The 57,210-nt window shown below is 44.7% G+C and carries 56 protein-coding genes and 1 rRNA gene; 15 read left to right on the top strand and 42 right to left on the bottom strand.

Annotation, left to right across the window (positions count from 1 at the left end; translation table 11 throughout):
* From KQI39_RS12545 to KQI39_RS12480, 14 genes are all read right to left on the bottom strand, one after another.
* Positions 1–380 (bottom strand): SPFH domain-containing protein (locus KQI39_RS12545; protein WP_253293171.1); only part of this gene is annotated, 380 nt, incomplete at its 3' end.
* A complete protein-coding gene (locus tag KQI39_RS12540) occupies positions 370–555 on the bottom strand; it encodes a hypothetical protein (protein ID WP_173739700.1) in 186 nt (61 codons plus the stop codon). The genes KQI39_RS12545 and KQI39_RS12540, both read right to left, overlap by 11 nt.
* Positions 556–557: 2 nt before the next feature.
* Positions 558–746 (bottom strand): hypothetical protein, encoded by a 189-nt coding sequence (locus KQI39_RS12535; RefSeq protein ID WP_216418767.1) that lies wholly within the window; start codon positions 744–746, stop codon positions 558–560.
* Entirely contained in the window at positions 743–1,168 is a 426-nt protein-coding gene (locus tag KQI39_RS12530; protein ID WP_216418765.1) for a hypothetical protein, read from the bottom strand. The genes KQI39_RS12535 and KQI39_RS12530 overlap by 4 nt, the downstream gene beginning before the upstream one ends.
* A gap of 220 nt (positions 1,169–1,388) precedes the next feature.
* On the bottom strand, positions 1,389–1,646 hold the full coding sequence (locus KQI39_RS12525) for a hypothetical protein (RefSeq protein WP_216418762.1): 258 nt from the start codon (positions 1,644–1,646) through the stop codon (positions 1,389–1,391).
* Positions 1,633–2,028 (bottom strand): hypothetical protein, encoded by a 396-nt coding sequence (locus KQI39_RS12520; protein WP_216418759.1) that lies wholly within the window; start codon positions 2,026–2,028, stop codon positions 1,633–1,635. The genes KQI39_RS12525 and KQI39_RS12520 overlap by 14 nt, the downstream gene beginning before the upstream one ends.
* A 74-nt stretch (positions 2,029–2,102) precedes the next feature.
* Positions 2,103–3,359 (bottom strand): hypothetical protein, encoded by a 1,257-nt coding sequence (locus KQI39_RS12515; RefSeq protein WP_216418754.1) that lies wholly within the window; start codon positions 3,357–3,359, stop codon positions 2,103–2,105.
* Positions 3,360–3,369: 10 nt separating this feature from the next.
* On the bottom strand, positions 3,370–5,442 hold the full coding sequence (locus tag KQI39_RS12510; RefSeq protein ID WP_216418752.1) for a PcfJ domain-containing protein: 2,073 nt from the start codon (positions 5,440–5,442) through the stop codon (positions 3,370–3,372).
* Complete coding sequence (locus tag KQI39_RS12505; RefSeq protein WP_216418750.1) at positions 5,439–5,933, bottom strand: PcfK-like family protein; 495 nt, start codon at positions 5,931–5,933, stop codon at positions 5,439–5,441. The genes KQI39_RS12510 and KQI39_RS12505 overlap by 4 nt, the downstream gene beginning before the upstream one ends.
* A 42-nt stretch (positions 5,934–5,975) precedes the next feature.
* Positions 5,976–6,467 (bottom strand): hypothetical protein, encoded by a 492-nt coding sequence (locus KQI39_RS12500; protein ID WP_216418748.1) that lies wholly within the window; start codon positions 6,465–6,467, stop codon positions 5,976–5,978.
* A 12-nt stretch (positions 6,468–6,479) separates the two neighbouring features.
* Positions 6,480–7,232 (bottom strand): helitron helicase-like domain-containing protein, encoded by a 753-nt coding sequence (locus tag KQI39_RS12495; protein WP_216418746.1) that lies wholly within the window; start codon positions 7,230–7,232, stop codon positions 6,480–6,482.
* A gap of 184 nt (positions 7,233–7,416) precedes the next feature.
* On the bottom strand, positions 7,417–7,578 hold the full coding sequence (locus KQI39_RS12490; RefSeq protein ID WP_173746044.1) for a hypothetical protein: 162 nt from the start codon (positions 7,576–7,578) through the stop codon (positions 7,417–7,419).
* The gene (locus KQI39_RS12485) at positions 7,575–7,793 is read right to left on the bottom strand and encodes a hypothetical protein (protein ID WP_216418744.1); all 219 of its coding nucleotides are present in this window, start codon (positions 7,791–7,793) and stop codon (positions 7,575–7,577) included. The genes KQI39_RS12490 and KQI39_RS12485 overlap by 4 nt, the downstream gene beginning before the upstream one ends.
* 73 nt (positions 7,794–7,866) lie before the next feature.
* On the bottom strand, positions 7,867–8,073 hold the full coding sequence (locus tag KQI39_RS12480; protein WP_216418742.1) for a hypothetical protein: 207 nt from the start codon (positions 8,071–8,073) through the stop codon (positions 7,867–7,869).
* Between the two features lie 166 nt (positions 8,074–8,239).
* Between KQI39_RS12480 and KQI39_RS12475 the strand changes: the two genes are divergently transcribed.
* From KQI39_RS12475 to KQI39_RS12460, 4 genes are all read left to right on the top strand, one after another.
* On the top strand, positions 8,240–8,554 hold the full coding sequence (locus tag KQI39_RS12475; protein ID WP_253293170.1) for a helix-turn-helix domain-containing protein: 315 nt from the start codon (positions 8,240–8,242) through the stop codon (positions 8,552–8,554).
* Between the two features lie 346 nt (positions 8,555–8,900).
* Positions 8,901–9,377 (top strand): hypothetical protein, encoded by a 477-nt coding sequence (locus KQI39_RS12470; RefSeq protein WP_173722625.1) that lies wholly within the window; start codon positions 8,901–8,903, stop codon positions 9,375–9,377.
* A gap of 244 nt (positions 9,378–9,621) precedes the next feature.
* Positions 9,622–11,067 carry a DUF4041 domain-containing protein gene (locus KQI39_RS12465; RefSeq protein WP_173722626.1) on the top strand — a complete coding sequence of 482 codons (1,446 nt, stop codon included), beginning with the start codon at positions 9,622–9,624 and terminating at the stop codon, positions 11,065–11,067.
* Between the two features lie 163 nt (positions 11,068–11,230).
* Complete coding sequence (locus tag KQI39_RS12460; protein ID WP_216418740.1) at positions 11,231–12,295, top strand: tyrosine-type recombinase/integrase; 1,065 nt, start codon at positions 11,231–11,233, stop codon at positions 12,293–12,295.
* 201 nt (positions 12,296–12,496) lie between these two features.
* Here KQI39_RS12460 and KQI39_RS12455 read toward each other — a convergent pair whose 3' ends face one another.
* Both KQI39_RS12455 and KQI39_RS12450 read right to left on the bottom strand, forming a co-directional pair.
* Complete coding sequence (locus tag KQI39_RS12455; protein WP_015525727.1) at positions 12,497–13,507, bottom strand: GGGtGRT protein; 1,011 nt, start codon at positions 13,505–13,507, stop codon at positions 12,497–12,499.
* Between the two features lie 40 nt (positions 13,508–13,547).
* Positions 13,548–14,240 (bottom strand): iron-sulfur cluster assembly scaffold protein, encoded by a 693-nt coding sequence (locus KQI39_RS12450; protein WP_118071121.1) that lies wholly within the window; start codon positions 14,238–14,240, stop codon positions 13,548–13,550.
* 246 nt (positions 14,241–14,486) lie between these two features.
* Here KQI39_RS12450 and KQI39_RS12445 point away from each other — a divergent pair, with 246 nt between their 5' ends.
* Positions 14,487–15,224: a TraX family protein gene (locus KQI39_RS12445; RefSeq protein ID WP_216418738.1), complete on the top strand. Its 738-nt coding sequence runs from the start codon at positions 14,487–14,489 to the stop codon at positions 15,222–15,224.
* A gap of 538 nt (positions 15,225–15,762) precedes the next feature.
* On the opposite strand, the gene KQI39_RS12440 is transcribed toward KQI39_RS12445, so the two are convergent.
* From KQI39_RS12440 to argH, 6 genes are all read right to left on the bottom strand, one after another.
* Entirely contained in the window at positions 15,763–16,431 is a 669-nt protein-coding gene (locus KQI39_RS12440; RefSeq protein ID WP_216418736.1) for a UDP-N-acetylglucosamine pyrophosphorylase, read from the bottom strand.
* Positions 16,428–18,479 carry a DNA topoisomerase gene (locus KQI39_RS12435; protein ID WP_216418734.1) on the bottom strand — a complete coding sequence of 684 codons (2,052 nt, stop codon included), beginning with the start codon at positions 18,477–18,479 and terminating at the stop codon, positions 16,428–16,430. Before KQI39_RS12435 ends, KQI39_RS12440 begins: the two co-directional genes overlap by 4 nt.
* Position 18,480: 1 nt before the next feature.
* Positions 18,481–19,236, bottom strand: coding sequence for a formate/nitrite transporter family protein (locus tag KQI39_RS12430; protein ID WP_216418732.1), 756 nt, complete (start codon positions 19,234–19,236; stop codon positions 18,481–18,483).
* A gap of 182 nt (positions 19,237–19,418) precedes the next feature.
* Positions 19,419–19,655, bottom strand: a complete 237-nt coding sequence (locus KQI39_RS12425; protein WP_216418730.1) for a DUF3343 domain-containing protein — start codon at positions 19,653–19,655, stop codon at positions 19,419–19,421.
* 96 nt (positions 19,656–19,751) lie between these two features.
* A complete protein-coding gene (asd, locus tag KQI39_RS12420) occupies positions 19,752–20,837 on the bottom strand; it encodes an aspartate-semialdehyde dehydrogenase (protein ID WP_216418728.1) in 1,086 nt (361 codons plus the stop codon).
* A 93-nt stretch (positions 20,838–20,930) separates the two neighbouring features.
* Positions 20,931–22,310 carry an argininosuccinate lyase gene (gene argH, locus KQI39_RS12415; protein ID WP_216418726.1) on the bottom strand — a complete coding sequence of 460 codons (1,380 nt, stop codon included), beginning with the start codon at positions 22,308–22,310 and terminating at the stop codon, positions 20,931–20,933.
* Positions 22,311–22,529: 219 nt separating this feature from the next.
* On the opposite strand from argH, the gene KQI39_RS12410 reads away from it, so the two are divergent.
* Positions 22,530–23,219 (top strand): hypothetical protein, encoded by a 690-nt coding sequence (locus KQI39_RS12410; protein WP_216418724.1) that lies wholly within the window; start codon positions 22,530–22,532, stop codon positions 23,217–23,219.
* A 68-nt stretch (positions 23,220–23,287) separates the two neighbouring features.
* Here the strand turns inward: KQI39_RS12410 and KQI39_RS12405 are convergent, their stop codons facing one another.
* The gene (locus tag KQI39_RS12405) at positions 23,288–23,944 is read right to left on the bottom strand and encodes an epoxyqueuosine reductase QueH (protein ID WP_216418771.1); all 657 of its coding nucleotides are present in this window, start codon (positions 23,942–23,944) and stop codon (positions 23,288–23,290) included.
* Positions 23,945–24,073: 129 nt separating this feature from the next.
* Between KQI39_RS12405 and KQI39_RS12400 the strand changes: the two genes are divergently transcribed.
* The gene (locus tag KQI39_RS12400) at positions 24,074–24,841 is read left to right on the top strand and encodes an ABC transporter ATP-binding protein (RefSeq protein ID WP_021976251.1); all 768 of its coding nucleotides are present in this window, start codon (positions 24,074–24,076) and stop codon (positions 24,839–24,841) included.
* Positions 24,834–25,628: an ABC transporter permease gene (locus tag KQI39_RS12395; protein ID WP_174096115.1), complete on the top strand. Its 795-nt coding sequence runs from the start codon at positions 24,834–24,836 to the stop codon at positions 25,626–25,628. Before KQI39_RS12400 ends, KQI39_RS12395 begins: the two co-directional genes overlap by 8 nt.
* Before the next feature lie 75 nt (positions 25,629–25,703).
* Here KQI39_RS12395 and KQI39_RS12390 read toward each other — a convergent pair whose 3' ends face one another.
* From KQI39_RS12390 to KQI39_RS12380, 3 genes are all read right to left on the bottom strand, one after another.
* Positions 25,704–28,118: a putative bifunctional diguanylate cyclase/phosphodiesterase gene (locus tag KQI39_RS12390; protein ID WP_330654045.1), complete on the bottom strand. Its 2,415-nt coding sequence runs from the start codon at positions 28,116–28,118 to the stop codon at positions 25,704–25,706.
* Between the two features lie 241 nt (positions 28,119–28,359).
* Positions 28,360–29,601 carry an Nramp family divalent metal transporter gene (locus KQI39_RS12385; protein WP_216418722.1) on the bottom strand — a complete coding sequence of 414 codons (1,242 nt, stop codon included), beginning with the start codon at positions 29,599–29,601 and terminating at the stop codon, positions 28,360–28,362.
* 85 nt (positions 29,602–29,686) lie between these two features.
* Positions 29,687–30,340 carry a DUF3786 domain-containing protein gene (locus tag KQI39_RS12380; RefSeq protein ID WP_216418720.1) on the bottom strand — a complete coding sequence of 218 codons (654 nt, stop codon included), beginning with the start codon at positions 30,338–30,340 and terminating at the stop codon, positions 29,687–29,689.
* 353 nt (positions 30,341–30,693) lie between these two features.
* Between KQI39_RS12380 and KQI39_RS12375 the strand changes: the two genes are divergently transcribed.
* Positions 30,694–31,833 carry a glucose-1-phosphate adenylyltransferase gene (locus KQI39_RS12375; protein ID WP_119239971.1) on the top strand — a complete coding sequence of 380 codons (1,140 nt, stop codon included), beginning with the start codon at positions 30,694–30,696 and terminating at the stop codon, positions 31,831–31,833.
* Position 31,834: 1 nt separating this feature from the next.
* A complete protein-coding gene (gene glgD, locus KQI39_RS12370; protein ID WP_216418718.1) occupies positions 31,835–32,956 on the top strand; it encodes a glucose-1-phosphate adenylyltransferase subunit GlgD in 1,122 nt (373 codons plus the stop codon).
* Between the two features lie 84 nt (positions 32,957–33,040).
* On the opposite strand, the gene KQI39_RS12365 is transcribed toward glgD, so the two are convergent.
* On the bottom strand, positions 33,041–33,751 hold the full coding sequence (locus KQI39_RS12365; RefSeq protein ID WP_216418716.1) for a hypothetical protein: 711 nt from the start codon (positions 33,749–33,751) through the stop codon (positions 33,041–33,043).
* Positions 33,752–33,921: 170 nt separating this feature from the next.
* Positions 33,922–34,920 (bottom strand): acyltransferase, encoded by a 999-nt coding sequence (locus tag KQI39_RS12360; RefSeq protein ID WP_216418714.1) that lies wholly within the window; start codon positions 34,918–34,920, stop codon positions 33,922–33,924.
* 201 nt (positions 34,921–35,121) lie between these two features.
* On the opposite strand from KQI39_RS12360, the gene KQI39_RS12355 reads away from it, so the two are divergent.
* The 4 genes from KQI39_RS12355 (at position 35,122) to rfbD (ending at position 39,387) form a co-directional block, all read left to right on the top strand.
* Positions 35,122–36,303, top strand: a complete 1,182-nt coding sequence (locus tag KQI39_RS12355) for a MerR family transcriptional regulator (RefSeq protein ID WP_216418711.1) — start codon at positions 35,122–35,124, stop codon at positions 36,301–36,303.
* A gap of 129 nt (positions 36,304–36,432) precedes the next feature.
* Positions 36,433–37,329 carry a glucose-1-phosphate thymidylyltransferase RfbA gene (gene rfbA / locus KQI39_RS12350; protein WP_118170718.1) on the top strand — a complete coding sequence of 299 codons (897 nt, stop codon included), beginning with the start codon at positions 36,433–36,435 and terminating at the stop codon, positions 37,327–37,329.
* 94 nt (positions 37,330–37,423) lie between these two features.
* Positions 37,424–38,458 (top strand): dTDP-glucose 4,6-dehydratase, encoded by a 1,035-nt coding sequence (gene rfbB / locus KQI39_RS12345; RefSeq protein WP_015525710.1) that lies wholly within the window; start codon positions 37,424–37,426, stop codon positions 38,456–38,458.
* Positions 38,455–39,387 carry a dTDP-4-dehydrorhamnose reductase gene (rfbD, locus tag KQI39_RS12340; RefSeq protein ID WP_216418709.1) on the top strand — a complete coding sequence of 311 codons (933 nt, stop codon included), beginning with the start codon at positions 38,455–38,457 and terminating at the stop codon, positions 39,385–39,387. Before rfbB ends, rfbD begins: the two co-directional genes overlap by 4 nt.
* A 107-nt stretch (positions 39,388–39,494) precedes the next feature.
* Here the strand turns inward: rfbD and KQI39_RS12335 are convergent, their stop codons facing one another.
* From KQI39_RS12335 to KQI39_RS12325, 3 genes are all read right to left on the bottom strand, one after another.
* A complete protein-coding gene (locus KQI39_RS12335; RefSeq protein ID WP_148448840.1) occupies positions 39,495–41,093 on the bottom strand; it encodes an LCP family glycopolymer transferase in 1,599 nt (532 codons plus the stop codon).
* Between the two features lie 24 nt (positions 41,094–41,117).
* Positions 41,118–42,956, bottom strand: coding sequence for a glutamine--fructose-6-phosphate transaminase (isomerizing) (glmS, locus tag KQI39_RS12330; RefSeq protein WP_173762574.1), 1,839 nt, complete (start codon positions 42,954–42,956; stop codon positions 41,118–41,120).
* A gap of 180 nt (positions 42,957–43,136) precedes the next feature.
* On the bottom strand, positions 43,137–43,856 hold the full coding sequence (locus tag KQI39_RS12325) for a CpsB/CapC family capsule biosynthesis tyrosine phosphatase (RefSeq protein ID WP_148448845.1): 720 nt from the start codon (positions 43,854–43,856) through the stop codon (positions 43,137–43,139).
* Between the two features lie 251 nt (positions 43,857–44,107).
* Between KQI39_RS12325 and KQI39_RS12320 the strand changes: the two genes are divergently transcribed.
* On the top strand, positions 44,108–44,986 hold the full coding sequence (locus KQI39_RS12320; protein ID WP_216418707.1) for a homocysteine S-methyltransferase family protein: 879 nt from the start codon (positions 44,108–44,110) through the stop codon (positions 44,984–44,986).
* 126 nt (positions 44,987–45,112) lie between these two features.
* Here the strand turns inward: KQI39_RS12320 and ptsP are convergent, their stop codons facing one another.
* From ptsP to KQI39_RS12265, 11 genes are all read right to left on the bottom strand, one after another.
* A complete protein-coding gene (gene ptsP, locus KQI39_RS12315) occupies positions 45,113–46,753 on the bottom strand; it encodes a phosphoenolpyruvate--protein phosphotransferase (RefSeq protein ID WP_216418705.1) in 1,641 nt (546 codons plus the stop codon).
* Positions 46,754–46,783: 30 nt separating this feature from the next.
* On the bottom strand, positions 46,784–47,824 hold the full coding sequence (locus tag KQI39_RS12310) for a polyamine ABC transporter substrate-binding protein (protein WP_215707275.1): 1,041 nt from the start codon (positions 47,822–47,824) through the stop codon (positions 46,784–46,786).
* Between the two features lie 33 nt (positions 47,825–47,857).
* A complete protein-coding gene (locus tag KQI39_RS12305; RefSeq protein WP_216418703.1) occupies positions 47,858–49,711 on the bottom strand; it encodes an extracellular solute-binding protein in 1,854 nt (617 codons plus the stop codon).
* A gap of 12 nt (positions 49,712–49,723) precedes the next feature.
* Positions 49,724–50,542 carry an ABC transporter permease gene (locus KQI39_RS12300; RefSeq protein ID WP_021976528.1) on the bottom strand — a complete coding sequence of 273 codons (819 nt, stop codon included), beginning with the start codon at positions 50,540–50,542 and terminating at the stop codon, positions 49,724–49,726.
* A complete protein-coding gene (gene potA / locus KQI39_RS12295) occupies positions 50,542–51,588 on the bottom strand; it encodes a spermidine/putrescine ABC transporter ATP-binding protein (RefSeq protein WP_021976527.1) in 1,047 nt (348 codons plus the stop codon). Before potA ends, KQI39_RS12300 begins: the two co-directional genes overlap by 1 nt.
* Complete coding sequence (locus KQI39_RS12290; RefSeq protein WP_148448856.1) at positions 51,578–52,372, bottom strand: ABC transporter permease; 795 nt, start codon at positions 52,370–52,372, stop codon at positions 51,578–51,580. Before KQI39_RS12290 ends, potA begins: the two co-directional genes overlap by 11 nt.
* On the bottom strand, positions 52,369–53,223 hold the full coding sequence (locus KQI39_RS12285; protein ID WP_173772471.1) for an ABC transporter permease: 855 nt from the start codon (positions 53,221–53,223) through the stop codon (positions 52,369–52,371). The genes KQI39_RS12290 and KQI39_RS12285 overlap by 4 nt, the downstream gene beginning before the upstream one ends.
* Complete coding sequence (locus KQI39_RS12280) at positions 53,216–54,343, bottom strand: ABC transporter ATP-binding protein (RefSeq protein WP_216418701.1); 1,128 nt, start codon at positions 54,341–54,343, stop codon at positions 53,216–53,218. Before KQI39_RS12280 ends, KQI39_RS12285 begins: the two co-directional genes overlap by 8 nt.
* 69 nt (positions 54,344–54,412) lie before the next feature.
* Positions 54,413–55,723 carry an amidohydrolase gene (locus KQI39_RS12275; protein ID WP_216418699.1) on the bottom strand — a complete coding sequence of 437 codons (1,311 nt, stop codon included), beginning with the start codon at positions 55,721–55,723 and terminating at the stop codon, positions 54,413–54,415.
* A gap of 24 nt (positions 55,724–55,747) precedes the next feature.
* Positions 55,748–56,590, bottom strand: a complete 843-nt coding sequence (locus tag KQI39_RS12270) for an HAD family hydrolase (protein ID WP_216418697.1) — start codon at positions 56,588–56,590, stop codon at positions 55,748–55,750.
* A 400-nt stretch (positions 56,591–56,990) separates the two neighbouring features.
* Positions 56,991–57,210, bottom strand: a 23S ribosomal RNA gene (locus KQI39_RS12265); the annotation flags it as partial.

The raw sequence follows: 57,210 nt of genomic DNA, 5'->3' as shown, positions 1-57,210 counted from the left end.
ATATCCTCTCCGTCCATTCCTTTAAAACGCTTGTATGTATCAATCACTGTGTCTGGATCATACCGGTAACTCATCTGGAAAGATACTGCAATACTGGCATCGTCTGATGTGGCTACTTTGAAAGAATCATCCTCTTTACTACCGTCCCTTTTATCTTTTGTGAGGACAAGGATCTCATTGCTGGTACTGAATTCCTTTACTTTATTCATCGGTGCGATAAAATGCATTCCCGGCGTGAGTACTGTGTCCTGTACTCCATCTTTGTAGTTGTAGACGATACCAACTTTACCTGTGCCGATAAAATCCATTCTTGATACTGTGTATCCTCCGCCAAGAACTGCTACTGCTGCCACGATTCCGATAATAATCTTACTTTTCATTTTTGTTCTCCTTTTCTTTGATAGCTTCTTTTACTTTGTTGTATGTTTCATCTTCAATCTCGAATTTCTTCTGCTGCCGCCTGATCGACAGGATCACTCTGCTTCCAATCCAGGCCAGCACCAGGGCTGCGATTCCGAACACCATACCGGAACCAAGAAATATTACCCACATCATTCTCACCTCCTCTGTGGCCATTCACGACCTGTTTTTTTATCCCTCAGTCCTGTAATCTCTAATCCCAGCAGACCTGCTGTATTGTTCAGAACGCAAAAGGCATTATAGATGTGCGTCGGCATCCTCCCTGCTGACCGGACTGTCTTTCCAGCTGTAGGATCTGGATATCCTTCGTTGTTCTTATAACTCATTTCACACCTTCTTTCATTTCCGCAAGCCTTTCCTCTGCATCTTCCCGGCTAGAAAATATAATCTGCTTGACTTTACCGGCTTTTATGTAATGCAGTGTATTTCCTTCCAGGTATGGATAGTGTATCTCTTTCCAGTTTTCTGGAAGAAGATCTGATGCACCAGGGCAGTGCTGATACAGGATGCAACTGCTGCAGGTTCCATCCTCACTGGCCGGCTGGCTTTTACACCCCTGGATCAGTGTGTTGTACGCTGACAGCATCAGTTCTGGTGTGATATCCATCTTCTTCTCATGTCGCTTCATTCTGACCTTCTTTTCTGCTGCCCAGTGATGCTCACAGGAATCTTCGTCTTCTACAAGAATTCCTTTGCGGTCGCAAAGACCATCATCGTTATTGATACAGGTTTTACATGTGTTTCCCATCATTTTCTCCTTTCTGCCATGATCCGGTTGAAATTCTCTACGTTTCTGGTGTCTATCAAGTATTTCTCTCTGTCTGGGATTTTCTCTGTGTAAATGCGTTTGTATGTTACTGCTCCGATACCGGTGTAATATTGGAATACCCACGTCTGGAAGTTGCGTGGGAGCTTTACAAGCCGGTATCAACATTTTCTGTTGAACAGTTTCTTTTTCTGCCTCCTATTCATTCTCCCCTCCCTGCTGCCCTCAGCATCCACTTCCGGTACCTGTCCCATTCTGCCAGGAGTTCAACATCTAAAACCTTGCTCAATTTGATATCCTCCGGAATGATCCGGTATTTCTTGTTCACAAGAGCAAAATTTGCTGCTGCCTGGGCTACATTATTCTTTGTACATCCGGTTTTCTCTGTGACCTGTCTGGCTATCAGCAAGTCGTCAAAAACTTGCTTTCCATTCTGATCTACCACTTTATACAGGTTCATTCTCTTTCTCACTGTTTTCCCCTATCTCTACCGGATCAAGATAGTTCCGGCCGAATATCTCCATAAATTCTTTGTGACTGTGCTGCTTTTCAAATAGTCTCTGTGCTGTCCGCTGTAATTCGTGGCGGATCCGGGCGTTGTTGTGCACTGCTTCCGGACCGTAGATGTGATGATCGTGGCACAGGTATACTTTCAGACCATATTCCTCGGAGTTCTTCCGGTTCGGTCCTCCGAATATATGGTGCTCATCCAGAATCCTGTGTTCGTTCCAGTTATCGTGGAGTGTTACGCAGAGATAACAGGTCCTGCTGCTTTTATCGTGCAGGATGCTGGCCGGATGGCGCATTCTCTTTTTCTTACTTTTCTGTTTTGGGAATAACATTTCTGCCCCTTTCCGGGGAGGTCAGGGCCTCCCCTTATGTATTTGTGATATATTTGGATTTTTGAAAACACCCTTTACTCAATCCATGGACGTCCTTTTTTGTCCACTTTTCCGCACAGCCATTCTTCCCAGAAGCTGATCTCTCGTAACCTGGAGAATGGTATGCTTCCAAAGGTCCGCATTGCTGCTGCCACGTAATCCGCCCAGCCGTATAATGTGAGCGTTTTAAGATATTCTTTCCGGGTTATTGCTTTTTCCGGAATAGCTTCCGGAATAGTTTCATTGTTTTCCGGTACTGGGTCGGACTTCTGTTCTTCTTTATGGATCCCCGGTACAGAATCTTCTGGTTTCTTCGGGATATCTGGTTCTTGCACCGGTTCCGGCATATATTCCGGATGCTGATCGATGCTGTCCTGTCCAGGGATCTGTTCTTCCTGTTGCGCCGGCGCAATCTCTGGTTTTTCCATCACCTTCTCCGCCGAAATATCCTCATGTACATTCCCGATGTTTTTACCGCTATGCTCTGGCATTTTCGGTTCCACAGGTTCTTCCTGCTTCTGGGCTGTTGTTCCCTCGTCCGGCAGTACCCCGAAGCATTTCTCCCAGGTATGTGCCCCTGCATCGTACTCATCGAACAGGCTGTGCACAACATCGAGGAAATATCGATATGTGATATCCACCGGCGTCTCTCCGAACACCTTGACCATGATCCCTTTTGTTTCCTCGTAAAACATCAGATACACAGTGCCTTTCCGGTAACTCCTGCTGCCGGACGGGCTGATCATCTCTGCCAGGTTTTTTGATTCCGTAATTGAGCTGTACACTGCGTTGAGGATATCTTTATTCTCCCTGCAAAACTCCTGTATCGTTGCTTTCAGCTTTTCTTCCGGGCTTTTTGCATCCTTCCAGTCAAGCAGCCGGGCCGGATCTGCTTCATTTTCTTTTTCAAACCTCTGGAATTCTCTGATATCCTCCCTTTTCACTTCCGGCGTGAACATCTGCCGGTCTGCTTCCTGTACCTGCAGGAGTTCGGTCAGCTGCGAGAACTTAAATTCCCGGTACTGTTCTTTCAATTCCGGTGTATCCCCATCTGCAGAATATGTTTCATATACGTTCATAAAACGGCTTACACCGGTCCTGGTCATTCCATATTCTGCGGCCGCAAATTCGGCTATGCTGCTGTATCCGTCATTTTTATAAGCACCTGACCGGTCGATCCTGGTCAGCTGCCATCCGATCCGGACAAAACTCTTTACGATACCCCCAAGATTATTTTTGATGTCGTTTTTACTCTGGATGTATTCATCCATGCTCAGCTGTACATATTCCATGCTTTCCTCCTTATGCGGTCACTGACTTTATCTGATCTTTTTCCTTTAATGCTTTTATGTATCTTCTCAGATGCCTTTCTATCCTGATTTCATCTGGCTTTGTATCCCGGATCCCATACCACTGCAGGATCTTTGTCCCGCAGATCTCTATTGTGATATACGGTGTTTCCGGCGCTGACTTTGAACGCAGGAAAAGGATCGTGCTCCGGCCGGTGTTATGTTTATTCAGATAGCTGTCCCCGCCGACGCAATGATGGAGGATCCTTCCTTCTGCAACGATCTCTTCTGCTGATCTTGCCGGCCGTATCAGATAATCCTCGTCTTCGTAAAAATATTGATTCCTCAGACCCCTGTAGTTCTTTCGGATGTCCGGATATTTTTCGCTAACTGCCTGTTCTCTCTTGCGGATTTCTTCCGCATTTGTCTCAATGACCATCTGGTCATGGGCAAGCCTCAGGTCTCTCGGAAAAAGGAAAATCTGGTTATGCAGGTCATACCCCCTCTGTATCCGCATACGCAGATAATCCACATAAGTGCGGGTTACGCCGCTTACAGCACCTGCTGCCCTTCCACACATGGGTTCCTGCATAGTATCCGGGATCCCGCATCCGGAATACTGCTCTATCCTGTGCATGAACTTTGCTACTGTGGTATATTTCAATATTTCTTTCAGATCGCTCTGCCGTACCTGGCTTTCCGCAAGGAATATGCTTTCCTGTACTGTCACGTGAAGTCCCATCCGTTTCTCCATCTGCCACACTTTCAGATAGTCAGGGTTTCCCTGCAAGGTCTTCAGGTCCCTGAGCCTTCTTTTGTAGATTCCAAGAAAACATTCCGGCTTTATGGCATCCTTGTCTGCTATGATCCCGCAGTAGCCCTCTACTATGGATTCCGCTATATGATGTAATCCCATTTTCACAAACATCTCTATCTGCGGCCATTGGATATATCTTTCGAGGTATTCTTTCAGGTTATACATGGTCTTATGTTTTCCATACATCTCTGCTGCCGAATATCTCAGGAATGTGGTCCGGAGTTCTTTGTAGCTTTCCGGATATATCTTTGCTGCTTTGATCGAAATGTTGTTCATTCCGCACAAATTGCAGTCATCCCAGAATTCTCCGGAGTAAGAACTAAATTTATGATAATCTGTCTGTGTCCTTTTTCCTTTTTCCAGGTAAGTCCTTGCGATCTCAGTTATGATCATCTTTTCGCCTGCGCCTATCATGATCTCTTTTTCATCCAGAAAAGTATCCAGTCTGTATATTTTTTCTATCTCCACATATCTGATCACTGCTCCATCATCCTTATATCTCTGTGCAATAAAGCAGTTCATCCCATGCCCCCATACTCCTTTGGCCTTTCCCTGAGCCTTATACACCCCTGTAGCACCACAATGAGGGCACGTTCCCACCGAATCATGTTGCGGGACCGGGATTATCTTTTCAAACTGTCCCTCGTAGGTGTCTTTTCTTCTGACCGCTGCCTCCGTCACCTGTCCGCATGCAGAGCAAGTTATATCCGCATATCTTCCATGACGCTTGTAGTACAGGAAGTGTTCTGTTCCGATGCCTGTTTTTTTCGCCCAGTCTTCCAGTCCTTTCGGAAGCGGCGGGGTGTTCTGTTCCCGTTCTTTAAGCCTGTCCGCACGTTTGTCTTCCCTTTTCTGGACTCTCTGTGCTTTGATGTTGTGGATCAAGCTCTGCAGGACACCTACCCAGGTGGTGTATTTCCGTTCCCACGTATTTCCAGTAAACTTCCACACCATATCTCCCTGGGACCTAGCCATATAACACTTGTTGTCTCTTTTTTTGCAGTTACTGCCGATCTTTTTCCTTTCTTCATCCAGCCCTGCTGCCGACCAGACGCCTGCATCCGGATAATACAAGCCCCAGTCCTTCTGGGTAAACACCATCCGGATCCACGGGGTCTGCAGCTCCCGTTTTTTGTTTTCGTAAACTTCAACAAACAGATGGCTCTCTCCACGGAGATCCTGGAAAAATGCAACTGCTGTGTTACGATACTGTTTGTCTGCCCTGACACCGCCCCGGAATGGGATCTTTTCTATCTCCTTTTTCTTCATTTCCTGCTGCCTCCCAGATAGTAATCACGGATCAGTTTTTTTGCGGTACCCATGTCCGGATCTCCGAAGGTCACTTTTCCGGCGTTGACTCCTGCAGCCTTTATGATCTCCTTATCCACAGGTACCTGGTTCTTAAAGGCATACTTCAATATCTCTGCGATGCACTGCTTCAAGCTCTTTCCTTTCTTGCGGACCTGGTGTGCGACCATCTCATCCTCCACGCAGAGCCCACGGATATACTCCACCCAGTCATTCATCAGACCGGCCAGTTTCAGGGATCCGCATTCCACATCCAGTTTCCCCATGGCGGCCGTCACAGCATCGCAAAGATACGGGATATCGCCGGACTGATACATCTCAACATAGTCTTCCGGGATGCCGTTCTCCTGCGCCATCACTTTCAGGCTCTGGATATCTCCTTCATTCAGCAGGTTCTCTGCAAGCTCGTTGATCTCCCTGCAGCTGCTCATCTCTCCAAATTTTTCGAACATTTACATCTTCTCCTTTCGTTCACTTTATGCATTCTTCCCTGTTCAATAATGGTATCCTGACATCTGACACATTACTTTTCGCTCAGTTTGTTTCTCCACGTCTTTTTCGCATCTTCCAGCCGCCATCTGTTCCTGGAGCCAGCCGGAGTAACTGTGTTTATCAGTGTTTGCGGTTATATCCAGTCGGTGTTTTTCTGCCAGCTCCCAGATTTTTTTCCAGCGATCCGCATTTCGGATTAAACTACCTTTGGAATCTTTCCAGTCCGTTTCTGCCATCTCTGAAAGCTTTCTAATATGCGCTGCTACATAAGCATCCTCCGTATGTACACAGATCCTGCTTGTTTTCGTGATCCTGGATAGTGCAGCCGCAAGGTTCTGAAGGTTTGCACTGTGGTAAGTCCCGGATATACGGCTGAATCCTTCTACAGTCCGGATTGCGCCGGCGCAAATCGTCTCAAGGACATACCCACACCTTCTGTCCATATTCTTTTGTACTTTGCTGTCTGTTTCCAGATATATATCTACTTTCCACACTCTCTTCTCACCTCAGATCTGCAGCTTTATGCATGTATAATGCCGGTATGGGAACCCTGTAACCGGATTGATACCCATATGTACGGATTCCGGATCTATGTAATACCCATTTGGAGCTTTGGGATAAATCATGTGTCCATACTTGTCCACCAGGCTCCTGCGGTTGATCACCTTCTGTTTTGGTTCTTTGCGAATCAGGTTCCTGGAAGGGTGATATCTCTTTACGCCTTCCGGTTCCCATTCTTCCAGCGGCTTGGCAATGTATTCTGCCAGATCCGCAAAGCCCCCGGTGTCATTGACAGAACGGATGTTGATGTGTCCCTTGGTCCACAGCTCCGTAAAAATCATGTCTGTACCTGTGTTCTCTGTCTGGATCCGGTTCACCAGGATATGCACGTGGGGCCCTCCCCGTTTTCCAATCTGCAGGCGGTATATGTATTTCAGTTCTTTTCCTAGCTTCCGGTATCTTTTCCTTACCTTTTTGATCAGGTCCGTTACATCCTTCTTCATCTGTTCCCATGCGGGGCGGTCCCCTTTTCGGTATGTGATCGTCATCCAGTAATCATACTTTCCAAAGTTCCACTTGATCAGTCTTCTCAGGTCCCGCTCTCGCTTCCACTTGTTCTGCCTTTTGATATCCTCCGGAGAAGCTTTCTTCCTCTTCTCTCTCTTCTGTCCTCTGGCTCCATAACGTCCTGTGTGTTTCTCTTCTATCTCCAGGGATTCCCCACAGTCCCATAAGTGCCTTACATACGCACATCTCATATCTCACCTGGTCCTATCTCTAATACTCCTTATCAAGCCTGTAAGGGGACTTATACCCCCAAAATAAATACGGGCTTTTCACCCGTGCCGCTTGACTGTTCTCCTCCCAGATGCTATGATGATGTTGAACGTTTACATCTGGGATTTTTCCCTTTGCCAGCACACTGCTATGTGCTGGCATTTTTTATCTTCGTTTCTTATACCCCGTCCCGACCACGGCCACAAACGCCACCTGCCAGAACAACCCTACCATCAGGAGCATCTCTGCCGGGCTTCTCCACTGCCAGAACGGCAGATTTGCCACCGGGAGGGCTATACACAGGGATATGATCGCATCTCGTTTCATTTACTTCCACCTCTTATTTTTTTCAGCTCAGCTCCTATATCTTTCCCGCTGTAATCAGCAAGAAGCTTCTCGGATATGTTGTATGTCCATATTGAAGACATCTTAATTGCTGTCCCAATTGGAAGCTTCCCCTGCTGCATTGCGATCCGAACAAATTGTGGAGATGCATGCAGTATGGCTGCTGCTTCAACAGGCAATATCTTTCCTACTTCCATTTCAGTCACCTCCTTCTGATCTGACAGCAGATATTCCATAACCCGTTGCTTCTGTGTCTTTAAAAGACACTTTTTATCCAAAAAAAATCGTATCGATTTCTTCTGCCGATAAATTATACTTTTCTTTTATCAAGCGTATCTCTCCCTGTGTAAATTCCGCACCTCTAGTTTCATTTAATTTATTGGAAAAAGTCTGGCGTGCAATCCCAAGATACTGAGCAAGAGTCTGTCCATTATCATTATGTAATTTCATTACAGACTCTAATCTTTGCTTGTTCAATTTTTTCTCATCTCCTCTCGCTGTGTCTTTTTAAGACACTTGAATAATAACACTCAGTTCCAAGGCTGTCAATAGTTTTTTAATCTTTTTAAGACACTTTTTAATATTTTTATTGCATTTTCTTATTATATATAGTAAAATTAAGACACTTTAGGAGGTAAATGCTATGTGTAAAATGGCTCAGAGAATTAAAGCGTGCCGTTTGCAATACAATATGACGCAAGAAGAACTGGCTTCAAAACTTGGACTAAAGAAATCCGCTATTGCAAAATATGAAAATGGCCGTGTCGAAAATATAAAAAGAACAACCATCGAAGAAATGGCTCGTATTTTTAATTGTAATCCTTCATATCTCATGGGATGGGATGAACCTGCAAAACCAACTACTCTCGCTGCTCATTTCGACGGTGAGGAATATACAGAAGACGAACTGAAAGAAATCCGTCAGTTCGCAGAGTTTGTAAAAGGAAAAAGAAGATAATTGGCATATATGCCAGATGTGTTTTGACAATATAATATACTTACCCAGGGAACTGTTGGGGCGTTATGTCAGCCGCCGGACACTTCTGTGAAAGGAGGCTGGTGCTGATGGTTACATACAGTGATTTATTTACTTTTGTAATTATGCTTTGTGCAGTCATAACTCTTGTTATTACTTTTATGCATAAAAAATAGCGCCCTCGTCCTGGTAAGATAAGGCGCTATTTTTAGCAATTACTCTTGCCGGCGGTCAGGTGTACGCTGACCAACGGTTCTCTTGTTAAGTATATTATAAGTCACTTAAAGATATTTGTCAATTTTAATATACTTGAGCGGGAGGTTTTAAGGTGAATACATACGAAGAATTGCAAGACGCTGCCTGCAAGGATGGTATAGATGTTATAGATTATCCTTTTGGAACTGAAAGAATAAAAGGACTGTATTGTGATGGAACTGTAGCTATTCGAAAAGACATTGAAACTCAGGCCGAAAAGTCCTGTATTCTGGCTGAGGAACTTGGTCACCACTATACTACCACAGGCAGTATTCTGGATCAGTCAACTGATGTGATGAACCGAAAGCAGGAATACCGGGCCAGACTTTATGGCTATAACCTCCGTGTAGGCCTGATTGGGATCATCAATGCATACGAAGCCTGCTGCCGGAATCTTCACGAGATGGCTGAGTATCTGGAAGTGCCGGAGGATTATCTCACTGAAGTAATTGACTGCTACCGTTCCAAATACGGACAGTATGTTGCTGTGGATAATTATATAATCTATTTTATTCCGCAGTTGGCTGTGATGAGAATTGATGTTTTATAATAAATGCATAATGATGACATAGAGTAATAACTAAGTAGTAAAGGTCGGAAAGGCTCCCGACACACTCGCAAGAGTACCTGAGATGATGGATACGCCGCCCATCTTGTTGCTTGGATCATCTTAAAGGTGTTGTCATTATGGCAACACCTTTTTTTATTCTATAATAAAGAACGCAAATAAGCGATTTTCTGTAAGGAACGTCGTATTATTTATGCATATTATATTTTAAAAGGAGAATACACTAATGAAAAAGAAATGGTACTTACAAACATGGTTTATTGCGTTACTTTTCTTCATTGCATTCTTTTTCATTGTAATGGTACCTATCGCTGGACTAATAATACTTGTTGTTGGTATTGCATTAATTATTATTCAAGCGAAAGATAACAAAAGATTGCTATCTGCATATGGTACATATGATGAAATAGTTGCAAAAACAAACAAACTTGAAGAAGATTTTTCCAATAAGCAAATAGAGTTGGAGAAAGATTTTTCCGATAAGCAGGAACAGTTAGATGATGAATACCACGAAAAAGAATCCTCTTTGGAGAATCAGTATAAAGCAAATTGGAATAAGTTATCCCTTAAAGAAACAGAGTACACTCAACAAATAGACCTGTTAAAACAAGAAATAAGTAACTTATCCCAGGAATCTGACCAGTTAACTGCTGCGGTTCTTGTAGATCACTATAATTTTGCTGAATATGATGGACTTTTCTCGGAAGATTGTAAAAGTAAGCTTGTCATTTTAAAGAATGAAGAACAAGAATTAATAAAGTCCGGCAATGCTTTTGATATTTCATTTTCAAATTCGAGGAAAGCTACTAATGATAACAAAAAACAGATTTTGCGGTGTTTTCAGGCTGAGTGTACAAATTTATTATTAAATTTGTCTGTCAAAAATATTGATTCTGTACGATCCAAGATAGCAAAATCTTTTGAGAGTCTCAATAAGATTTTTGAAATCGATGGCGTTGTTTTAAATTCTAAACTACTTGAGATAAAATTAGAAGAACTCAATTTAACATATACTTTTCAGTTAAAGCAACAGCAAGAAAAAGAACGGCAAAAAGCTATTAAAGAGCAAATGGTAGAGGAAGAAAAGGTACGCCGTGAAATTGAACGTCAGAAAGCTAAAATTGATAAGGACTGTAATCAATTTAATAACGAAGTAAAAAAGCTTATGGCATATATGCAAAAAACTTCCAGTGATGTTGAAAAACAATTATACATTGATAAAATCAAAGAACTTGAAGATAAATTACGAGATTTAGAGGCCGATAAGAAAAATGTACTGGACAGAGAAGCGAATGCAAAAGCCGGATTTGTGTATGTTATTTCAAATATTGGTTCATTCGGAGAAGATATTTATAAAATTGGAATGACACGTCGCCTCGAACCAATGGATAGAATAAAGGAGCTCAGCAGTGCTTCGGTTCCATTTGAATTTGATGTACATGCTATGATTTTTTCTGAAAATGCACCGGAATTGGAAACTCTCTTACATAAACACTTTGAAAAACAAAGCGTCAACCGTGTAAATCTTCGAAAAGAATTTTTCCATGTATCTCTTGATGAGATTGAAAAGGTTGTTCATGATAACTTTAATGACATTGCAAATTTTACAAAAGTTCCCGTTGCAAAAGAATATCGGCAAACTTTATCTTTAATTGAATCTGAATCAAAATAAATAAAAACCGCCCCAGTACGCCAATACCGGGACGGTGGTGGATCTCCGAAGAGATACCTCATTTCGCAAAAATATTGTATCATCTTCGGAGCGGTCTTGCAAGCGAAACACTCGTTCGCTGGCTGTTATTTTTGTACTCATTTTTACAAGGAGGATGATATTTATGAAGTTACCAAATGGCTTCGGATCTGTATATAAATTAAAGGATAAGCCCAGACGTAAGCCATGGATGGCCATCAGAACTATGCGTTGGGATATTGATGAGGAAAAACGAACTTCCAGACAAGTGAGAAAAGTAATTGGATACTATACCACAAAGCAAGAAGCTATCACTGCCCTGACCCATTACAATGAAAACCCTTATGATCTTGATTCCCGCACTCTGACCTTCTCTGATGTGTACGAAAAATGGACCGCTTCTTACTTTCCTACAATCGGAGCATCCAGTACCAGAACGATCACTGCTGCCTACCGGTACTGTAAACCGCTTTATGGCATACGTATGAAAGATATTCGTGTTGAACACTTAGAGCAAACCATTCTGAACGCAGATGTTGGTAACAGTACAAAAGGAAGAATAAAAAGCGTTTTTAACCTTATGTATAAATACGCAATGAAACATGAAATTGTTGACAAAAACTATGCACAACTCTGCAGTGGCGTAAAACGTACAGCTCCGCAAATTGTCCGTATTCCTTTTTCTGACCAGGAAATTGAATCTCTCTGGCAGCATCTGGAAATTCCATTTGCGGACATGATCCTTGTTGGAATTTATTCCGGATGGCGTCCACAGGAACTGGCTGTACTTAAGATTGCAGATGTTGACCTTGCAAATATGTTTTACTCCGGTGGTCTAAAAACAGATGCCGGAAAGAACAGGATCGTTCCTATTCATCCATTGCTGGCTGATCTGGTTACAAAAAATTATAATCAGGCTGTTGAAACGGGAAGTGAATATCTTTTTAATGATCCGGACGGGCAACAGGGAACGCACCTGACTTATGATAAATATCGTGGCCGTTTCCGGAAAGTTATGGACAGACTTGGAATAGATCACAAGCCACACGACACCAGGCATACTTTTATCACCAAAGCCAAAGAAGTTGATATGAACGAATACATATTAAAAATGATCGTAGGACATGAGATACGGGATATCACTGAAAAAGTGTATACCCACCGTACCCTTGAAGATCTGAAGAATGAAATGAAAAAAATCGAAAAATAATGATCAGCGGCGGAGCTTCTCTGCCGCTTTTTCTATTTCAAAAAGTGTTAGCTACGAGTGTTCGCTACGTGTTAGCTATGTGTTAGCTATTGCTGTTTTTTCGCACTTTTTGAGAATATTTTGTTCTATTGCAGAGCAAAAAGAAAAAGGCCATAAACCCTAAGGTTTACAGCCTTTCCCACTATTTTTCGTTATCTGAAATCAGAATTTGCCAGCGTCAGCAGCTTCCTGTACGGAAACAGCTACAGCTACTGTCATACCAACCATCGGGTTGTTTCCAGCGCCGATGAGACCCATCATCTCTACGTGAGCCGGTACGGAAGAAGATCCTGCGAACTGAGCGTCAGAATGCATACGTCCAAGTGTATCAGTCATACCGTAGGAAGCAGGACCTGCTGCCATGTTATCCGGGTGAAGTGTACGTCCTGTACCACCGCCGGAAGCAACGGAGAAGTATTTTTTGCCTTTCTCGTTGCACTCTTTTTTATATGTTCCTGCTACTGGATGCTGGAAACGAGTTGGGTTTGTGGAGTTTCCTGTGATGGAAACGTCAACACCCTCTTTCCACATGATAGCAACACCTTCCGGAACGCTGTTAGCGCCGTAACAGTTAACTTTTGCACGAAGTCCCTCTGAATAGGATTTACGGAATACTTCTTTAACCTCGTTCTTATATGGATCATACTCTGTCTCTACGTATGTAAAGCCGTTGATACGGGAGATGATCTGAGCTGCGTCTTTTCCAAGACCGTTCAGGATAACACGAAGAGGTTTTTTACGAACTTTGTTTGCTTTCTCGGCGATACCGATAGCACCCTCAGCTGCTGCGAAAGACTCATGTCCTGCAAGGAAGCAGAAGCAGTCTGTCTCTTCCTCAAGAAGCATTTTTCCAAGATTTCCATGTCCAAGACCTACTTTACGTGTGTCTGCAACGGATCCTGGGATACAGAATGCCTGAAGGCCTTCTCCGATAGCTGCTGCTGCGTCAGCGGCTCTTCTGCAGCCTTTTTTGATTGCGATTGCTGCACCTACTGTGTAAGCCCAGCAAGCGTTCTCGAAGCAGATCGGCTGAATGCCTTTGATCTGATCGTAAACGTTCAGACCTGCGTCTTTAGTGATTTTCTCAGCTTCTTCGATAGAAGCGATTCCATAGCTGTTTAAAACAGAATTGATCTTGTCAATTCGTCTCTCATATGATTCAAATAAAGCCATTTCCTGTAACCTCCTGATATTTTTACCTTACGAAGTGTAATTACTCTTTTCTTGGGTCGATGATCTTAACAGCATCTGCAACACGGCCGTACTGACCTTTTGCTTTCTCCCATGCTGTGTTCGGGTCATCACCTTTCTTAATGAAGTCAGTCATTTTTCCAAGGCTTACGAACTGGTATCCGATGATCTCATCGTCCTCATCAAGAGCGATACCTGTAACATAACCCTCAGCCATCTCAAGGTAACGAGGTCCTTTTTTCAGAGTTCCATACATTGTACCAACCTGAGAACGAAGTCCTTTTCCAAGGTCCTCAAGACCAGCTCCTACTGCAAGTCCGTCCTCGGAGAATGCAGACTGGGAACGTCCGTAAACGATCTGAAGGAAAAGCTCTCTCATAGCTGTATTGATTGCATCACATACAAGGTCTGTGTTCAGTGCCTCCATTACAGTAAGTCCTGGAAGGATCTCAGCAGCCATAGCAGCAGAATGAGTCATTCCTGAACATCCGATTGTCTCAACAAGTGCCTCCTGAATGATTCCCTCTTTTACGTTAAGGGACAGCTTACAGGCACCCTGCTGTGGAGCACACCAGCCTACACCGTGTGTGAATCCGGAGATATCCTTTACTTCTTTTGCCTGAACCCATTTTGCTTCTTCCGGGATCGGAGCGGCACCATGATGTACGCCCTGTGCCACTGGACACATTTCTTCTACTTCGCGTGAATAAATCATTTTAAAACTCCTTTCAAGTATAGATTGACCGATGTTATTGAGAAAAAAAGTTCGATAACACCCTACGGCTATTTTCTCACAAAACCTTTGTTTCGTCCAGTCATATTTGATAAATTTTTGCCATAAAACGCATAATATTGGAAGTTATTCTGGCAGTATTGCATGCCTAACTGTCAAATATTTCTGGCAACTGTCCGATGTATATGATAATATATTATCAAGTTTAACCCTGGAGGTATATTTTTCATGAATGCATCTGTGGATTCTGTTTTTCCAGAAAAATACCGTATTCTCAGCGGAAGCGCCCTGAAGATAATTGCCATCATCACCATGCTGATCGATCATACCGGAGCTGTGCTTTTAAGCATGTATCCGCCTGCACAGAAAGTCCTGTTTACACTTCTTGGAAGAGAATACAGTGTATATCTTATTTTCCGCGATATCGGCAGAGTGGCTTTTCCCATCTTCTGTTTTCTCCTGCTGGAAGGTTTCCGGCATACCAGGAGCCGTTTCCGTTATGGACGGAATCTCCTTCTTTTTGCCCTGATTTCAGAGATTCCCTGGAACCTGATGTTCACAAACACACTGCGTTATGAAAGACAGAATGTGTTTTTCACGCTTTTTCTGGGATACCTGGCGTTTTGTGCCATCGAATATTTTAAGGATAAGCGCTTGATACAGCTTCTCTGTATCCTGGGTCTGCTTGTTGTTTCCATTTTTCTGAAAGCAGATTACGGATGGCGGGGATATATTTTTCTCCTGATCATGTACTATATGCGAAACGATAAGCCCGGGCAGGCGATCCTTGGAAGCTGCTGGCTTTACTATGAATGGAGAGCCTGTTTCGCCTTTCTGTCCATTAACCTGTACAATGGGGAGAGGGGATTTATCCGCGGAAAAGCGGCGAAATATTTCTTTTACTGGTTTTATCCAGTCCATATTATGGGACTGGTGATACTTCGACAGATTTTATTTCTGTCTTAATTCTTTTTTTCTTATTATCTTATATGGATGTGCGTGTTGTATGTGAAAAGTTTTGAGATTTCAGTTCTGCACTTTTCCAGTGGGGAGTTCTGAGGGGAGAAAGCACTCAGAGTTGCGAAGCCCGTTTTTCTCCCCTCAGGCGCCCCTCTTTCCGGGCACGCAATTCGGCCAGGCCCCTTCATAATGTAACACTCCTGGTTCGGTCCTGTATTCCACTTCTATCACCCATTTATCACTGTGCCGATTATAATTGTATGTTCTGTTTTACCACATCTAAAAGTCAAACTATTCATTCATCAATCCAGGAACAGACCTGCTACGCAGGCCGCCTTCCGTCCCCCTCTCACCCGATCGGCACAGCCTCTCGCAAACAATACCGTCGCATCCATCGCCCCATCAAAAAAAGCCACACTCTCAAAAAAGTGCGGCTTCCCTGCGTGGCCAGGAGGGGAGACGGCCTTCGCAACTGTGAGTGCTTCCCCTCCTCGAACCTTCCGCTGCTTACCAAGCAGAACTTATTTCAAAAAACAAAGAAAAACTATTTTTTCTTCACAATTTCTTTCGCATTTTTATAAATGGAATCCGCCGGAACGCATCCCCTTACCGGTGACAGCGGATAAATATTGGAATTCCGTCCGATCACAGTACCAGGATTCAGCACGGAACCACATCCAACCTCAACATGGTCTCCCAGCATTGCTCCAAACTTCTTAAGACCAGTCTCGATCTTTTCATCCCCATCTTTCACAACAACCAGCTTCTTATCTGATTTCACGTTAGAACAGATTGATCCGGCACCCATATGGGATTTATATCCAAGTACCGCATCTCCAACATAATTATAATGCGGAACCTGTACTTTATTAAAAAGCACCGCATTCTTAAGCTCTGTGGAGTTTCCCACAACTGCGCCTTCGCCAACAATGGCCTTGCCGCGGATAAAAGCACAGTGACGTACCTCCGCATCCTTACCAATGATAGCCGGTCCGGTGATACTTGCAGTCGGCGCAACAGTGGCTGACTTTGCGATCCATACATTTTCGCCTTTCTCCTCATATTCAGAAGGATCCAGTGTTTTTCCAAGTTTAATGATAAAATCTCCGATCTCCGGAAGAACCTCCCACGGATAAGTTTTTCTCTCAAAAAGCTCTGCTGCGATGGTCTCATTCAGATCCAGCATATTGCTGATGGTAAAATCTTTCATCATGATGATTTTTTTCCTCCCTGTCTGGAAGCACGCTCCGGCTTCCTGTAATTTACAGCGGCCGCGTCAAAGAACTGCCGCAGGTTGTACTGATAATTGCTTGCTTCCACCTGCTGGGTCCGCACCCGCACAAAATGTTCCAGTTTGTCCATATATTCCTGTTCCGTGATGCTTCCCTCTGACACGTAGGTGAGGCCTTTTTCCCAGCTTGCCGTAAGCTCCGGATTCAGAAGCTGCCGGATGGAACAGTTTACCACATCAAAGATCATCTCACCCAGAAGTGTGGGGGTGATCACCTGAGTTTTCTTATTCAGTGCCAGATATTTGATGTTAAAAAGTTTCTTCAATATCTCCGCACGGGTGGCACTGGTGCCGATCCCGCTTCCCTTGATCTGGGCACGAAGCTCTTCATCTTCGATCAGCTGTCCCGCATTTTCCATGGCAAGGATCATGGAACCGGAATTGTATCGTTTGGGAGGCGAAGTCTCGCCTTCCTTGATACTTAAACCGTTCACAGGAAGTATATCACCCTTTTTCAGCTTCTGCAACGCCTCCAGAAGCACCGTATCACAGGAGACTTCCTCCTCTTCCCCGTTGCCGCCTTTCTCACTGTCGGAAGCTTTTTTCCGGGCAAAAGAGTTCGTGGCGATCTTCAGATAGCCTTCTTCTTTCAGAACTTTAAAAGAGGAAAAGAATGATTCCCCGTCCAGTTTCGTCACAAGACTCACTTTCTGATAAACAGCCGGAGGATAAAAAATACATAAAAACCTCCTCACGATCGTCTCATACACTCTCTGTGCGGTAAGAGACACACTTCCCAGTGCATTCAGCCCCTGGCCGGTAGGAATAATGGCATAATGGTCTGTGATCTGCTTGTCATTCACATACCTGGTCTTCGCAATGTTTTTCCAGGATTCCATTCCCAGAACCTCTGCTGCCGCAGCTCCTGCCTGCTGATAATTTCGAAGGCCGGAAATATTCTTGTATATCTCCTTGGCAACTGCTGTAGACAACACTCTGGCATCCGTTCTCGGATACGTCACCAGTTTCTTCTCATAAAGCTCCTGCACGATCCGGAGTGTTTCATCCGGACTGATCTTAAAGAGCTTGGAGCAGACGTTCTGAAGCTCCGCCAAGTTAAAAAGAAGGGGCGGATTCTTGTTTTCTTTTTTTCGCTCCACTTTCTCCACGGTACAGGAAAGGGGCTGGTTCACCATCAGCTGATCGATCAGCATCTGGGCATGTTCTTTTTTCTTGAAACCATTTTCTTTATAAAGATACGGGGACTGGAAATACCGGCTGCCTTCCACAGCCCTCCACTCACCGTCAAAACTTTCACCTGCAAGGGCAATGCTGCTTAAGACTCGGTAAAACGGTGTCTTCACAAAGACACGGATCTCCCGCTCTCTACGCACCACCATACCAAGGACACAGGTCATTACACGGCCCACCGCAATGGCCTGATATTTGGAATGAAGATAATTGGTCACACTGCTTCCGTAACGCAAGGTCAGCACCCTGGAAAAATTGATTCCCATGAGATAGTCTTCCTTTGCGCGGAGGTAGGCAGACGCTGCCAGATTATCATACTCCGAGATATCTTTTGCTTCCCGGATTCCTCTTAAAATTTCTTCTTCTGTCTGGGAATCGATCCACACTCGTTTCTGGACTTTTCCCTTCACTCCTGCCATCTGGGCTACCAGACGGTAAATATATTCACCCTCACGTCCGGAGTCGGTACACACATAAATGGTATCCACATCCGGCCGGTTCAGCAGTCCTTTTACGATCTCGAACTGTTTTTTAACTCCGGGGATCACTTCGTACTTAAATTCGCGCGGCAAAAAAGGCAGGGTATCAAAACTCCACCTTTTATACTTAATATCATATTTTTCGGGATAACTCATGGTAACCAGGTGTCCTACACACCAGGTTACCACAGAATCTGCTGATTCCAGATATCCGTCTTTTCTCTGACCGTTGATCTTCAAAGCCTTCGCAAATTCCTGTGCCACGCTGGGCTTCTCCGCTATGTATAAAGCCTTTGCCATACTATTTATCTGCACTCATCTTTCTAAGCGGCCATGCCAGAAGCACGCCTCCGCCAACTATATTTCCCAATGTTACGATCACCATGCTCTTAAGCATAGCACCGACAGACAACCCAGGCACCATACAGAATGCAACTGTAAAGATACCCATATTTGCAATACAGTGCTCAAATCCGCTGACAACGAAACCTGAAATACAGATCGTGATCATCAGGAATTTGCCTGCCTCACTCTTCAGCTTAATGCCGCAGAGAACTGCAAGACAGACGAAGAAATTACAGAGCACCGCACGGAAAAACATCTGTCCTGCCGGAATACTGAGTTTTCCGTTTATAAATCCCGCAAAGTAATCTGCTGTACCGGACGCTCCGGCACCAACAAAGATCAGAGCCAGGATCAGGCATCCCACAAAGTTGCCGATGTAACTGATTCCCCAGACCTTGCCCACGTCTTTCCATGATACGCTCTTGTCATACGCACCAAAGGCCATTACCAAATTGTTACCGGTAAACAGCTCTCCTCCTACCATTACGATCAGAAGAACCGCAATGGAGAACACAAGGGCTCCAAGGAATTTTCCCCATTCCGGGAATGTTTTGGAAAATACATTTCCAACAACGTTGCTGTAGATCATCGCCACATCAATAAAAAATCCGGCCATGATCGCCCGCATAAAGTATTTTCCGAAATTGCTGTTCAGTAAGCCTATCTTACCTTTCGCAGCGGTTGACAGTTTCTCTACATCCTCCCTGTTCATAAATAGCACCTCCACATATTTTTTAGCAAGCGTGGCACTTTGTTACTGCTTCTTTGTTCACAGTAACACGCTTTCCGGAAATCTGCTTGTTATATTGTAACACTTTACCATTTATTTCACAATAAAAATGCGAAAATTTCCAAAAATTTCTGGTTTGTTATACACAACAAACAATATCCACTTTATGCTAAAACACGATAGATGCCATCCCAGGCCAGTTCTTTTTCTTTCAGAAAAACTTCCGCTTCTTCCTCGGACTGTTCCACACATTTCCAGGCCAGCCCGCACTGGGCACTGATCTCCGACGGGATCGGGATCAGTCTTCCCTGAAATCCTGCTTCCTTCGCTGTTTTTTCCATCTTCATGGCAGCTGTGGTCGTGGAGAATGTTACAACTGTGGTGATCACTTTTTTACGCATGTCTCTTTTTGTTCCTTCCACACACGCAAAAACAGGACACCGGAAAACCCGATATCCCGTTTCTGCTGATTTTTATCTCTATGAAGAATTACCAGATTATTTTGCCTGGATATATCCTTTTGCTTTCAGCGTCTCTGCACAGAGAACAGCTCCGCCTGCAGCACCTCTTACTGTGTTGTGGGAAAGTCCGATGAACTTGTAATCGTAAACAGTATCCTCGCGAAGACGTCCTACGGATACTCCCATTCCGTTCTCATAGTTTACATCCATGTGTACCTGCGGACGGTTGTCCTCCTTAAGATACTGGATGAACTGCTTCGGAGCGCTTGGAAGCTCAAGCTCCTGCGGAAGTCCCTTGAACTCTACCAGTTTCTGGATCAGCTGCTCTTTGGTCGGCTTCTTGCGGAATTTAACGAATACAGCTGCTGTATGTCCGTTGAGTACCGGAACACGTACGCACTGGCATGTGATCACCGGTGTGGTAGCCGGAACGATCACGCCGTCCTCGATTTTACCCCAGAGTCTTAACGGCTCTTTCTCACTCTTCTCTTCCTCACCGCCGATGTACGGGATGATGTTGTGCTCCATCTCCGGCCAGTCTTTGAATGTTTTTCCTGCTCCGGAAATAGCCTGGTATGTAGTAGCTACTACTTCGTATGGCTCGAACTCTTTCCATGCGGTAAGTACAGGAGCGTAGCTCTGAATAGAGCAGTTCGGTTTAACAGCTACGAATCCGCGTTTTGTTCCGAGACGTTTCTTCTGGAACTCAATAACATCGAAGTGCTCCGGGTTGATTTCCGGAACTACCATCGGAACATCCGGTGTCCAGCGGTGTGCGCTGTTGTTGGAAACAACCGGTGTCTCTGTCTTGGCATACTCTTCCTCGATCGCTTTGATCTCATCTTTGGTCATATCAACTGCGGAGAATACAAAGTCAACAGTAGCTGCAACTTTCTCTACCTCGTGGATATCCATAACGACCAGTTTCTTCACTGCCTCCGGCATCGGAGTATCCATTTTCCATCTGCCGCCTACAGCCTCCTCGTAGGTCTTGCCTGCGCTTCTCGGGCTTGCTGCTACAGTAACCACCTCAAACCACGGGTGATTCTCCAGAAGAGAAATGAATCTCTGACCAACCATTCCAGTTGCACCTAAAATACCGACTTTAAGCTTTTCACTCATAATAAAACTCTCCTCATCTTGTGTCCCTCCATGGCACACATTTGTCTTTTCTGTAAATACTATACCAATTTTTCCAAAAATGCAAGCATTATCTTAATTTTTTTCAAGATATTCTTTATTCTGAGCGATCACCTGCTCCATCACATCCGGTCCCGGTGCTCCCAGAGTCACACGTTTCTCCACGCAGGTCTTCATACTGATCGCCTCGTAGATATCCTCCTCAAAAACAGGGCTGATCTCTTTATACTCGGAAAGTGGAAGCTCATCCAGGGAGATTCCCTTATCCAGGCAGAGAAGGACCAGTCTTCCTACGATACCATGAGCATCACGGAACGGTACGCCGTGGTTTACCAGATAATCTGCGGCGTCTGTGGCATTTGTAAAGCCTCTCTTTGCACTTGCCTCCATGTTCGCCTTGTTGAACTGCATGGTGGAAACCATACCTGTAAACAGGGCGATACATCCCTTTACCGTATCAATGGCATCGAACGTAAGCTCTTTGTCTTCCTGCATATCTTTGTTATATGCAAGAGGGATTCCCTTCATAGTTGTAAGGATAGATGTCAGCGCACCGTAGACACGGCCTGTTTTTCCACGGACAAGCTCTGCGATATCCGGGTTCTTTTTCTGCGGCATGATACTGCTGCCTGTGCTGTATGCGTCATCGATCTCAACGAAACGATACTCATTGGAGTTCCACAGGATGATCTCCTCGGAAAAACGGCTCAGATGCATCATAATGGTAGAGAACGCACTTAAGAGCTCGATCACATAATCTCTGTCTGATACAGAGTCCATGCTGTTTCTGGTCGGTGCGTCAAAGCCAAGAAGCTCTGCGGTATAAGCACGGTCCAGCGGATAAGTGGTTCCTGCCAGTGCTCCGGCTCCAAGAGGACAGGTGTTCATTCTCTTACGGATATCAAAGAGTCTGTCACGGTCTCTCCTAAACATCTCAAAATATGCGCCTACATGGTGAGCCAGAGTTACCGGCTGTGCCTTCTGGAGATGGGTAAATCCCGGCATGTAGGTGTGTACATTCTCTTCCATGATCTTCTGCAGGGCAAGAAGAAGGTCTTTCAGCTCTTTGTCTGTCTCATCGATCTCGTCGCGGACATACAGTTTCATATCCAGAGCCACCTGGTCATTACGGCTTCTTCCTGTGTGGAGTTTCTTTCCGGCGTCTCCGATACGGTCGATCAGGTTTGCCTCCACGAAACTGTGGATATCCTCGTACTCGGATGTGATCTCAAGTTTGCCCTCTTTCACATCTTTAAGGATTCCATCCAGCCCTTCTGTGATCTGATCTTTTTCTTCCTCTGTCAGGATTCCCTGTTTTGCAAGCATGGCAACATGTGCCTTGCTTCCGCGGATATCCTGTTTATAAAACTTCTGGTCAAAAGAAATTGATGCATTAAAATTGTAAACCAGCTTGTCCGTTTCTTTTGTAAAACGGCCTCCCCATAACTGTGCCATAATATTCTTCCTCACTTTTCTTTTTTGCGGCAGAACTGTCTTCTCCGGGCGGACATGAGATCCGCCTCCCGGACGTCTGCACTTTTCTGTGTTAGTGTATCATATTTTTATGGAAATGCAAAGTTTTTCATACTTATACATACCATAAGTATTTTATACTGAGCATTTTTTTGATATAATAACCCCACGGATAAAATGGATAAACCGGAGGTATTTAATATGAGTATTCTTTCAGATACAGCACATGAAAATATGATAAATTCAGAAGCTGCTGTAACATATATTTTAAAAGCCCTGTTTTCAGATGTGTTTAAGTTTGACGGTACAACGGAAGTCATGATTTCCGAAAATATCAAGCGAGGATGTCCTCATATATGGAAGGATCCGAATTATCGCATAATATCAGATAAACTGTTTCACTGGTGGTTGTCTGATATGCCATATATTTATCTGGCTATGCTGGAAGATCAAAAATTTGTACCCGTATTATACGAAAATCTGAAAAAGATTGTCGAATATGACAAAAACCATTCTTTAGATGCAAGAGTATATGATGAAAACAAAAATGTTTTCTCTTCAAAATTATGCACAGGTACTGTTTTTCATGTTGATTTTACAAACTTCAATGAAACTCTGTACAAGAAATTACTTGCAGATCTGGAAAGATCCATGCATGCTTTAGATGATATCCGTGACCGGGTTGATGATTTTGTAAACGGCCTCTCCCCGTCCAAACGCCACCAGATTTCCTATATTGTCTGCAATTTCATGTACCTGCTGCTTGAATTGATGCATAATGATGATATATGTAACTGGTTTGAAGCAATCAGTAACTATTATCAGGATATGGCCCATGCCCATGCTACAGTCTATGAGGAAGCATGTGATAACCCTGATGATTTTGCATAATGATAAATACAGGACGGGAGATATTTTTTCCCGTCCTGTTTCTTTTTACGAAACTGTATTGTTTCTTCTTAATCCCCGGAATTTTCCAGGGCTCTTTTTCTGTCTCTTTCCTGTGCTTCTTTTTTCGAAAAAACACAGCCACAGTAATTCTGTCGGTACAGATCATGCTCATGGGACAGCTCAATGGAACGCTTGTAGCCATTCTTTTTCTTGAAATCCGAAGTCAGATGTGGCACTTTATAGATTTCTGCCAGCTCCTCCCCGATCTCATTGATCTTCTGTGCATTTTTCAGAGGACTGATACTTAAAGTGGTAGTGAAATAATCATATCCGCCCTCTTTCGCCAGTTTTGCCGCCTCTTCCATCCGCAGGCGATAACACCGAAAGCACCGCTCTCCTCCTTCTGGAACATCCTCCAGGCCTTTTGCCATCTCATAAAATTCCTTCGGGTCATACCGTCCCTCCACCAGAGTTACCGGATGGACAAACTCCATCTCCCCGATAAGACGCCGAATCTCAGCCACGCGGTGTGCATATTCCTCCTCCGGTGCAATATTGGGATTATAAAAAAATATAGTGATCTCAAAATACTGCGACAGATACTCCATCACATAACTGCTGCAGGGCGCACAGCAGGCGTGGAGAAAAAGTCTGGGCGTTTTTTCCTCTTTCTGAATGTTTTCGATCAGTTTATCAAGCTCTTTCTGGTAGTTTCTTTTATTCAATGTTTGTAATTCCTTTCTCTCTGACTGTTTGGCGGCAGGCACCGGCGTCTCCTTTTCTGCCATGCGCCTTCTCCTGTTTCAGACATATGATAATATTATACCATTATCTACAAAAAGGAGGCAATATCCATGAATCCCATCCTGAAAGTACGGGATGTGTGTCTTTCCTATCACACATTGTCCGGTGAGACACCTGCCCTTTCTCATATATCCTTTGACCTGATGCCCGGCGAATTTCTGTCCATTGTAGGACCCTCCGGCTGCGGCAAATCTACACTTCTCAATCTGATCGCCGGCCTTCTCGCCCCGGAATGTGGTTCCATTACACTGGACGAAAAACCGGTATCTGCCGGCAGTACCGCTGTAGGATACATGCTTCAGAAAGATCATCTTCTGGAGTGGCGCAGTATTTACAAAAATATTCTCCTTGGCCTTGAAATCCGTAAAGAACTCACTCCCGAAAAACTTTCTCATGCCGAAGAACTTCTCCGGATATATGGTCTTGACCGTTTCCGGGATGCCAGGCCCTCTCAGCTTTCCGGCGGTATGCGGCAACGTGCCGCCCTGATCCGGACCCTTGTGTTGAAACCGGAACTTCTGCTTCTGGACGAACCATTTTCCGCGCTGGATTATCAGACCCGCTTAAATGTCAGTGATGACATTGGAAAAATTCTCCGAAATTCCGGCAAACCTGCAATTCTGGTTACTCACGATATCTCCGAGGCCATCAGCATGGCAGACCGGGTACTGATTCTTTCTCCCCGCCCTGCCACTGTACAGAAAATTGTTGACATCCATCTGAATATCAATAACCGTACTCCGCTTTCTTCCCGAAATGCTCCGGATTTTAAAAAATATTTTAATCTCATATGGAAGGAGCTCAACGAAAATGCCTGAAATTTCCAGACATCAGAAACAATATCTTTTACAGTATAAAAAAGAAAAACGTCTGATCTTCACAGCACGGATTCTTCTCTTTATCCTGTTTATGGGACTCTGGGAAATGTCCGCCAGATGCGGATGGATTGATTCCTTTATTTTCAGCAGCCCTTCCCTCATCGGAAAAACCTTTCTTTCCATGTGCAGGGATCAGTCTCTGTTTTCCCATATTGGAGTTACTCTGACAGAAACTCTTGTCAGTTTCTTTTTTGTTGTAATCCTGGGCGTGGGAACGGCCATTCTTCTCTGGTGTTCTCCAAAGACTTCCAGAATCCTGGAGCCTTACCTTGTGGTACTGAACAGTCTCCCGAAATCTGCCCTTGCACCTCTTCTGATTGTATGGCTGGGTGCCAATGAGCGAACCATTGTAGTTGCCGGCATGTCCGTGGCTATCTTTGGTTCTGTTATTAATCTGTACTCCGGTTTCTGCCAGGCAGATCCGGAAAAGCTGAAACTGATTGAAACTCTGGGAGGCCACAAAAAAGAAAAACTGATAAAAATCATTCTGCCATCTTCTGTTCCTCTGATCATCAGTGTTATGAAAGTAAACATCGGCCTCTGCCTAGTAGGTGTTATCATCGGCGAGTTCATTGGTGCCAGGAAAGGCCTCGGGTATCTCATCATCTATGGAAGCCAGACCTTTAAACTCACTTGGGTTCTTATGTCCATTATGATCCTTTGCATCATTGCCATGGGATTATATACAGTGCTTAACCTTTTGGAAAAGTATATACAAAAAAGATAACATAATAAATTATAATTTCTTAAAATGCAAGAACACGCTGCCAGTTGAGCACTGTCAGCGTGTTGTGATTCTGTGTTATTTTCCTATAAAGTCTGTGCAGAATTCTTCCCAGGGTACCGGTCTGGAATAATAAAATCCCTGAATTTCATCACAGTTCAGTTCCCGGAGAATGTTTACCTGGCTGGCCGTTTCCACCCCTTCTGCAAGTACCTGCATTCCCAGACTGTGTGCCAGGGCTATGGTATGGCGGATCACTTCTTTTCCTCTCGGATTTTCTATGTAATCAATCAGGCTCTTGTCCAGTTTCAGTGTATCAAAGGGCAGCTGATTTAAACTTGTCATGGATGAATATCCGGATCCGAAATCGTCCATATGAAGTTCAAACCCGGCATTTGCCATCTTCTCCGTAAGTTCTTTAATCTGTACATTATAAAGAGCTGCTGTCTCTGTAAGTTCAATGGGCACTGCGGAAAATGGAATACCGTTTTCCTCCACAATGTGTACATAGCGCAAAATCATATTTTCGTAATGAATACTCGCCCTGGAAAGGTTCACCGAAACAGGGAACAATTTTCCCTCTGACTTAATAAGTATCTTCTGGATCTCACATACTTTGTTAAATACATATTCATCCAGGCGTACAATCAATCCATCCTTCTCATAAAGTGGAATAAACTCACCCGGAGATACCATGGAGCCGTCTTTTTTCTTCCAGCGCACAAGTGCTTCCGCACCTGCGATTTCTTCTGTTACTACATTATATTTAGGCTGGAGATAAACCACAAATTCTTCATTGCGGATAGCTTCATCAAACTCATTTTCCATCATCCTGTCACGGATATGTTTCCGCCCCATCTCCTCATCATAAAAAGCAAACGAATGCTCATAGTCATTCTGTATACTCTTCATGGCAAGAAATGCCCTGTCACAGATCAAAGTCAGCGGTAATGTCTTATCCACATTTTCATAAATACCATAATTCACAGCCAGATTTGAAATGGGAGCCCTCTCTGCAATCCTGTGAATAGCAGCTTCCACCTTTTCTTCTGCAAGGTTCAGATCTCCATATACAATAGCTACAAACTGATCTCCACCATATCTGGCTACCATTCCACTGTGAACCTGTTTTTTGTATGCATCTCCGAGATATGCCAGAACCTGATCTCCTGTTTTTTCTCCGTAGGTACCATTAATCCACTTGAAATTTTTGACATCTGCCACAACCACATGAAACTTCTGGTCATTTTTGACACGCATCAGTGTCTTTGCATGATGAAAAAATGCCTGGCGGATATAAAGTCCCGTCAGCTCATCGTATTCCAGTGCAGACAAAACAATCGCAGATTCCCGAAGCTTGATTACACTGTTGATCTTTCCCTTCACAATCCGGATATTGTAAGGCTTCCGGATAAAATCGACTGCACCCAGTTCCAGACAGCGAACCTCATCTTCCGGGCGGTTACTTCCTGTTATTACAATTACCGGAACAGAAGAAAGCATTACATCATCCCGGATTCTGTCCAGAAACTGAAATCCGTCACAGATTGGCATACTTACATCCAGAAGAATTGCAGAAATATCACGGTAATTTTCTCCCAGCAGCTTCAGTCCCTCTTCTCCGTTAACCGCAGTCATAACTTCATAACTGTCTTCCAGGAGCTCTGCCAGAAGTTTCCGATTCAGTTCATTATCTTCTATTATAAGAAGCTTTCTTCTGGACGATGGTCCGCCTGGTTCCAGAATTGATTCCATTTCACTGTGTTGAATATCCATATCTTCATTGGCAAAAGCCAGAACAATCGCCTCAAAATCCTCTGCTTTTCCAATTCTTGCACATTTTACATAGTAGTAATGGGTAATTCCGTCCCTTCTCACCCTATAGTGGATCATAAACTGGGAAACCTTTTTCAGACGCTGACAGATTTTGTCAAAATCCAGCATCTGCCTCATTCTGGTCTTATCCTCAGACGCAACATTATCTTCTATGTAAATGTCCACTACTTTTTCGTAAGGTTCCTCACGGATCAGGCTTTCACTTACTCCACCAAGTACAGGATTATGAAAACGGAATACCTGTATTTCATGTGTGGCACAGTTTACAGAATAAATATTGCTGTAGTCCTTGCCCAGCACATTGATGATTCCCAGCAGCAGAGGATTCTCTCCATTATTGGTAATTCCTCTGTATGTTTCTTCTGTTGCTTCTGCCGCCGAAAATATCATCGCATGTCCCAGTTCTCCGGACTCCAGCTGAATTTCCACTGCATCAATGGATCTCAGAACCTTTTGCTTCGGTTCCAGATAGTTCTTCGGACCTTCAATACCGTTAACAACCGGGCATTCCGCACATGGATTCTCTTCATGCATCAGACATCGATAACACTTTTCTCCCTTTTTCAGCTCCGGGTATATAATTTCTGCCGCATGGTTATAGCTGACTATATTATAATCTGCATCTATTACATACATTCCCGACGCATTCTTGCCCACTTTTTTACACCTCCAGGACCCTTGTACTTTTCTGCTTCCGGTTCTCTCCTGTCCATACTGACAAAAAAATGTTTCTGGGAAATTGACAGAGACTTCTGTCGTGACACCTCACAGATAGATCAAAATGGTCGCCAAAATTTCATAATTATGCAATAATAATATACTCTTTTTACAACAATAGCAAACATTTTTTCATATGATTCCAGCAGATTTTCGCAATCTGCTTCGCTGTCTGCTCAGCTTATATAGATGTAACCAGCAATCCTGCATTTAAAAGTGTTACAATTCCCGCAATCGTCCATAAGGTTACCTTTAATCTGGTACTGTTGGCATATTTTCCCATAACTCTGGTGGACGATGTAAGATATATCTGTGTAAAAACAGTGATGGGCAGCTGCATTCCCAGGAGCATCTGCGAATAGATCAGTCCATCAAAAGGTGAACGGACCAGAAGAATCAGCAGCGCAGCGGGAACCATTGTTATCAGTACACCCTGTCTGGTTTCTTTTGTACTGATATCATATGGTTTATTAAAAATTCCCGAAAAAATAGTCCCGCCTGCCATTCCGGCTGTAATACTGGAAGAAAGACCTGCCAGAAGAAGTGCCAGGGCAAAAATCACAGAGGCTCCTTTGCCCAGAAGCGGAGTCAGCATATTTCCCGCCACAGACAGATCATTAACCGCGCCTTCCCCTTTTCTGTAAAAAGTCGCCGCTGCCATCAGAATCATTGCACTGTTGATCGCCCAGCCAATAATCATGGAAAAAAGCGTATCCTTAAACTCATATTTCAGCTGTTTCTGAATCACCTCTTCCTCTTCCAGATTCCACTGCCTGCTCTGAATTACTTCGGAATGAAGGAAAAGATTGTGCGGCATTACAACTGCTCCCAGGACACTCATAATCACAGGCATGGAATTTTCCGGGAAATATGGTTTCACCCATCCTGACACTGCCGCCGGCCAGTCAATATCTGATATACCAATCTCAACCAGAAAAGAAAAACCAATCAGAGAAACAAACAATATAATCAGTTTTTCAATTTTTTTATAGGCATTTGTAAACTGGCATACCAGTACTGCCAGCAGTATCACCATACTTCCCACCCGGACAGGAATATGAAACAGCATCTCAAGAGCTATGGCACCTCCCAGGATTTCTGCCATGGCTGTCGCAACCGCTGCTGCCACCGCTGTCCAGAGTACTATATTTTTTACTGTTTTATCCATATAGCGGCTGGCGGCTTCCGAAATACAAAGGCCCGTAACAATTCCCAGATGAGCCGCATTATGCTGCAGAATAATCAGCATAACCGTAGACAATGTCACCATCCACAGAAGACTGTATCCATAGCCGGAACCTGCAGCTATATTGGATGCCCAGTTTCCCGGATCAATAAATCCCACCGTTACAAGCAGCCCCGGGCCTACATATTTCAGAAAATCAAGACTGTTTTTCCCCACTGATTTCAGATATTTTCCCATATGGCATGTTTTCCTCCTTGTTAGTTTAAACTAACTTCTTTTTAACACACATTACCACATCCATTCCGGTTCGTCAATCCCGTCTTTATTTCATTTGAAACGATTTTCCCCTGACCGGCAGGCCTGCCAGCTCAGCCAGACGCTTAATCCCTGCATCTGCAATGGATACCGCGCTCTCCACATGATTAAAATCTGTAGCACTGTAATCAAAAAGAATATTTCCCTGGGCCTCAAATTCCTCATCTCTCTCCCAGAAAAAGAATCTCATTGGCATGCATTCAAAAGCCCTGATTTCATAGCCCACATCTCCCTGTGGAAGTTCTTTTCCTCCAAGTTTGCCAAAGGCCTCCCGAAGTTCTTTTTCATGCCCGGAAAACGTAGCTCCAAACACATCCGTCTCCCCGACCTTATAGGCCGGAGCAAATGGTCTTGCATTGCGAAGGTCTGCAAAAGGTACCCACTTATTCATAAAAAAAGCTCCTTCTTTTGCATATCCAAGAAGTGTATAGATATTCAGCATTTCCGTTGTATCTGGTTCCCGCTGGCCATCCATACTGCAGATGCTTCCATCATTCAGGCTGATCCCGTATTTTCGTCCGAAATGGATCAGGGTAAGAAATCCATTTTCTTCCTTCAGTTCCGGAACTCTTTTTCTTAAATTTTCCTGATCCATTTTCATGAATTTATCTGCCCAGTCTTCACATAGCTTTACATAGTTGGAAATTTTTTCATCTTTCATCTCATTTTCTCCCTCTGTTATTCCCAAATAGTTCTTCGCCGGATACTTTTGTCCGAATAAAATCTTTTTTCAGAATACACTTTTTCCTCTTCTTACGCAAGCAAATCCGGATTCTGGATGTTTTTTCACCATTTTATCTGAATTTCAGGACCGGCTTTGACCGTTTCTTTCTATTCCGACAAATTACCTGTCAATTTTTTCAAATTCGCACAAAATTTTAACACAAAAATAACGTTTTTTTGCACAAAAAACTGGATTTTCAATCCCAAAAGGTGTATAATATGAACAAAGTTTATTGTTTTTAAGTTAAAACACTTCTGATAATAAACAAGAAATGAAAGTGAGGATTCGCCATGAAACAAAACAGTATGTTAGCAATGATCCTGGCCGGTGGAAGAGGAAGTCGTCTTCACGAGTTGACGAATAAAGTTGCCAAGCCAGCCGTTGGTTATGGCGGTAAATACCGTATCGTGGATTTTCCGCTCAGTAACTGTGCCAACAGCGGCATTGATGTCGTAGGTGTACTGACACAGTATGAATCAGTTCTACTGAACAGCTACGTAGCAGCAGGTGGCCGCTGGGGCCTTGATGCAAAGGACAGCGGAGTTTATGTACTTCCTCCACGTGAGAAGGCTGATGCCGGTCTGGATGTATACCGTGGAACAGCTGATGCGATCTCTCAGAATATTGATTTCATCGACTCACAGAACCCGGAATATCTTCTGATCCTTTCCGGTGACCACATCTATAAGATGAATTATGCAAAGATGCTTGATGACCATATCCAGCATAAGGCAGATGCCACTATTGCAGTTATCGAGGTTCCCATGAAGGAAGCCAGCCGTTTCGGTATCATGAACACCGGTGAAGATGACCGCATCGTTGAATTTGAGGAGAAACCGGAACACCCGAAGAGCAACCTTGCCTCCATGGGTATCTACATATTCAACTGGAAGCTTCTGCGCAAGCTCCTGCTGGCAGATATCAAGAATCCGGATTCCAATCATGATTTCGGTAAAGACATCATCCCTACACTCCTCGCACAGGACAAGGCGCTCTATGCCTACAAGTTCAAAGGCTACTGGAAGGATGTAGGAACCATTGATTCCCTCTGGGAGGCAAACATGGATCTTCTCAGTCCAAACAGTGAACTGGATCTTAATGATCCTACCTGGAAGATCTACACTGAGGATGCCACATCTCTTCCACAGTATATTTGTGATACAGCTGTGATCAACACTGCTTTCATCACTCAGGGCTGTGTTGTGGAGGGTGAGATTACCAATTCCGTACTTTTCACAGGCGTCAAGGTTGGCCCTGGTGCCAAGATCATCGACAGTGTCCTTATGCCAGGTGTTGTTGTTGAGGCAGGTGCCGTTGTCCAGCGTGCGCTCGTTGCAGGCGGAGTCGTGATCGGTGCCAACGCTCGTGTCGGTTCCAAGGACAGTGAGCACATCGAACTTGTATCAAAACGTGTAAAGGGGGCTGAGTAATATGTTTAAAGCATTTGGAATCGTGAATTCCTCAGAAAGAAATATCCATGTGGAGGGGCTTCAGGACTACCGTGCGATCGGCGCCTTTTCATTTCTCGGAAGATATCGTGTCATCGACTTCCCGATCTCAAATATGACCAACAGCGGGATTGAGTACATTCAGGTCTATGTAAAGAACAAACCCCGTTCTCTTGTAGAACATCTCGGAACCGGACGTCACTACAACATCAACTCCAAGAGTGGTAATCTCCAGATCCTCTTTTCAGAGCATTCCGGAGTCAATGATATCTATAACACCGATATCGACAACTACTACTCCAATCTGGAGTGCATCGAAGCAGTTCATTATCCGTATGTTGTTATCGCTCCGAATTACATGATCTACACTACCGACTACTCCAAGCTGATCGATGCCCATATCGAATCCGGTGCAGATGTGACCATGCTTTATCATTCCGTTGATAATGCCAAGGAGAACCATCTGAACTGCCACATCCTGAACCTGAACCGCCAGAAGGGTGTTCTCTCCATCGAGCACAACCACGGCAATGCGAAGAACCGCAACATTTTCATGGATACCTACGTAATGAGCAAGGAGCTTTTCATCAGCCTCATCCATAAGGCAAAAGAGATCTCCTCTCTTTATACCCTTGCAGACGTGATCAATGCCGGCTGCAGAGACGGTGAGCTGGATGTACGTGGTGTATCTCATCGGGGATATTTTGCATCGATCACTGATTTCAAGAGCTATCACGATGCAAATATGGATCTGATCGACTACAAAACTGCAACAGATCTTTTCCATGATAACTGGCCGATCTATACACGCACCAATAACTCCTGTCCTACACATTATTTTGACACAGCTAATGTTTCCAACTCCGTTATCTCCAACGGCTCCATGATCGAGGGAACTGTAGAGAATTCCATCGTCGGACGTGGCTGTACCATCAAAAAGGGCGCTGTTATCAAAAATTGTGTAGTTCTTGCAGACTGCACCATCGGTGAGAATGTCCACATCGAAAATCTGGTGGTAGACAAACACGCCAAGATCACGCATGCCAAGGAGATCATCAGTCCTGCTGATGAGCCTGGCTACATCAAACGTAACGATACACTGTAATATTCATATAATAAGGCCTCCGGTTCCTGTGTTACGAACCGGAGGCCTTATTTATCTCTGTGCTCAGCTGAGCATATGGATCCATCATTTCAGAACAGACTGGATCCATTTCAACGCATTATCTTTATTCTTCACATTACCCGGAAGGCAGATGCACACCGGATCATATCGCAGACCAAATTCCTCTGCAACACTACTGCTGCCGTCAAGCTCCAGATGCTGTTCATCCACAGCGCCCAGAGACTCAAATACCTCATCTCCAAACGTTTCCCTGAGATCTGCATACATCCCGCTGTCCTTCTCATGTTCATAGAGCTCCTTCGGCATGATCAGGACATCAACGGTAGCACTCTGGATTTCCGTAACATATGCGATCCTTGCATAGTAATCAAAATCCTCTCCAGTCTCATCCGTCATCAGATTCTGTGCCACACTGACTTCCGCATATTTATCCTCTGTTCCCAGTGTCTTCAGAACATCCTCTTCCACCTTCTCTGAGTCATAATTCCCTGCATTCACCACCGCAATGGAAAGCACCGTCTTCATCTGTGCGTGCCGGTAAATATTCACTCCCAGACAGACTCCGCCGATGACAAGAAGCACGCACAGCATATGTATCTTATAATACATCCAGATATACTGAAGCTTCTTACCTGTTCCCATTCCCTTCAGTTTCTCTTTTTCGATCCGGCGGCGTTCCTTCTTCGTCAGATCTGTTTCGTTGGGCATCTCCGGATTCAGTACACTCTCATCGTGTCCGTCACCGCCGGCCTCCGCTCTGTTTTGTAAATCCATAAAAATCTCCTTTTTCTTTCACGTCTCAGTATTTTTCACCCTGAAGCAGGATATTCCAGTCGCTTTCCCCACATCCTCCGGGGGAGTGCTGTGACTTATCAATAAAGGATATTTTAGCATATTTTAGTACAAAATCACAGCGCATAAATATGAAAATACCATAAACTCCTCTATTTCCGGCAGATCCTCATTCCATATCCATACATTACCGCCACAGCAGTCACAAAAACACAGACCATCACCGGTCTCATCCACAGATATAAAAGATTTTTTTCAATTCCTGCTGCCACAGCCACATCCTTAAGGATATCTGCCACACAGAGATGGAACAGATAAATAAAAAACGCATATTTCTGGCCGATGGCTACCGGAAGCCCGGGCACTTTCCGATCCTTTTCCATGATCGCAATAAGAAAAAGTCCCACAGCCATAAGTACTGAACCCATAAATAATTCCTGTTTGCCAAAATACCGGTATTCCAGCAGACTTACGATTACGCCGCCAGCTGCCGTGCCATACAAAAGAAGCACTTTTTTTCCGGCAAACCAGTCTTCTAGCTTTTCCTGATATCTGTGTATCAGATGTCCCCACATAAAAAACGGAAATCCGGTAAACAGATAATTCCTAAACTGCATAACACGGAAATGCTTTTCCGGGAACAGGAAGGTCGAAAATTCCTCCATTCCGAAATGGATCAGAAGCAGCACCGGTATCAGCACATATGCCTGCTTACAGAGCCTCAATCTTGCTGCCAGGGCAAAAAGAAGATAACAGTAGAGCAGTGCCGGGAGAAACCACAGATGCCATTTCACCTGAGAGCTGTTATTATATAAAAGAAACTGACGGACATGCTCCCCGGAAACCAGGGCTTCCAGCCATTCCTTCTGGCTTGCTCCGTCGATGTGGTTCTGGATCAGCTCCCACAGACAGCAGACCGGAAATGCCACAAGCATCAGTTTAAGAACATGCCGGACTTTTTTCCCGGTTCTTACAAATTCCGTATCGTCACCACGGAAGCAGAAATATCCGGAAACCAAAAAAAACACAGGTACTGCAAATCTGGCAAGTACATTGGCTGTGATCCCGGCATTTCCCGGAAAATGGACATGAAGAAGTACAACTGCATAAGCGCAGATCGCCTTTACCATATCCAGAGTACGGTTTCGCATAAAAATTACTCCTTTTTATCGAACGTTTATCCCGGAAATGTGATTCCGGGGTTTCCTTTTTTCGAAACGATATACTAGCAAACCAGCAGAATTTTGTCAATGTTGTTTTTCTCTTGTACGGCTTCCGAATCTGAATTATAATTCTTTTATGACTTCTATTGCAGGATGTTTGTAATTTCCTCAGAAAGGATTTTATTTTTTATGAAAAAAGACGGCTACTATTCTTCCGGCGAATTTGCACGCATGGCACATGTAACTCTGCGTACTGTCCGCTATTATGATAAACAGGATATCCTGAAACCCTCTCTCGTTACCGAATCCGGCGCACGTTTTTATACAGACGAGGATTTTGCAAGGCTTCAGCAGATCCTCCTTCTGAAATACCTGGGCTTTTCCCTGGATGACATCCGGGAAATGACCATCGGTGATTCCGATTATCATTTCATGCTGAATTCTCTGAATATCCAGCTTCGTCTGGTCCGTGACCGGATCGAACAGATGCAGCTGGTGGAAAAAGCGATCCAGGATACCGCACAGGTGATAAAGGAACAGCACACCATTGACTGGAGCCAGATGCTGAACCTGATCCATCTGACCGGTATGGAAAAAAGCCTCAAGAACCAGTATCAGAATGCCACCAACATTTCCTCCAGGATCAACCTCCACAGCCTATATTCCCAGAACAGGCAGGGATGGTTTCCCTGGATCTTTGAGCAGTGCCGGATCTCACCCGGTCTTCGTATTCTGGAGCTTGGCTGCGGAGACGGAACGTTGTGGACCGACAATCTTTCCCTTCTGCCGGAGGACATCTTTATCACGCTTTCCGATATTTCCAGCGGTATGCTCCGCGATGCCAGACGAGCCATCGGTTCCTCGGATACCCGGTTTGCGTTCCGGGCCTTTGACTGCCGAAAAATCCCCTGTAAGGACGAAAGCTTTGATCTGGTGATCGCCAATCACGTGCTTTTTTACTGCGACGATATTCCCACCGTCCTGAAGGAGGTCCGCCGCGTCCTCGCTCCCGGCGGAAGATTTCTCTGCAGCGCTTACGGAAAGGCACATATGCAGGAGGTCAGCCAGCTGGTGCAGGATTTTGATGAACGGATCGTGCTTTCCGCAGACCGGCTTTATGAACGGTTCGGACGTGAAAACGGTCAAAGTATCCTGGAGCCTTTTTTCCCAAAGGCTCATTGGCTTTCTTATGAAGACTGCCTTCTGGTCCAGGATGCGGAGCCGCTGATCTCCTACGTTCTCTCCTGCCACGGCAACCAGAATCAGTATATCCTGGACCGTTACAAGGAATTCCGGGCCTACACTACTAGAAAAACTGCCAAAGGCTTCCGCATTACCAAGGACGCCGGCGTATTTATTTGTGAAAAATAGCCAAAAATAAAAAATATGAAAAAAGCGCTTGAAGATAACCTTACGTCACCTTTTATAATACAGTTACAGTAACAAAGTTATGTGCAGGCACGACTTATGCTGCACATCATCACGCAAAGGAGAAAACATATGAAAGGAATTATTTTAGCCGGAGGCTCCGGAACACGTCTTTACCCGCTTACCATGGTGACCTCCAAACAGCTTCTGCCGATCTTTGACAAACCGATGATCTACTATCCTATGTCTGTTCTTATGAATGCAGGCATCCGTGATATCCTGATCATCTCCACACCGCAGGATACCCCGAGATTTGAGGAGCTTCTCGGTGACGGCCATCAGTTTGGTGTCAACCTCACCTATGCTGTACAGCCAAGCCCGGACGGACTTGCCCAGGCATTCATTATTGGTGAGGAATTCATCGGCAACGACACTGTATGTATGGTCCTTGGTGACAATATTTTCGCAGGACATGGCCTCAAAAAGCGCCTGAAAGCTGCTGTAAACAACGCAGAAACAGGCAAAGGAGCCACTGTTTTCGGATACTATGTGGATGATCCGGAGCGTTTCGGTATCGTAGAATTCGACCAGAACGGAAAAGCAGTTTCCATTGAAGAGAAACCGGAAAAGCCAAAGAGCAACTACTGTGTCACCGGTCTCTACTTCTACGACAACAAGGTTGTAGAGTACGCAAAGAACCTGAAGCCAAGCGCAAGAGGCGAGCTTGAGATCACAGACCTGAACCGTATCTATCTTGAGAAGGGACAGCTGAACGTCGAGCTTCTGGGCCAGGGCTTCACATGGCTGGATACCGGTACACACGAAAGCCTTGTAGAGGCAACCAACTTCGTAAAGACCATGGAGCAGCATCAGCACCGCAAGATCGCATGCCTTGAGGAGATTGCTTACTTAAACGGCTGGATCACAAAGGAGGACGTGCTCAAGGTTTACGAAATCCTTAAGAAAAACCAGTACGGTCAGTATCTCAAGGATGTTCTGGACGGAAAATATCTGGACGCTCTTCACTGAGCCGATCTGTTTTTTAACACTGTATTTACCGGCGGGCTCCGTTCCGACGGAATCCGCATAAGATCAATCATTCATATTATAAAGGAGATTTTTTATGACAATCATTGTTACCGGCGGTGCCGGATTTATCGGAAGCAACTTTATTTTTCATATGATGGAGGCTCATCCGGACTATCGTATCGTATGCCTGGACTGCCTGACTTACGCAGGAAACCTTTCCACTCTTGCACCGGTTATGGACAAACCGAACTTCCGCTTTGTAAAGGAGAGCATCACAGACCGTGACGCTGTTTACAAGCTTTTCGAGGAAGAGCATCCGGACATCGTGGTAAACTTCGCAGCTGAGAGCCACGTAGACCGTTCCATCGAAAACCCGGAGGTATTCCTTGACACCAACATCAAGGGTACTGCTGTTCTCATGGATGCCTGCCGTAAATACGGAATCCAGCGTTATCATCAGGTTTCCACAGATGAGGTTTACGGAGATCTTCCTCTTGACAGACCGGACCTCTTCTTCACAGAGGAAACTCCGATCCATACAAGCAGCCCGTACAGCTCCTCCAAAGCAGGTGCTGACCTTCTTGTTCTCGCATACCACAGAACCTACGGCCTGCCTGTGACCATCAGCCGCTGCTCCAACAACTACGGCCCGTATCACTTCCCGGAAAAGCTGATTCCTCTGATGATCGCCAACGCTCTCAATGACAAACCGCTCCCGGTTTACGGAAAAGGCGAAAACGTCCGCGACTGGCTCTATGTTGAGGATCACTGCCGTGCCATTGACCTGATCATCCACAAAGGACGTGTAGGCGAGGTTTACAATGTAGGCGGACATAACGAGATGAAAAACATCGATATCGTAAAACTGATCTGCAAGGAGCTTGGCAAACCGGAAAGCCTGATCACACACGTGGCAGACCGTAAAGGCCATGACATGCGCTACGCTATCGACCCGACCAAGATCCATAACGAACTTGGCTGGCTTCCGGAGACAAAATTTGCAGACGGAATCAAGAAGACCATCAAATGGTACCTTGACAACAAGGAATGGTGGGAAACCATCATCTCCGGTGAGTACCAGAATTACTACGAAAAAATGTATGGAAACCGCGAGGAGGTTAAAGCATGAAATTTTTCGTAACAGGCGTTGGCGGCCAGCTTGGCCATGACGTGATGAATGAACTGTCCAGCCGTGGACATGAAGGCGTAGGAAGCGACATTGCACCTTCCTACAGCGGCATTGCAGATGGTACTCCGGTTACCACCATGCCTTATGTCCAGCTGGATATCACAGATAAAGAAGCAGTAGCAAAAGCCATCCGCGAGGTAAATCCTGACGCAGTGGTTCACTGTGCCGCATGGACAGCCGTAGATGCTGCAGAGGATGAAGAAAATCGCGAAAAAGTACGTCTTGTCAATGTTGTGGGAACCCAGAACATTGCGGACATCTGTAAAGAGCTTGGCATCAAAATGATGTACATTTCCACAGACTATGTTTTTGACGGCCAGGGAACCACTCCATGGGATCCGGACTGCAAAGACTACGCTCCCCAGAATGTATACGGCCAGACCAAGCTTGACGGCGAGCTGGCAGTATCCGGCACTATTGATAAATTCTTTATCGTACGTATTGCCTGGGTATTCGGCAAAAACGGTAAGAACTTTATCCGCACCATGGTAAACTTAGGGAAAACCCACGACAAACTGACCGTAGTCAGTGATCAGATCGGTACACCAACCTACACCTATGACCTTGCCCGTCTTCTGGTAGACATGATCGAGACAGAAAAATACGGCTATTATCATGCAACCAACGAGGGCGGTTTCATCAGCTGGTATGATTTCACAAAAGAAATCTTCCGTCAGGCTGCTGCCCTCGGTCATAAAGAATATGAAAACGTACAGGTTTCTCCTGTTACTACTGCAGAATATGGTGTTTCCAAAGCGGTTCGACCATTCAACAGCCGCCTGGATAAGTCCAAACTTGTAAGAAACGGTTTCCAGCCCCTTCCAACATGGCAGGATGCCCTGGAGCGTTATCTAAAAGAAATTCTTTAACTATAATTTTATCAAAAACTAAAAACCGCCTGCGGTACACTGGTTCAGAATAAGTTCTGAATACCAGTTGCACCGCCTGGCGGTTTTTCTACGCTTTATTTCGTTTACTACTGTGCTGCACCACTATCTGCTGCCTGTGTATCTGTTGCATTCTGTGCTGCTGTGTCTGTAGTTTCTGCAGCGGCAGACTGCGTATCTGTATCCGTAGCTGCGGCCGCAGATGCATCTGCATCTGCTTCCTCCTGGGAAACAGTCTCACCGTCACGGACCTTCTTCATCATCTCTTCAGCCTTCTGAACAGTAGACTCATCCGGAATCATAACATATGCTTTCTGGCTCATGGAATACGGTTTCTGTGTGTCACCGGTACCATTTACACTGTAGCTTACAATATTCCAGTCTCCCCCGTTATTCAGCTGCTTCTGCAGAATACCGGCAATTTCCTCATAGGAGATATTTGTCTCAAAACATCCCTGGATGCTGGAAAGTACGGAAGAATAATTTTTCAGAAGTTCCGGAGAAAGCGCTTTATTGATTACGCCCTTGATTACGGCCATCTGATTCTTTCCGCGCTGGCGGTCTCCCTCCTGGAAGGAATAACGCTCACGACTGAAAATCAGTGCCTGTTCTCCGTTCATCTGGTTCTCGCCTTGATTAAAGTGATATCCTACCTCATTCTTGGAATCAAATTCATAATCAGAATAAACGGTAATACCACCAAGAGCATCAATCAGCTGTTCAAATCCGGCAAAATTGATACGGAAATAGTAATTGATATCTTCATTGTAAAGCATTCCCAGAGTATCCATACATACATTAATGCCATAGATTCCCGCATGGGTCAGCTTATCTTTCTGTCCGCCGGAAATTGAAAGCGGCACAAAATAATCACGTGGTGTAGACACCAGCAGAACCTGGTGGGTATCTGTGTTTACAGTTGCCACAATGTTGGAATCACTTCTGCTCTTGGCAACCAATCCGCTTCTGCTGTCAATACCGCTGATAAAGATTGTATAAACCGTTCCTTTATCTGCGCTGTCTTCAGATTTCTGTTCCGTCTGCTGCGGCTCAATGGTTGTTTCCACTTTTTTTACTGTCAGTTCACGGATTCTGGATGAAACATCTGAATATCCATCCATCTCCTCTATCACGCTCAGATAGGCGCTGTTCAGAACGATGGCCCCTGTCTGTCCGTTCAGAAGGCCGTCAACGAGCTCTGTAAGCCCTGCAAATTCCTGAACCTTGACACTTTTTCCGGCTTCAGAATCTACCTCCTGAATAGCCTTATCGGAATTCTCACGGTCAAGATCTGTAAGGACACCATATACATAGTCCGCAGTTGCCGCTATCGAATCAGCAGAATCATCCGCACGGACATATATTCCAACTTCCGTGACCTCTGTATTCACACCGGAAATATCCGCAAGTGCTGAATGGGTCTGATAAACATACATGCTTCCAAGAATAAACGCCGCACCCAGAATAGCGGCAATCAATACTCCCAGAACAAAACGTATTTTTTTGTCTGCGTTCCATACAAGTGCTCCGACAATCAGTACCAGAATCAGCATAACCAGACTGATCACTGCGATGAATTTTGTCGGGATCACTTTCATATTCAGGAGCATTCCTACAAATACAACAGCAGTTGCCAGAACTACCAGCATTACAATCAACCCCGGAATATGTTTTCCTATTTTTTTCATATGCAATCCTCCTTGGTAAGGAAATTATTCTACAGTAACACTTTTTGCAAGGTTTCTTGGCTTATCTACATCAAGACCCTTATTTACACTTACATAATATCCCAGAAGCTGTAACGGAATTACAGCCAGTGAAGTGGCAAAATGCGGATCTGTTTTCGGGATATAAACGGTAAAGTCCGCAGTGTCCTCAATATTATAATTTCCAAATGTGGTAAGTCCCATCAGATAAGCGCCACGGCTCTTACACTCTACCATATTGCTCACTGTTTTTTCATAGAGGCTCGGCTGAGTAAGAACACCGATTACAAGAGTTCCGTCCTCCACCAGGGAAATCGTTCCGTGCTTCAGTTCTCCTGCCGCATAGGCCTCTGAATGAATGTAACTGATCTCTTTCATCTTAAGGCTTCCCTCAAGACTGATCGCATAATCAATTCCTCTTCCGATAAAGAAGATATCCTTGGCATTGGCCTGCTTGGATGCGAACCACTGGAGACGTTCCTTATCCTCAAGAATTTTCTCAATTTTCTCCGGAAGTGTCTGCAGTTCTTTTATATATGCATCACACTGTTCTTCTGTAATTTCTTCTCTTGTTTTCGCAAACTGAAGAGCCAGAATATAGGAAGCAATCAGCTGTGTGCTGTAAGCTTTTGTGGTAGCCACAGAAATTTCCGGGCCGGCAAGTGTATAAAATACATTATCTGCTTCCCTCGCAATGGAAGAGCCAATTACATTGACAATGGCAAGGGTACGGATTCCTCTGGCTTTGCACTCACGAAGTGCCGCAAGGCTGTCTGCTGTCTCTCCGGACTGACTGACGATGATCGCAAGGCCGTTTTTGTCCAGGATTGGATTACGATAACGGAACTCTGATGCAAGCTCCACTCGTACCGGGATGCGCGCCAGATCTTCCAGAACATACTGGGCAGCCATGCCGACATGGTATGCAGATCCACAGGCAACAATATAAATCTGGCTGATATTCCGGATCGTTTCTTCATCCATTCCCACACCGGAAAGGTCAATCTTTCCATCTTTTACAACAGAATTGATGGTATCGGAAACCGCTTTCGGCTGCTCGTGGATTTCTTTCATCATAAAGTGCTCATATCCAGCCTTTTCAGCAGCTTCTGCATCCCAATCAATCTTCTTTGGTTCTTTTTCAATTTCTTCGCCATCCAGATTGTAAAAGGTGATCTCTCCACTTTTCACATGAGCCATCTCCAGATTTCCAATATAATAAACATTTCTTGTATATTTCAGAATCGCCGGAACATCGGAAGCAATATAAGACTCCCCGTCTCCCACACCCAGAATCATCGGGCTGTCTTTTCTTGCTACAAAAATCTCTCCCGGATAATCACGGAACATCATGGCGAGTGCATAGGAACCTCTGATGCGTACCATCGCATGGCTGACTGCCTCAACCGGTGATTTTCCATATTTCTTATAATAATAATCTACAAGATTTACCGCAACTTCCGTATCTGTTGCAGAATAAAACGTATAACCTTTACGAAGAAGTTTTTCTTTCAGTTCCTGATAGTTTTCGATGATACCGTTGTGTACGGCAACCACATTTCCATCGTCGCTGACATGAGGATGTGCATTGGTTTCTGACGGTTCCCCGTGTGTTGCCCATCTTGTATGGCCGATGCCACAGGTTCCCGGAACAGATTCTCCTCCGTTTGTTTTTTCAATCAGAACTTTAAGGCGCCCTTTTGCTTTGATGACTTCTGTCTCATTCTCTCCGTCACGCACTGCAATACCGGCAGAATCATATCCTCTGTATTCCAGTTTGGAAAGACCGTCCAGTAAAATCGGTGCTGCCTGATGCTTACCTGTAAAACCTACAATTCCACACATATTTCCAGTCTCCTTTGTTTTATCAATCCAACTACTGCTATTATTCTTATTGCTATAATACTCTGAAATCATACGCTTCATTTTGCGGATGACTTATTTCTTCTATATTATAATATGTATAAAAGCTTTCCTGTGAAAGTATATCACAAATTCTTCTCTTTTGCGATAAATACTTTTTCCCTATCGCCCTGTGATCTTACGGGGATTTTTGATAAATATTTTTTTTGCGTATTCCGTCCCCATGGTTTTTTCCACTTTTTCCACACATCTTCCAATTTCCGGAATCCGCTCATTCTGCCTGTGTCCGTCAGATCCCACAAAATCCAGCAGTCCCTGTTTCATGAGCTTTTTTGCATACATTTTTGCTCCGAAGCCGCTGTGTCCACTGATAGTGTCCGCATTGATCTGAATATAAGCACCGGCTTCTCTCAGCTCTGAAAGAAAACGAACATCATTTCTTGTGGCACTATATCTCTCCGCATGTGCAATAATCGGAATAAAACCGTACATCAAAAGACTTCTGATCCGTTCTTCAATATAGCTCTTTTCATCGTTATTACTAAATTCCACAAGTACATACCTGGATCCGGCCATGGTAAGTCTCCTGCCCTTTTTCAGACATTCCACCATATCCATACTGGAATGCAGTTCACATCCAAGATAAATCTGCATATCGCCCTGGCCAATATTTACGATCTCTCTTCTCAGTTGCATAAAACCTCTCGTTACAATATTCATATGTGGTTCAAACATCTCATATCGGAAATGAGGAGTCAGAATCACATGACGTACTCCGTCTTTATATTCCTTGTTCAGCATCCATAAGGCTTCTTCCATATTCCTGGCGCCATCATCCACCCCCGGCAGAATATGGCAGTGAATATCATAAAGTCCCTTCATCAAAACAATCCTTTCTTTTTATTTACCTGTATCTTCTGGTTTCTGTTCCCAAAGCTGTAAAGCGGACATTTCTATTCCGCTCTGTGATATGCCTAGTGGCTATTATACAATCCGTCCATTTATTACGCAAGGTCTTTATTATTCTTCTCTCCTATGTTAAAATAGATACACGGCAATGAGTGCAGCAGTTACAGGAGGAGCCTTATTTTTTTGCCAACCGTGATTGGCTGCCATAAGGAGGATATAAACATATGACAAAACAGGAATTTCAGAAACTGACTGAGAACCATGTCCTGCTGCTGGATGGTGCTACCGGTTCCAACCTGATGAAAGCAGGAATGCCAAGAGGTGTCTGCACAGAGAGCTGGGTGCTTGAGCACAAAGATGTGATCCAGTCCCTTCAGAAAGCTTATATTGAAGCAGGAAGCCATATTATTTATGCACCTACATTCGGTGGAAACCGCATCAATCTCACCATGCACGGTCTGGAAGATCAGATTGAGCAGATCAACCATACCCTGGCCGGCTACACCAAAGAGATCACAGCGGAGGGCGTTTATGTTGCGGGAGATATCACCACAACCGGTAAGATGATGGCCCCGGCCGGTGATATGACCTACGAAAAAGCCTTTGAAACCTATCAGGAGCAGATCGGTTATCTCCGGGATGCTGGCGTAGATCTGATCGTAGCGGAAACCATGATCAATATTGAAGAGACACTGGCTGCTGTAGATGCCTGCCAGAGTGTCTGCGACCTTCCGATCATCTGTACTGTAACTGTAGAAGCAGACGGAAGTATCTTCAGCGGCGGCAATGCCGTAGAGGCTGCCATGTCCCTCGAAGCTGCCGGTGCCAGTGCAGTCGGCATCAACTGCTCTGTTGGTCCGGATCAGCTGGTATCTGTTGTCCGTAATATCAAAGAGAATGTTTCCATTCCGGTTATCGCCAAACCGAACGCGGGAATGCCGCAGATCGATGATCTTGGTAATGCCGTTTACAGCATGACACCTGCTGATTTTGCAGGTTACATGAAGGTACTTGTTGAAAACGGAGCTTCTGTAATCGGCGGATGCTGTGGTACCACACCGGAATTTATTTCGGAAACTGCCCAGGTGCTTGGACTTCGATAACCGTCCTGAAGCTATTTTGTTACGAGTAAGCAGTAAAACGAACGAATTGTAAATATACAAAAAATCCTGAGAATCCTATGTGAAATATAAACATAGAAATTCTCAGGATTTTTATTTGACTGGATACTATTTCTCTGACCGTCGGTTTGCCGCGTCCGCATACGCCGCACGGATTGCCTTCCGTACAGGAAGTACGCAAGCCGGCACAACGGAAAGTCCGTCCACACCCATCTGGATAAATTTCTCTGTGAGATTGGAATCAGCTGCCAGCTCCCCGCATATGTAAACATTACATCCAGATTTATGTCCGGCTTCTGTCACCATACGGATCATCTTTACAAGTGCGGGATGATGGTCGTTGTATTTATTCTTAAGAAGAAGATTCTGCCTGTCCATAGCCAGGGTATACTGGGTCAGGTCATTGGTTCCGAGACTTAAGAAATCCACACGTTTTCCCAGTTCTTCACTGATCATAACTGCAGCCGGTGTCTCGATCATGATTCCGGTACGGATATTTTTGTAGGGAATGTTCTTCTCATCCAGGCCTTTTTTGACCTCCTGGATCAGCTTCTCGATCTCATCCAGTTCTTCCTCCGACGTGATCATCGGATACATCAGACTGATATTTCCATAGGCACTTGCACGGTAAATGGCACGAAGCTGGGCCTTGAACATTTTTTTCCGGTCAAGGCAGAGACGGATACCGCGGTTTCCCATCATAGGATTGACTTCATCCGGGATGGCCATATATTCTGCCTGCCGGTCTGCACCCAGATCTACGGTACGGATCACAACCGGACGGCCTTCCATATCCTCCGCTACCTTCTTATAAGCACGGAACAGTTCGTTCTCTCTTGGATAATTTTCTCTTCCAAGATACTGAAATTCACTTCGAAGGAGACCGATGCCTGTAGCTCCGTAATAAAGAACCGTATTCAGGTCATCCAGATTTCCGATGTTGGCCAGAAGTTTTATCTGTTTTCCATCGGCTGTGATATCCTCCTGATTACGAAGTCTTAAGAGTTCTTCCCGTTCTTCCATATCTGCCCTGTGACGGATCTCATATTCTTTCAGAAGTTCCGGTTCCGGATCAATATACAGAGTTCCTGTATATCCATCTACAATGGCCATATGACCGTCCCATTCCTTCTGTATCTCCACTTCCACCAGTGTAGGCACTGCCATGGATTTCGCCATGATCGATACATGGGAAATGATCGATCCCTGATGCATGACTACCGCCAGAAGGCTTGATTTATTCATCTCCAGCAGTTCATTTGGGGAAAGCTGCTCTGCTGCAAGGATCACCGGCTCATCTCCCAGGTTGATCCGCGCATGGGAACCACCCATGGCGCCGATCAGAAGTTCGGAGATCTCCCGGATATTTTCGATCTGTTCCTTGACAGCCTCGTCCTCCAGCTTGCGGAACACATTGGCAAGCTCGTCTCTGGTCGTCTGAACCGCATAAGCCGCACTGACCTTTTCTGTTGTGATCATGCTTTCTACGGCCCGCTGAAAACTGCCTCCGCTTAAGAGCTTCAGCTGACGCTTCAATGTCAGCTCCTGCTCTTTTGGGAGAGGTGCTCCGTTTTTATACATATGCTGGATCTGGGTCTTTACTGATGTCCTTGCATGGTCCAGACGATCCAGCTCCTTTTTTACATTGTCTACCATAGACTGACGGATCTGGTATTCGCCCCTGTGGTAATACAGTATTTTTCCAATGGCTATTCCGGAAAAAGCAGATGTGCCTTTGTATATTTCCACCTGAAAAACCCCCTTACTGGTCTGTCCGCCTTAATCGCAGGCAGCTTTAAATTCTGTCCAGATCTTATTGTATTCCTGCTCTGCTTCCTGGCTTACGTTCTGCACGATCTCACCCTTGGTCACATCATCCGGTACGACCAGGTTCGCATCTACCAGATCATCTGCTGCCTTGTTTGTATTATAATAACCTACAGAATTGATGCACTTTGCAGTTACTTCCGGCTGCAGGATATAATTGATAAATTCATTGGCGGCCTCCGCATTCGGTGCTTCACTTGGGATAAAGGTTCCAAGAATACCAAATCCAAGACCCTCTTCCGGATAAACCACCTTCAGATCCGGGTTATCCTTCAGTGCCTGTGTTACCTGGGATGTGTAAAGAAATGCCACACTTGCTTCTCCGTTGAGCAGGGCATTCTGTGTATTGTCATCCTGGATCATGCGGATATTCGGCGCAAGCTCTTTCAGCTTCTCACCGGTCTTGGCGATCACGTCCACATCCTCTTCATTCATGCTCTCACCCATGGAAAGCTGTGTGATTCCGGCAATTACACGGTAATTTCCGATGATCGCCACGCTGTCTTTCAGGGATTCATCCCAGAGATCTTTGTATCCTTTGATGTCGATATCTACCTGATCCGGATCATAAACGATCAGCGGGATTCCTGCACCGTATGGTACGGTGTACTCGTCATCCGGATCATAAAACTGTCCCTGGAAAAGCGGATTGATGTTTCCGAAATTGGTAACAGTATCCTTGTCGATCTTCTGGACAAGTCCTTCTTTTACCGCACTGTCGATAATGTAATCATCTGCAATTACCACATCGTAATCGCCGCCTTTTGCCTGGGAAAGTTTCTCAAGCATAGTCTCATCGGTATCAAAGTTAGAGTAAACAACCTTGGTTCCTGTTTCTTTTTCAAAATCATCCAGCACTTCCTGCGGAACCATTCCGTCCCATGTGTAAAGTACCAGTTCATCTTTATCCTTTGCACTGACGCTGACACCTGTTACCATAGATGCTCCAAGTGCCGCACATAACATGATCGCTGCTGCTTTTTTTGCTTTCATAGAACCTCCTTCATGTCTCTCTCTGGCGTCTTGTTATTTTGCTTTTACCTTGGTCCAAAGCTCTGCGAATTTCTGCTTGATCTTTGGCTTCTGGTATCCGAAGATTTCATTCTTTGGGTTGTCGATCTGCGGAATATAGGAAGCAATTCCCTCATAAGTTCCGTTTTTCATCTCCTCGAACGCACTCTTTACAGTAGAAGTATATCCTACTTCTTCGGTATTGGAAAGAGCATTTTCATCATCCAGCATAAAATTGATGAACTCATGAGCCAGATCTACCTCATTACAGTCCTTGGTGATGACCATCGCATCATACCAGGTATTGGTTCCCTGCTTTGGAGTGTAATAATCAAGATCCGGATTCTCACTGATGATATAAGAAGCGTCACCGGAATAAACCACTGCCATTGCTTTGTTTCCGGAAATCATATTATCGATCACATCATCTCCTGCATAGATCGGATCCATGGTGTCACGCTGGTTGATCAGCCATTCATAAGCTTCCTGAATCTCACCCAGATCTGTGGTATTCATGGAGTATCCAAGTGCTTTCAGGGCGATCATAAAGGAATCTCGTTCGGAATCGTACATGTAAAGATTTCCTTTATATTTCTCATCGGTAAGAACATTCCAGCCCTCTCTATCCAGATCTTCCTGTGATACTACATTCTTATTGTAAAGGATTCCCACGGTTCCCCAGAAATACGGACAGGAATAGCGGTTGCCCGGATCATAGTCCTTGTTCTGTACTTCAGGAAGAAGATTCTTCTTATTCGGAATCTTTTTCCAGTCAATAGACTGAAGGTATTCTTCCTTGATCAGCCTCTCGATCATATAATCAGAAGGTACCAGAACATCGTAGGTCTCACCGCTGGCAAGTTTTGTATACATCATCTCGTTGGACTCAAACGTCTCATAGACAATGGTACAGTTGTACTGTTTTTCAAATTTGTCGATCAGGCTCAGATCCATATATTCACCGGCATTATATACACGAAGTACATGGCTTCCCTGGCTTACAAGCGTCCATTTTCCAAAAACGACCACCAGGATCACAGCCGTAACTGCTGCCACGATCTTTCTTGTTCTCGGATTCATCTTCTTTACTGTAGAATCCTGAAGCTTCGGCAGTATCAGATTTGCAAACAGCAGCACCAGGACGATTACCACGATCACGATCGTTGACAGTGCATTGATCGTCGGATTGATACGCTTCGTCATATTATATACAACGATGGAGATATTTTTTACTCCGTTTCCTGAAACAAAGTAGGAAATTACGAAATCGTCAAAGGACATGGTAAATGCCAGAAGCGCTCCCGCAAAAATTCCCTCTTTGATCATAGGCACGATAACTTTTGTAAGGGCCTGATATGGCGTTGCACCAAGATCCATCGCCGCATTGGCCAGGTTAGGGTCCAGGTTTCGCACCTTCGGATATACACTGGTAATTACATAAGGCGTACAGAACGCGATATGTGCCAGCAGCATGGTCAGATAACCTTTCGTCATTCCCAGAGAAGAAAACAGAAGCATCAGACCGATAGCTGTTACGATCTCCGGGTTCAGGATCGGAAAGTTATTGATGGTAAGTACCAGTTCCTTCAGTACTTTTCTGGATTTGGAAAGGCCGATGGCTGTAATAGTTCCCAGCACTGTGGAAATAATTGTTGCCAGGATTGCCACTGTAACAGAAACATAAACTGCCTTGCTGATCTCCATGTTGTTGATCAGCTCCCCGTACCAGCGCAGGGAAAATCCTGTAAATCTGGTCAGGGACTTGGACGAGTTAAAGGAAAAAATCATAGTCACAAGGATCGGCAGGTAAAAAAATGCCAGACACAGCACTACATATAATTTTGAAAATATGGTATTTTTTCTTTTCATCTCCTGCCTCCTTTAATCGTCCTGGGTGTCCATCTTCTTCATCAGGCTCATAAAGATCAGGATGATCACTGCCAGGATCAGAGAGATGGCACTTCCAAAGTTCCAGTCACCTACGGAAATAAACTGTGACTCGATCAGGTTACCGATCAGCATGTACTGACCGCCGCCAAGAAGCTTCGGAATAACGAAAGTTGAGATGGACAGAAGGAATACCATCATAACACCATTGACCACACCTGGCATGGAAAGCTTCCAGGTGACTTTCCAGAAGGTCTGGAATGGATTGGCCCCAAGGTCATTGGCCGCCTCGATCAGTGATTTATCCATTTTACTTAAAGAAGTATGGATCGGAATGATCATAAACGGCATGAAGTTACAGACAAGGCCCACAATAACCGAAAAATCTGTATACATCATGGTGATCGGTGAAATTCCCAGCATTTTCAGAAGGTTGTTCACCAGACCATTGTCTGAAAGAATATTCATCCATGCATAAGTACGAAGGAGCATGTTGATCCACATGGGGATCGTAACCATAAGGATGAGAAAACTCTGCACCTTCTCGGAGTATTTGGAAATAATATATGCCAGCGGATATCCGCACACAAGACAGATCAATGTGGTCAGGATACCCAGGCGAAAAGATTTCAAAATAACACTTAAATAAGTAGTTTCCAGGAATTTTGCAAAATTCGCCCATGTAAAATGTAAAGTCAGAACTTCATTTCCATCTGAGGTAAACGCATAAAGTACGATCAGGATCAGTGGTACCACGATCAGGATCGAAGCCCAGATGATGTACGGCTTGATCAGATGTTTGAACTGTTTCATTAGTATCCTCCCATTCTGCACATAACATGGATATCCTCAGGACCAAACTTCAGTCCTACTTCTCGTCCCACTTCCGCATAATCGGTAGTGTGCACCATGTATGTGCGAAGCTCCGTCTCGATCAGGATCTCATAATGAACACCTTTGAACGTAATGTTCCGTACAGTTCCTCTGATCTTGGCCTGATCCGGTTCCACAATATCCAGATCCTCCGGACGGAGAACCACTTCAATGGCTTCGTTGTCCTCAAATCCCTTATCCACACATTCAAACTGGAAACCATCAAACTCTACCAGGAAATCTTTGATCATCGTTCCTTCTATAATATTGGATTCTCCGATAAAACCTGCCACAAAACGGTTTTCCGGCTCATTGTAGATGTCTGTCGGGCTTCCGATCTGCTGGATCTCACCGTTGTTCATAACAACTACGGTATCGGACATGGAGAGAGCCTCTTCCTGGTCATGGGTAACATAGATGAAAGTGATTCCTACTTCTCTCTGGATCTTTTTCAGCTCGATCTGCATCTGTTTACGGATCTTGGCATCCAGAGCTCCAAGAGGCTCATCCAGAAGAAGGACTTTCGGCTCATTGACAAGAGCTCTGGCAATGGCAACTCGCTGCTGCTGACCGCCGGAAAGAAGGGTGACGTCTCTTTTTTCGAAACCTTCCAGACCTACCATCTTCAGCATTCTTTTGACTTTCTGCTCAATGACAGTTTTATCTACTTTTTTCAGATTCAGGCCGAAACCGATATTGTCCATAACATTAAGATGTGGAAACAGCGCATATTTCTGGAATACCGTATTGATCTCCCTTTTATATGGAGGAAGCTTGGAGATCTCAATGCCGTTAAACAGCACCTCTCCACCGCTTGGTTCCTCAAATCCTGCGATGATCCTCAAGGTTGTTGTTTTTCCACAGCCGCTGGGTCCCAGAAGCGTAAGGAATTCGTTTTCGTGGATATCCAGGTTGATTCCCCGGAGCACCTGCTGGTCATCAAAATTTTTTGTGAGATTTTTTAACTCGATCAGTTTATTGCTCATCTCTCTTATTCCCCTTCCCGCGTTTTCCCATGATCAGATACACGGCCAGCACAAGGAGGATCACTCCCAGCATCATAGTACAAAGTGCATTGATCTCCGGCGTAACGCCTGTTTTCATCTGTGTGTAAACTTTTATCGGCAGCGTGGATACACGCGGACCGGTCACAAAAATGCTGATCACCACATCATCCATGGACATGGCAAAAGCCAGCAGAGAGCCGGATATGACAGCCGGCATGATCAGAGGCAGGGTAATGTCCCAGAATGCCCGGAAAGAACCGGCGCCAAGATCTCTGGCTGCCTCTTCCAGGGACGGGTCCATTCCCACAAGCCGTGCTTTTACTTCCATTAAAATATAGGGCACGCAGAAAACCGTGTGTCCGATCAGAAGTGTCAGCATTCCAAATGGCAGGTTCAGCATATAGAAAAATGCCATCAGTACCATTCCCAGAATGATCTCCGGGATCATCAGAGGCAGAATGGAAATGTACTCCATCACCCCTTTTGTTTTCCAGTGGATCCTGGAAAGTCCTACAGCCCCCAGCGTTCCGATCACTGCAGATACCCCGCAACTGGATATAGCCAGAATCAGGCTGTTTTTCAATGCCTGGATCAGATCTCTGTCATGAAACAGTTCCTGATACCATTTCAGGGAAAATCCGGTAAAACGCACCGGAAGTCTTGCTTCATTAAACGAAAATACCACTACCACGCCAATGGGCAGATACATAAGGAAAAACAGGATTCCCAGGTACAGTCCTGAAAGTTTTGAGTTCTTTTTCATCCGATTCCCTCCAGTTCCTTCACATTGGTGATCTTCCTGTACAGTACGATCATCAGAGTGGTCAGTATCATCAATACCACGGCCAATGCCGCGGCAAAGGGCCAGTTATTGCCTCTTGTCATCTGCTCCTGGATCAGGCTTCCAACCAGTACGATCTTGTTTCCGCCCAGGATATCCGCAATAAAAAACAGGCCCATAGACGGAATAAAAGTAAGGATCACTCCGGAAAGAAGTCCCGGTAAAGTCAGCTTAAAAGTGACGCTCCAGAATGCTTTCCATCTGCTGGCTCCCAGATCTCTGGCTGCCTCCACCAGTGACCAGTCCAGCTTTTCCGCACTGGAATATACGGACAGTGCCATAAACGGCAACAATACATAGATCATACCGATCACAATGGCAGGATAGCTGTACAAAATTTTTAAAGGCTCCTGGATAATACCAAATTTCATCAACAGATAGTTCAGTAGTCCCTTTTTCTGGAGAATGATGATCCAGCCGTACAGACGGATCAGAGAATTCACCCAGAAAGGCAGCATCAGGAACAACATGGCAAGCTTCTTTTTTCCCTCGGAAAGTTTTGCCATAAAATATCCGAAAGGATAACCCACCAGGCAGATGATCAGGGTACTTGTAATGGCAAGGCGAAAGGATCCTGTAAAAGTCTGCAGATATACGGGCTCCAGGATCTGTTTGTAATTATCCAGAGTAAATTTCCAGTTCACACCATAGCCGCCGTCTGCTGTGGAAAAACTCAATGCGATCACATACAGAAGGGGCAGCGCAACAAAGATCAGTGTGAAGAGATACAGCGGCAGGATCATCCATACGGAGCCTGCGCCGCGCTTACGCATTGGTGCCTCCCTGGTCCACCAGCACGGCATCTGTGGGAAGAAAACAGCAGCGCACCTTTTCTCCTACGCTGACGTTTGTATCAATGCCATAACGACTTGCCACGATTTCTTGCCCTTCCGAAGTTTTCAAAACAACACGGAGCTGACCGCCGGCGAAAGTTTTTTCAATGACTTCGGCATTTAAGCCATAGCAATCGTTATTTTCTTCAAAGCGAATATTTTCACTTCTTACCGCGATGGTGACCTTTTCTCCTTTTTGGGGCAGATATCCTTTATCAGATGTGGCTGTGGTGTTCATTGATACTTTTACTTTTCCGGCGTCAGTTCTTACTGTGATCAGTTTGGAAATATCGCCTGTTTCCTCTGTACCAATATTTTCCACAACACCGGTAAGGATATTTGCATTTCCTACAAATGTCGCCACATAACTGGTCTTCGGATGATTATAGATCTCATCCGGCGTCCCGATCTGCTCAAAGCGTCCGTGGTTCATCACAGCGATCGTATCAGACATGTTGATGGCTTCTTCCTGATCGTGGGTGATATAGATAAACGTGATCCCCAGCTTCTTCTGCAGGCGTTTCAGCTCGTGCTGCATGGCACGCCTCAACTGCAGATCCAGTGCACCAAGAGGTTCATCCAGAAGAAGGACTTCCGGATTGTTTACAAGTGCTCTGGCTATAGCTACACGCTGGCGTTGACCGCCGGAAAGTTCTGACGGCTTCCGCTTCTCAAATCCGGAAAGCTGAACCAGTTCCAGCATTTCTTTTACTCTTCTACTGATCTCCGCTTTCGGCGTTTTCTTCAGTTTCAGGCCATAGCCAATATTATCTGCTACATTCATGTGGGGAAAAAGTGCATAATTCTGGAACACGGTGTTCACATTTCGCTGGTTCGGTTCCAGGGATGTCACATCTTTTCCGTTTAAGAAAACCTGGCCGGAATCAGGCTGCTCCAGACCTGCGATGATCCGCAATGTAGTGGTTTTTCCACAGCCGGAAGATCCCAGCAAAGTGACAAATTCTCCTTTTTTTGCTGTAAGACAGATGCTTTCCAGGACGTCCTCCCCTTCCTGGAAGCTCTTTTTTATATTTTTCAGTTCTAATGAAATTTCGGACATTTAGTTCTCCTTTTATTTACTATGATACAGATATCCGTACCCCGTAGGGAACCTCCCTGATTCGGTTAATTACTCATTCTCATGAAAATTATCCTTTATATACTGACAATAAGTTTCTTTATTAAATACCGGTTTAAATTCCTGGCAGATTTTTTTTGCTTCTTTTGCCTGATCGCAGAGAAGGCGATACGTAGTCAGTGCCAGCAGTTTGGCTGGTTTGATATAGGCCAGTTCTTCATCTATGATCTGAAAATCTGCTCCATGGAGTTTTCCCTCAAATCCTCCGAACGTAAAATTCAACACTGGGAACAAATGGGTCATATCTCCCACATCCGTACAGGCATTGTTAAAATCTTCCGGTTTTGAGCACCGGTATGTCGCATCCAGAAGCTTTATGGATTCCTCCATCACTTTATCCGCGCCTCTGTGCAGGATCGGCATATATCCCTGAAGCGGTTCTCTTTCGATCGTACCACCAAAGGCATAGGCAGCTCCGTCATAGGCGCGGTCCATTTTTTCCTGTGTTGCACGGATCGCATCCAGGGAAGCCGCACGGACTTTTGTTTCGATTACCGCCTCGTCCGGAACCGCATTAATCACATCCCCGGCTTTTCGGATCACATTGTGAAGGCGCACATGGTCTTCCTCCCGAAAAGTTTCCCGCATCAACCCCATCATCTGAATGGCACTGGAAGTAATGCTTAAGGCATTCACTCCATCCCATGGATCGATGGCTGCGTGCGCGGCTTTTCCTCTTACTGTGACACGCTCTGCGGAAAATCCGTTGCATGCCGCATTTCCCAGGTAAAAATCTTCTTCTACCGGCATCATGTGCACGTGAGTTGTCATAATAATGTCAGAATGGTCAAATTCTCCAAGACGGATCAGCTCGCTTTTTCCGGATGCAGTAAAGCCGATTCCCTCTTTACGAAGCCGTGCACGTTTATCTGCATCGATGTATTCTTCCGCCGGAACGGCAAAAAAAGATACGGACCCAGACAGAGAGGCTTGAACCTCCTCATTGGTCAGTGCCAATGCTGCGCCGATCATGGCTGCAATCTGTGCGTGGTGTCCGCATGCATGTGCTGTCCCGTTAACGGGATCAGCCATCGGATGCGATTTACATCCGATAGCGTCTAGTTCTCCGATAATCGTAATATTTGGTCCGTCCTGTTCCATCCACTCAGCGCGAACCCCTGTGCGTGCAAGTCCCCCATGTACACGAAGTCCAAGGCCACGCAAAAAAGCCGCTACATGTGCGGCTGTTCTTTCCTCATAAAATCCCGGCTCCGGATGACTCTGGATATCCTTCGCAAAGGCTATGATCTCGTCTCTGTGTTCATCTATTGTCTGAATGATTTTTTCTTCAATATGATTCATCGCGTAACCTCCTTTTTTCGCAGGTTAAGCTATATGATAGCATAAAATTGTGGGTTTGGAAATAGGTATTTTTTGGAGATATTTCGCCACTCCGTCGTTTTCATTGGAGCCGATGACCCCAGTTGCCACAGCTTTCAGTTCATTTACTGCATTTTCCACTGCATAGGCTTCATCCGCTATTTCAAACATATCAATATCATTTTTTCCATCACCAAAAACAACTAATCTGTCACATTCCAGTTTTTGTTTTAACTGCAAAGCAGCCTGCGCTTTAGATGCTTTTTGCGGCATGATCTCCAGCCACTGCTCTCCTGTATAGATATCTTCCTGATAAACAACGTGATATTTATTTTTGTATTTATGATAAAATGGTTCCAGCTTCTCCGGCTTATCAATACATGTGATATAAAAAAGATTCCCATCCATCAGTTCCGATTCTGCGGTTACAATATTAGTGCGTTTGTCACCTCTTCGGCTGTTTAAAAAGGCCTGCATTCCGCTTGTTGCTTTTTCCGGTATATAAGAAAATTTTTCGATATTATTCTGATATGAATATATGATCGGATATATTTCGTGTGCAAAAAGATTTTTTAATACCTCATATACGTCCTCCTCAAAATAATTGGCAATGAGGATTTCCTCTGTGATATTATCTTTTACGAATGCACCGTTGTATATAATAAGAGGAAAATGTGTGTTAAGACCTTCTGTTACTTTTTTTGCTGTATTTAATGAACGGGCTGTTGCATAGGAAAATAACATGCCTGAAGAAGTTAACGCATTGATTGTTTTTATTGTATATGGGGATAAAGTTTCATTTTTTCGTAAAAGAGTTCCATCAAGATCTGATACGTATAATGTTTTCATAAATAAATCCTTTCGTTTTGCTGTGGACTGTGAATAGAAAAACTTTTTTCAGTTGACAGGGACATTGATGATAACGTATTTTTTTATTATAGCACAAAAAAAGTGGCTGTTTAAGCCACTTTCTTACGATTGTATATTCAAAACTACATACATGCTTTGTTGATGGTTAATCGTTTTATTGAATCAATTTTAACCTGCGTACCGATTCACCTTTTTTCACGGGCTCGCAGCTAAAGCTGCATTGCCTGTTTTGTAGGCTACTCCAGCGGGGGTCATCTCACGACTTCGTCGTTCGATGTCATTTGCTTCGCAAATGTTCAGGAATCATCATGAATGCCTCTCCACAAGCAAGCTTGTTCCGATTCATTCCTGCTGCTTCCTGCCCGCTTCCTCGGCTTAGTTGGTCAAGCCCTCACCCGATTAGTAACAGTCAGCTGCATGTGTTACCACACTTCCACCTCTGCCCTATCTACCTCGTCGTCTTCAAGGGGGTTTACTTCATAAGAATGGGATATCTCATCTTGAGGGGGGCTTCACGCTTAGATGCCTTCAGCGTTTATCCCTTCCGGACTTGGCTACCCGGCCATGGCTTTGGCAAGCCAACCGGTCCACCAGCGGTC

The organism is Blautia sp. MSJ-36 (assembly GCF_018917985.1).
In the GTDB taxonomy this organism is placed as follows: Bacteria; Bacillota; Clostridia; order Lachnospirales; family Lachnospiraceae; genus Blautia_A.
This window is presented reverse-complemented; position numbering and strand designations above follow the sequence as displayed.

What these genes read in the sequence shown, in the direction of transcription:
- KQI39_RS12410 (WP_216418724.1), top strand. Translation starts at nt 22,530, where the DNA reads ATGAGTATTCTTTCAGATACAGCACATGAAAATATGATAAATTCAGAA.
- KQI39_RS12505 (WP_216418750.1), bottom strand. Translation starts at nt 5,933, where the DNA reads ATGTTCGAAAAATTTGGAGAGATGAGCAGCTGCAGGGAGATCAACGAG.
- KQI39_RS12365 (WP_216418716.1), bottom strand. Translation starts at nt 33,751, where the DNA reads ATGGATTTACAAAACAGAGCGGAGGCCGGCGGTGACGGACACGATGAG.
- KQI39_RS12460 (WP_216418740.1), top strand. Translation starts at nt 11,231, where the DNA reads ATGAAGTTACCAAATGGCTTCGGATCTGTATATAAATTAAAGGATAAG.
- potA (WP_021976527.1), bottom strand. Translation starts at nt 51,588, where the DNA reads ATGAGCAATAAACTGATCGAGTTAAAAAATCTCACAAAAAATTTTGAT.
- KQI39_RS12335 (WP_148448840.1), bottom strand. Translation starts at nt 41,093, where the DNA reads ATGAAAAAAATAGGAAAACATATTCCGGGGTTGATTGTAATGCTGGTA.
- asd (WP_216418728.1), bottom strand. Translation starts at nt 20,837, where the DNA reads ATGAGTGAAAAGCTTAAAGTCGGTATTTTAGGTGCAACTGGAATGGTT.
- KQI39_RS12360 (WP_216418714.1), bottom strand. Translation starts at nt 34,920, where the DNA reads ATGCGAAACCGTACTCTGGATATGGTAAAGGCGATCTGCGCTTATGCA.
- KQI39_RS12400 (WP_021976251.1), top strand. Translation starts at nt 24,074, where the DNA reads ATGAATCCCATCCTGAAAGTACGGGATGTGTGTCTTTCCTATCACACA.
- KQI39_RS12285 (WP_173772471.1), bottom strand. Translation starts at nt 53,223, where the DNA reads ATGCGTAAGCGCGGCGCAGGCTCCGTATGGATGATCCTGCCGCTGTAT.
- KQI39_RS12440 (WP_216418736.1), bottom strand. Translation starts at nt 16,431, where the DNA reads ATGATGAAAGATTTTACCATCAGCAATATGCTGGATCTGAATGAGACC.
- KQI39_RS12455 (WP_015525727.1), bottom strand. Translation starts at nt 13,507, where the DNA reads ATGGCTTTATTTGAATCATATGAGAGACGAATTGACAAGATCAATTCT.
- KQI39_RS12465 (WP_173722626.1), top strand. Translation starts at nt 9,622, where the DNA reads ATGAAAAAGAAATGGTACTTACAAACATGGTTTATTGCGTTACTTTTC.
- KQI39_RS12515 (WP_216418754.1), bottom strand. Translation starts at nt 3,359, where the DNA reads ATGGAATATGTACAGCTGAGCATGGATGAATACATCCAGAGTAAAAAC.
- KQI39_RS12375 (WP_119239971.1), top strand. Translation starts at nt 30,694, where the DNA reads ATGAAACAAAACAGTATGTTAGCAATGATCCTGGCCGGTGGAAGAGGA.
- KQI39_RS12430 (WP_216418732.1), bottom strand. Translation starts at nt 19,236, where the DNA reads ATGAACAGGGAGGATGTAGAGAAACTGTCAACCGCTGCGAAAGGTAAG.
- KQI39_RS12275 (WP_216418699.1), bottom strand. Translation starts at nt 55,723, where the DNA reads ATGAATCATATTGAAGAAAAAATCATTCAGACAATAGATGAACACAGA.
- rfbA (WP_118170718.1), top strand. Translation starts at nt 36,433, where the DNA reads ATGAAAGGAATTATTTTAGCCGGAGGCTCCGGAACACGTCTTTACCCG.
- KQI39_RS12435 (WP_216418734.1), bottom strand. Translation starts at nt 18,479, where the DNA reads ATGGCAAAGGCTTTATACATAGCGGAGAAGCCCAGCGTGGCACAGGAA.
- rfbD (WP_216418709.1), top strand. Translation starts at nt 38,455, where the DNA reads ATGAAATTTTTCGTAACAGGCGTTGGCGGCCAGCTTGGCCATGACGTG.
- KQI39_RS12450 (WP_118071121.1), bottom strand. Translation starts at nt 14,240, where the DNA reads ATGATTTATTCACGCGAAGTAGAAGAAATGTGTCCAGTGGCACAGGGC.
- KQI39_RS12290 (WP_148448856.1), bottom strand. Translation starts at nt 52,372, where the DNA reads ATGAAAAAGAACTCAAAACTTTCAGGACTGTACCTGGGAATCCTGTTT.
- KQI39_RS12490 (WP_173746044.1), bottom strand. Translation starts at nt 7,578, where the DNA reads ATGAAACGAGATGCGATCATATCCCTGTGTATAGCCCTCCCGGTGGCA.
- KQI39_RS12325 (WP_148448845.1), bottom strand. Translation starts at nt 43,856, where the DNA reads ATGAAGGGACTTTATGATATTCACTGCCATATTCTGCCGGGGGTGGAT.
- KQI39_RS12280 (WP_216418701.1), bottom strand. Translation starts at nt 54,343, where the DNA reads ATGTCCGAAATTTCATTAGAACTGAAAAATATAAAAAAGAGCTTCCAG.
- KQI39_RS12475 (WP_253293170.1), top strand. Translation starts at nt 8,240, where the DNA reads ATGTGTAAAATGGCTCAGAGAATTAAAGCGTGCCGTTTGCAATACAAT.
- KQI39_RS12270 (WP_216418697.1), bottom strand. Translation starts at nt 56,590, where the DNA reads ATGAAAACATTATACGTATCAGATCTTGATGGAACTCTTTTACGAAAA.
- KQI39_RS12510 (WP_216418752.1), bottom strand. Translation starts at nt 5,442, where the DNA reads ATGAAGAAAAAGGAGATAGAAAAGATCCCATTCCGGGGCGGTGTCAGG.
- KQI39_RS12395 (WP_174096115.1), top strand. Translation starts at nt 24,834, where the DNA reads ATGCCTGAAATTTCCAGACATCAGAAACAATATCTTTTACAGTATAAA.
- KQI39_RS12355 (WP_216418711.1), top strand. Translation starts at nt 35,122, where the DNA reads ATGAAAAAAGACGGCTACTATTCTTCCGGCGAATTTGCACGCATGGCA.
- KQI39_RS12425 (WP_216418730.1), bottom strand. Translation starts at nt 19,655, where the DNA reads ATGCGTAAAAAAGTGATCACCACAGTTGTAACATTCTCCACGACCACA.
- KQI39_RS12530 (WP_216418765.1), bottom strand. Translation starts at nt 1,168, where the DNA reads ATGGGAAACACATGTAAAACCTGTATCAATAACGATGATGGTCTTTGC.
- rfbB (WP_015525710.1), top strand. Translation starts at nt 37,424, where the DNA reads ATGACAATCATTGTTACCGGCGGTGCCGGATTTATCGGAAGCAACTTT.
- KQI39_RS12385 (WP_216418722.1), bottom strand. Translation starts at nt 29,601, where the DNA reads ATGGGAAAATATCTGAAATCAGTGGGGAAAAACAGTCTTGATTTTCTG.
- argH (WP_216418726.1), bottom strand. Translation starts at nt 22,310, where the DNA reads ATGGCACAGTTATGGGGAGGCCGTTTTACAAAAGAAACGGACAAGCTG.
- KQI39_RS12540 (WP_173739700.1), bottom strand. Translation starts at nt 555, where the DNA reads ATGATGTGGGTAATATTTCTTGGTTCCGGTATGGTGTTCGGAATCGCA.
- glgD (WP_216418718.1), top strand. Translation starts at nt 31,835, where the DNA reads ATGTTTAAAGCATTTGGAATCGTGAATTCCTCAGAAAGAAATATCCAT.
- KQI39_RS12445 (WP_216418738.1), top strand. Translation starts at nt 14,487, where the DNA reads ATGAATGCATCTGTGGATTCTGTTTTTCCAGAAAAATACCGTATTCTC.
- KQI39_RS12495 (WP_216418746.1), bottom strand. Translation starts at nt 7,232, where the DNA reads ATGAGATGTGCGTATGTAAGGCACTTATGGGACTGTGGGGAATCCCTG.
- KQI39_RS12485 (WP_216418744.1), bottom strand. Translation starts at nt 7,793, where the DNA reads ATGGAAGTAGGAAAGATATTGCCTGTTGAAGCAGCAGCCATACTGCAT.
- KQI39_RS12525 (WP_216418762.1), bottom strand. Translation starts at nt 1,646, where the DNA reads ATGAACCTGTATAAAGTGGTAGATCAGAATGGAAAGCAAGTTTTTGAC.
- KQI39_RS12305 (WP_216418703.1), bottom strand. Translation starts at nt 49,711, where the DNA reads ATGAAAAGAAAAAATACCATATTTTCAAAATTATATGTAGTGCTGTGT.
- KQI39_RS12300 (WP_021976528.1), bottom strand. Translation starts at nt 50,542, where the DNA reads ATGAAACAGTTCAAACATCTGATCAAGCCGTACATCATCTGGGCTTCG.
- KQI39_RS12535 (WP_216418767.1), bottom strand. Translation starts at nt 746, where the DNA reads ATGAGTTATAAGAACAACGAAGGATATCCAGATCCTACAGCTGGAAAG.
- KQI39_RS12320 (WP_216418707.1), top strand. Translation starts at nt 44,108, where the DNA reads ATGACAAAACAGGAATTTCAGAAACTGACTGAGAACCATGTCCTGCTG.
- KQI39_RS12380 (WP_216418720.1), bottom strand. Translation starts at nt 30,340, where the DNA reads ATGAAAGATGAAAAAATTTCCAACTATGTAAAGCTATGTGAAGACTGG.
- KQI39_RS12310 (WP_215707275.1), bottom strand. Translation starts at nt 47,824, where the DNA reads ATGAAAGCAAAAAAAGCAGCAGCGATCATGTTATGTGCGGCACTTGGA.
- glmS (WP_173762574.1), bottom strand. Translation starts at nt 42,956, where the DNA reads ATGTGTGGAATTGTAGGTTTTACAGGTAAGCATCAGGCAGCACCGATT.
- KQI39_RS12520 (WP_216418759.1), bottom strand. Translation starts at nt 2,028, where the DNA reads ATGTTATTCCCAAAACAGAAAAGTAAGAAAAAGAGAATGCGCCATCCG.